At 42.2% G+C, this 57,671-nt stretch carries 53 protein-coding genes, 2 pseudogenes and 1 CRISPR repeat array (1 of these 56 running past the window's edge); of the genes and pseudogenes, 14 read left to right on the top strand and 41 right to left on the bottom strand.

Features of this window, described 5'->3' with window-relative positions:
* From N667_RS0111425 to N667_RS0111375, 11 genes are all read right to left on the bottom strand, one after another.
* A protein-coding gene (locus N667_RS0111425; RefSeq protein ID WP_027409699.1) for a CoA-acylating methylmalonate-semialdehyde dehydrogenase crosses the window boundary here: on the bottom strand, positions 1-887 show its 5' portion. The gene continues 580 nt to the left of window position 1, outside the view; 887 of the gene's 1,467 nt are visible here — the first part of the coding sequence; it begins with the start codon at positions 885-887; its stop codon lies off the left edge, out of view.
* A 163-nt stretch (positions 888-1,050) separates the two neighbouring features.
* A complete protein-coding gene (locus N667_RS0111420; protein ID WP_027409698.1) occupies positions 1,051-2,637 on the bottom strand; it encodes a PucR family transcriptional regulator in 1,587 nt (528 codons plus the stop codon).
* Between the two features lie 184 nt (positions 2,638-2,821).
* Positions 2,822-3,055 (bottom strand): hypothetical protein, encoded by a 234-nt coding sequence (locus tag N667_RS0111415; RefSeq protein WP_027409697.1) that lies wholly within the window; start codon positions 3,053-3,055, stop codon positions 2,822-2,824.
* Positions 3,056-3,091: 36 nt separating this feature from the next.
* Positions 3,092-3,334, bottom strand: coding sequence for a hypothetical protein (locus N667_RS0111410; RefSeq protein WP_027409696.1), 243 nt, complete (start codon positions 3,332-3,334; stop codon positions 3,092-3,094).
* Positions 3,335-3,347: 13 nt separating this feature from the next.
* Entirely contained in the window at positions 3,348-4,841 is a 1,494-nt protein-coding gene (locus tag N667_RS18625; protein ID WP_035098801.1) for an NCS1 family transporter, read from the bottom strand.
* Positions 4,842-5,100: 259 nt separating this feature from the next.
* Positions 5,101-6,519 carry a dihydropyrimidinase gene (gene hydA / locus N667_RS0111400; RefSeq protein ID WP_027409695.1) on the bottom strand — a complete coding sequence of 473 codons (1,419 nt, stop codon included), beginning with the start codon at positions 6,517-6,519 and terminating at the stop codon, positions 5,101-5,103.
* Between the two features lie 13 nt (positions 6,520-6,532).
* On the bottom strand, positions 6,533-7,816 hold the full coding sequence (gene preA, locus N667_RS0111395) for an NAD-dependent dihydropyrimidine dehydrogenase subunit PreA (RefSeq protein WP_027409694.1): 1,284 nt from the start codon (positions 7,814-7,816) through the stop codon (positions 6,533-6,535).
* A 19-nt stretch (positions 7,817-7,835) separates the two neighbouring features.
* Positions 7,836-9,188 (bottom strand): NAD(P)-dependent oxidoreductase, encoded by a 1,353-nt coding sequence (locus N667_RS0111390; protein WP_027409693.1) that lies wholly within the window; start codon positions 9,186-9,188, stop codon positions 7,836-7,838.
* A gap of 70 nt (positions 9,189-9,258) precedes the next feature.
* Entirely contained in the window at positions 9,259-10,149 is an 891-nt protein-coding gene (locus tag N667_RS0111385) for a nitrilase-related carbon-nitrogen hydrolase (RefSeq protein WP_027409692.1), read from the bottom strand.
* A 354-nt stretch (positions 10,150-10,503) separates the two neighbouring features.
* Entirely contained in the window at positions 10,504-10,950 is a 447-nt protein-coding gene (locus N667_RS0111380) for a DMT family transporter (protein ID WP_027409691.1), read from the bottom strand.
* 68 nt (positions 10,951-11,018) lie between these two features.
* Positions 11,019-13,133 (bottom strand): GDYXXLXY domain-containing protein, encoded by a 2,115-nt coding sequence (locus N667_RS0111375; RefSeq protein WP_027409690.1) that lies wholly within the window; start codon positions 13,131-13,133, stop codon positions 11,019-11,021.
* 310 nt (positions 13,134-13,443) lie between these two features.
* Between N667_RS0111375 and N667_RS0111370 the strand changes: the two genes are divergently transcribed.
* Positions 13,444-14,373 (top strand): SDR family NAD(P)-dependent oxidoreductase, encoded by a 930-nt coding sequence (locus tag N667_RS0111370; protein ID WP_232223962.1) that lies wholly within the window; start codon positions 13,444-13,446, stop codon positions 14,371-14,373.
* A gap of 67 nt (positions 14,374-14,440) precedes the next feature.
* Here the strand turns inward: N667_RS0111370 and N667_RS0111365 are convergent, their stop codons facing one another.
* The 3 genes from N667_RS0111365 to gltB form a co-directional block, all read right to left on the bottom strand.
* Positions 14,441-15,043: a phosphatase PAP2 family protein gene (locus tag N667_RS0111365; RefSeq protein WP_027409688.1), complete on the bottom strand. Its 603-nt coding sequence runs from the start codon at positions 15,041-15,043 to the stop codon at positions 14,441-14,443.
* A 203-nt stretch (positions 15,044-15,246) separates the two neighbouring features.
* Positions 15,247-16,728 carry a glutamate synthase subunit beta gene (locus N667_RS0111360; RefSeq protein WP_027409687.1) on the bottom strand — a complete coding sequence of 494 codons (1,482 nt, stop codon included), beginning with the start codon at positions 16,726-16,728 and terminating at the stop codon, positions 15,247-15,249.
* A 38-nt stretch (positions 16,729-16,766) separates the two neighbouring features.
* A complete protein-coding gene (gene gltB / locus N667_RS0111355) occupies positions 16,767-21,329 on the bottom strand; it encodes a glutamate synthase large subunit (RefSeq protein ID WP_027409686.1) in 4,563 nt (1,520 codons plus the stop codon).
* 132 nt (positions 21,330-21,461) lie between these two features.
* On the opposite strand from gltB, the gene N667_RS0111350 reads away from it, so the two are divergent.
* Complete coding sequence (locus N667_RS0111350) at positions 21,462-22,364, top strand: LysR family transcriptional regulator (RefSeq protein WP_027409685.1); 903 nt, start codon at positions 21,462-21,464, stop codon at positions 22,362-22,364.
* Positions 22,365-22,410: 46 nt separating this feature from the next.
* Positions 22,411-22,572, top strand: a complete 162-nt coding sequence (locus tag N667_RS19805) for a hypothetical protein (protein WP_156936121.1) — start codon at positions 22,411-22,413, stop codon at positions 22,570-22,572.
* Positions 22,573-22,632: 60 nt separating this feature from the next.
* Here the strand turns inward: N667_RS19805 and N667_RS0111340 are convergent, their stop codons facing one another.
* On the bottom strand, positions 22,633-23,625 hold the full coding sequence (locus N667_RS0111340) for an NADPH:quinone oxidoreductase family protein (RefSeq protein WP_027409684.1): 993 nt from the start codon (positions 23,623-23,625) through the stop codon (positions 22,633-22,635).
* Between the two features lie 227 nt (positions 23,626-23,852).
* Entirely contained in the window at positions 23,853-24,143 is a 291-nt protein-coding gene (locus N667_RS0111335; RefSeq protein ID WP_027409683.1) for a 4a-hydroxytetrahydrobiopterin dehydratase, read from the bottom strand.
* A gap of 458 nt (positions 24,144-24,601) precedes the next feature.
* Here N667_RS0111335 and N667_RS0111330 point away from each other — a divergent pair, with 458 nt between their 5' ends.
* Positions 24,602-25,978 (top strand): amino acid permease, encoded by a 1,377-nt coding sequence (locus N667_RS0111330; RefSeq protein WP_027409682.1) that lies wholly within the window; start codon positions 24,602-24,604, stop codon positions 25,976-25,978.
* 143 nt (positions 25,979-26,121) lie between these two features.
* On the opposite strand, the gene N667_RS0111325 is transcribed toward N667_RS0111330, so the two are convergent.
* The 4 genes from N667_RS0111325 to N667_RS20335 form a co-directional block, all read right to left on the bottom strand.
* Positions 26,122-27,471, bottom strand: a complete 1,350-nt coding sequence (locus tag N667_RS0111325; protein ID WP_027409681.1) for a GntP family permease — start codon at positions 27,469-27,471, stop codon at positions 26,122-26,124.
* A gap of 66 nt (positions 27,472-27,537) precedes the next feature.
* Positions 27,538-29,082 (bottom strand): gluconokinase, encoded by a 1,545-nt coding sequence (locus tag N667_RS0111320; protein ID WP_027409680.1) that lies wholly within the window; start codon positions 29,080-29,082, stop codon positions 27,538-27,540.
* 88 nt (positions 29,083-29,170) lie between these two features.
* Entirely contained in the window at positions 29,171-30,181 is a 1,011-nt protein-coding gene (locus tag N667_RS0111315; protein ID WP_027409679.1) for a LacI family DNA-binding transcriptional regulator, read from the bottom strand.
* Positions 30,182-30,397: 216 nt separating this feature from the next.
* On the bottom strand, positions 30,398-30,526 hold the full coding sequence (locus tag N667_RS20335) for a hypothetical protein (protein WP_269528353.1): 129 nt from the start codon (positions 30,524-30,526) through the stop codon (positions 30,398-30,400).
* A gap of 90 nt (positions 30,527-30,616) precedes the next feature.
* Here N667_RS20335 and N667_RS0111305 point away from each other — a divergent pair, with 90 nt between their 5' ends.
* The 3 genes from N667_RS0111305 to N667_RS0111295 all read left to right on the top strand — a co-directional run bounded on the left by N667_RS0111305 (position 30,617) and on the right by N667_RS0111295 (position 33,111).
* Complete coding sequence (locus tag N667_RS0111305) at positions 30,617-31,594, top strand: LacI family DNA-binding transcriptional regulator (RefSeq protein WP_027409678.1); 978 nt, start codon at positions 30,617-30,619, stop codon at positions 31,592-31,594.
* A gap of 286 nt (positions 31,595-31,880) precedes the next feature.
* Positions 31,881-32,582 carry a DUF421 domain-containing protein gene (locus tag N667_RS0111300; RefSeq protein ID WP_027409677.1) on the top strand — a complete coding sequence of 234 codons (702 nt, stop codon included), beginning with the start codon at positions 31,881-31,883 and terminating at the stop codon, positions 32,580-32,582.
* Between the two features lie 172 nt (positions 32,583-32,754).
* Positions 32,755-33,111: a hypothetical protein gene (locus N667_RS0111295; protein ID WP_027409676.1), complete on the top strand. Its 357-nt coding sequence runs from the start codon at positions 32,755-32,757 to the stop codon at positions 33,109-33,111.
* 17 nt (positions 33,112-33,128) lie between these two features.
* Here the strand turns inward: N667_RS0111295 and N667_RS20030 are convergent, their stop codons facing one another.
* On the bottom strand, positions 33,129-33,269 hold the full coding sequence (locus N667_RS20030) for a hypothetical protein (protein WP_198020542.1): 141 nt from the start codon (positions 33,267-33,269) through the stop codon (positions 33,129-33,131).
* An 18-nt stretch (positions 33,270-33,287) separates the two neighbouring features.
* Positions 33,288-33,605: a hypothetical protein gene (locus N667_RS0111285; RefSeq protein ID WP_027409675.1), complete on the bottom strand. Its 318-nt coding sequence runs from the start codon at positions 33,603-33,605 to the stop codon at positions 33,288-33,290.
* A gap of 172 nt (positions 33,606-33,777) precedes the next feature.
* Between N667_RS0111285 and N667_RS0111280 the strand changes: the two genes are divergently transcribed.
* Together N667_RS0111280 and N667_RS0111275 are read left to right on the top strand one after the other, a co-directional pair.
* Complete coding sequence (locus N667_RS0111280; RefSeq protein WP_027409674.1) at positions 33,778-33,963, top strand: hypothetical protein; 186 nt, start codon at positions 33,778-33,780, stop codon at positions 33,961-33,963.
* Positions 33,964-33,985: 22 nt separating this feature from the next.
* Positions 33,986-34,300: a spore coat protein gene (locus tag N667_RS0111275; RefSeq protein WP_027409673.1), complete on the top strand. Its 315-nt coding sequence runs from the start codon at positions 33,986-33,988 to the stop codon at positions 34,298-34,300.
* Positions 34,301-34,438: 138 nt separating this feature from the next.
* Here the strand turns inward: N667_RS0111275 and N667_RS0111270 are convergent, their stop codons facing one another.
* Entirely contained in the window at positions 34,439-35,287 is an 849-nt protein-coding gene (locus tag N667_RS0111270; protein WP_027409672.1) for an MBL fold metallo-hydrolase, read from the bottom strand.
* Between the two features lie 153 nt (positions 35,288-35,440).
* Positions 35,441-36,625, bottom strand: coding sequence for an enhanced intracellular survival protein Eis (gene eis / locus N667_RS0111265; protein WP_051530035.1), 1,185 nt, complete (start codon positions 36,623-36,625; stop codon positions 35,441-35,443).
* A 152-nt stretch (positions 36,626-36,777) separates the two neighbouring features.
* Between eis and N667_RS0111260 the strand changes: the two genes are divergently transcribed.
* Complete coding sequence (locus N667_RS0111260) at positions 36,778-37,896, top strand: NAD(P)/FAD-dependent oxidoreductase (RefSeq protein ID WP_027409670.1); 1,119 nt, start codon at positions 36,778-36,780, stop codon at positions 37,894-37,896.
* Between the two features lie 118 nt (positions 37,897-38,014).
* Here N667_RS0111260 and N667_RS0111255 read toward each other — a convergent pair whose 3' ends face one another.
* The 3 genes from N667_RS0111255 to N667_RS0111245 all read right to left on the bottom strand — a co-directional run bounded on the left by N667_RS0111255 (position 38,015) and on the right by N667_RS0111245 (position 40,634).
* The gene (locus N667_RS0111255; protein WP_027409669.1) at positions 38,015-38,827 is read right to left on the bottom strand and encodes a MerR family transcriptional regulator; all 813 of its coding nucleotides are present in this window, start codon (positions 38,825-38,827) and stop codon (positions 38,015-38,017) included.
* Positions 38,828-38,998: 171 nt separating this feature from the next.
* Positions 38,999-39,994: a sugar kinase gene (locus N667_RS0111250; protein ID WP_035098796.1), complete on the bottom strand. Its 996-nt coding sequence runs from the start codon at positions 39,992-39,994 to the stop codon at positions 38,999-39,001.
* Entirely contained in the window at positions 39,978-40,634 is a 657-nt protein-coding gene (locus tag N667_RS0111245; protein WP_027409667.1) for a bifunctional 4-hydroxy-2-oxoglutarate aldolase/2-dehydro-3-deoxy-phosphogluconate aldolase, read from the bottom strand. Before N667_RS0111245 ends, N667_RS0111250 begins: the two co-directional genes overlap by 17 nt.
* A 493-nt stretch (positions 40,635-41,127) precedes the next feature.
* Here N667_RS0111245 and N667_RS0111240 point away from each other — a divergent pair, with 493 nt between their 5' ends.
* Both N667_RS0111240 and N667_RS0111235 read left to right on the top strand, forming a co-directional pair.
* Positions 41,128-41,574: a GNAT family N-acetyltransferase gene (locus N667_RS0111240; protein WP_027409666.1), complete on the top strand. Its 447-nt coding sequence runs from the start codon at positions 41,128-41,130 to the stop codon at positions 41,572-41,574.
* 178 nt (positions 41,575-41,752) lie between these two features.
* On the top strand, positions 41,753-42,700 hold the full coding sequence (locus N667_RS0111235) for a RimK family alpha-L-glutamate ligase (RefSeq protein WP_027409665.1): 948 nt from the start codon (positions 41,753-41,755) through the stop codon (positions 42,698-42,700).
* A gap of 156 nt (positions 42,701-42,856) precedes the next feature.
* Here the strand turns inward: N667_RS0111235 and N667_RS0111230 are convergent, their stop codons facing one another.
* The 5 genes from N667_RS0111230 to N667_RS19800 form a co-directional block, all read right to left on the bottom strand.
* On the bottom strand, positions 42,857-44,071 hold the full coding sequence (locus N667_RS0111230; protein WP_027409664.1) for an MFS transporter: 1,215 nt from the start codon (positions 44,069-44,071) through the stop codon (positions 42,857-42,859).
* Between the two features lie 853 nt (positions 44,072-44,924).
* The gene (locus tag N667_RS0111225) at positions 44,925-46,274 is read right to left on the bottom strand and encodes a nucleotide-binding domain-containing protein (protein WP_027409663.1); all 1,350 of its coding nucleotides are present in this window, start codon (positions 46,272-46,274) and stop codon (positions 44,925-44,927) included.
* A 16-nt stretch (positions 46,275-46,290) separates the two neighbouring features.
* Complete coding sequence (locus tag N667_RS18620) at positions 46,291-46,722, bottom strand: SLATT domain-containing protein (protein ID WP_232223961.1); 432 nt, start codon at positions 46,720-46,722, stop codon at positions 46,291-46,293.
* Entirely contained in the window at positions 46,668-46,862 is a 195-nt protein-coding gene (locus tag N667_RS20195; protein ID WP_232223960.1) for a hypothetical protein, read from the bottom strand. Before N667_RS20195 ends, N667_RS18620 begins: the two co-directional genes overlap by 55 nt.
* 42 nt (positions 46,863-46,904) lie before the next feature.
* Positions 46,905-47,366 carry a hypothetical protein gene (locus tag N667_RS19800; protein WP_156936120.1) on the bottom strand — a complete coding sequence of 154 codons (462 nt, stop codon included), beginning with the start codon at positions 47,364-47,366 and terminating at the stop codon, positions 46,905-46,907.
* Positions 47,367-47,504: 138 nt separating this feature from the next.
* Between N667_RS19800 and N667_RS20405 the strand changes: the two are divergent.
* Positions 47,505-47,582 (top strand): annotated as a pseudogene (locus tag N667_RS20405) (IS6 family transposase); the annotation flags it as partial.
* A gap of 123 nt (positions 47,583-47,705) precedes the next feature.
* Positions 47,706-48,585, top strand: a pseudogene (locus N667_RS18615) (IS982 family transposase).
* A gap of 252 nt (positions 48,586-48,837) precedes the next feature.
* Here the strand turns inward: N667_RS18615 and N667_RS0111205 are convergent.
* The 9 genes from N667_RS0111205 to N667_RS18610 all read right to left on the bottom strand — a co-directional run.
* Positions 48,838-49,104, bottom strand: coding sequence for a hypothetical protein (locus tag N667_RS0111205; protein ID WP_027409661.1), 267 nt, complete (start codon positions 49,102-49,104; stop codon positions 48,838-48,840).
* Between the two features lie 39 nt (positions 49,105-49,143).
* Positions 49,144-51,204 carry a CRISPR-associated helicase Cas3' gene (gene cas3 / locus N667_RS0111200; protein ID WP_027409660.1) on the bottom strand — a complete coding sequence of 687 codons (2,061 nt, stop codon included), beginning with the start codon at positions 51,202-51,204 and terminating at the stop codon, positions 49,144-49,146.
* An 89-nt stretch (positions 51,205-51,293) separates the two neighbouring features.
* Entirely contained in the window at positions 51,294-51,926 is a 633-nt protein-coding gene (locus N667_RS0111195) for a hypothetical protein (RefSeq protein ID WP_232223959.1), read from the bottom strand.
* Between the two features lie 120 nt (positions 51,927-52,046).
* A CRISPR array of direct repeats spans positions 52,047-52,856; the repeat unit is 29 nt; unit sequence CTTTTAATAACTCTAAGTTCAATCTAAAC.
* A 178-nt stretch (positions 52,857-53,034) separates the two neighbouring features.
* Positions 53,035-54,021, bottom strand: a complete 987-nt coding sequence (locus N667_RS0111190; RefSeq protein ID WP_027409658.1) for a DevR family CRISPR-associated autoregulator — start codon at positions 54,019-54,021, stop codon at positions 53,035-53,037.
* A 22-nt stretch (positions 54,022-54,043) separates the two neighbouring features.
* Positions 54,044-54,619: a hypothetical protein gene (locus tag N667_RS0111185; RefSeq protein WP_156936119.1), complete on the bottom strand. Its 576-nt coding sequence runs from the start codon at positions 54,617-54,619 to the stop codon at positions 54,044-54,046.
* A 289-nt stretch (positions 54,620-54,908) separates the two neighbouring features.
* On the bottom strand, positions 54,909-55,319 hold the full coding sequence (locus N667_RS0111180) for a hypothetical protein (RefSeq protein WP_027409656.1): 411 nt from the start codon (positions 55,317-55,319) through the stop codon (positions 54,909-54,911).
* Between the two features lie 14 nt (positions 55,320-55,333).
* The gene (locus tag N667_RS0111175) at positions 55,334-55,993 is read right to left on the bottom strand and encodes a CRISPR-associated endoribonuclease Cas6 (RefSeq protein ID WP_027409655.1); all 660 of its coding nucleotides are present in this window, start codon (positions 55,991-55,993) and stop codon (positions 55,334-55,336) included.
* 665 nt (positions 55,994-56,658) lie between these two features.
* The gene (locus tag N667_RS0111170) at positions 56,659-56,931 is read right to left on the bottom strand and encodes a hypothetical protein (protein WP_027409654.1); all 273 of its coding nucleotides are present in this window, start codon (positions 56,929-56,931) and stop codon (positions 56,659-56,661) included.
* 451 nt (positions 56,932-57,382) lie between these two features.
* Positions 57,383-57,671, bottom strand: a 289-nt coding sequence (locus tag N667_RS18610) for a transposase (RefSeq protein WP_035098791.1), incomplete at its 5' end; no start/stop codon positions are given.

Raw genomic sequence — 57,671 nt, 5'->3', positions numbered from 1 at the left:
ACGACAACGGCACTGCACGCCATACAACGCTGGCCGGCGCTGCCAAACGCCGAACTGATAACGTGCTGTACTGCCAACTCAATATCAGCATCCGGCATGATGATATGGTGGTTTTTCGCTCCCGAAAGTGCCTGTACGCGTTTTCCTTTGGCAGCCGCCCGCTCATAGACGTATTTCGCCACCGGCTGGGAACCGACAAATGAAATCGCTTTAATATCTTCATGATCAATTAGCGCATTGACGACATCGTGTGCACCATGCACCACATTCAACACTCCAGCAGGCGCTCCTGCTTGCGTAAACAGTTCAGCCAATTTATTCGCCAAAATCGGCGTGCGCTCCGAAGGCTTTAACACAAACGTATTGCCGCATGCGATCGCCAACGGAAACATCCAAAGCGGCACCATCATTGGGAAATTAAATGGTGTGATCCCGCCGACCACTCCGAGAGGATATCGGAACATCTCCGAGTCGATCTCTTCAGCAATTCCCGCAAGCGATTCCCCCATCATTAAAGTAGGCGCTCCTGCAGCAAATTCGACACATTCGATTCCCCGCTGAATTTCGCCGTATGCTTCCTTATATGCTTTTCCATTTTCTTGAACGACGAGCTTTGCCAACTCTTCATGATGCTCATTCAATAAATGGTGAAACTTAAACATAATCCGTGCCCGTTTTGGCACCGGGATGTGTTTCCATGTTGCGAACGCTTCTTTCGCCGCTTGTACCGCTCTTTCTACATCCTCTTTCGTAGAAATGGGAACTCTCGCCAGCACTTCCCCGGTTGCCGGGTTCGGAACTTCTAGCGTTTCTGCGCCGCTTGATTCCACCCACTCTCCGTTAATAAAATTTTTTAAAACGGTCGTTTCATTTTTCGTTACGGCCATCTCGATCCCCCTCATTTGCGATGTACTCCCATTATCCCGCAAGTTACTAAAGCGTTCATTAGACATAATGTAAAAAGCATATGAGCTCCCATTCCACAATATGACAACCTTCCTTTGTTTTATGACAAAAAAAATGAACCCCTCTCCACGTTTGGAGAAGGGATTATTGCTTGCGGCCTGCTGCTAAATATTCATATGCTTGTACCATAAACTCGATTGCCAAACGCTTTTCCGGGTTCATAAAATCGGCTCCTAATAACGACTCTAATTTTTGAATGCGGTGGTAAAGTGTCTGTCTAACAACAAATAAGCGTTTGGCCGTTTCTTTCTTCGACCCGTTGCATGCCAAATACACTTTTAATGTTTCCATCAATTTGCCGTTGTACTTTTTATCGTACTCGATCACCGGTTCTAAATATTCCATCACCACTTCATGCAGGTCGCTGTGTTTATGAATAAGAGAAATGATGCGGTACATATGTAAATCTTCATAGAAATAGCTGTTTACCTTTTTCCCGAGATGGTGCTGAATCTTTATCGTTTCCAGCGCGGTTTGGTAGCTTTTGTCCATATGTGAGAGGTTCTCAACAAATTTTCCGACGCCAAAGAAAAAACATGGCACTCTTTTTTTGTTAATATACTCGGACTCTAGTAAGCGCTCGATCCCTGTTTTCATTCGATTTTTCCACGTTTTTGCGCCCCGCGTGTCCACCATCATAAAAATGACGCTATTGCGATGCTCAATGGAAAACGTATGGAATCCTTGCTGTTCAAAAATTGTGCGAAACAATAATTTAAAATATGTCATATCCAAATTGGATAACTGTCGTAGCGATTTAAATCGACATACGCAAACGAACCCTCCTTTTGGATGCAACTCTGGTTCGTGTTCAGATAAATAATCGAAAATGGCCTCATTGCCATGGTCTCCTTCCAACCAACCTTTCAGCCACTCATTCTCTTGCACTTTCCTTTTTTCCTCAGCGTATAAATCGCGCAATAAATGTTGTGCAAGAGCGGTGGCCGTTCGATCTAAAATGAGGAGATCAAACTCGCTGATTTCCCGTTCTGTCGAAACAATCGAAAGTTCTCCGTATTCATAACTAAAAAGCTGAATCGGTTGGGAGGCGGCTTTCGCAGACGGCTGCGTCAACTGTTCTAATAATAACATCCTCTTTTTTTCAGAGCACTCCGGAACAAATTCGACTTCTTTTCCGTTCATTCGAAACAAAATTTGATGACCTAAATATCGATGTAAATATTTTAAAATCTCATTATAGTGCTCAACAGACAATAGCTTTTTGTTGAGCTGCTGCGAATACTCTTCTAAGTTGGAAATCATTTGATAGTGCTGGTTGATTAAATAAGCATGGATGTCTTGCGTAATTTCAACAAACGGGACTTCTTTTAAAAAAAGGATGATAGGAAAGCGGTGTTCATCGGCCAGCCGAATGATTTGTTGTGGGATAGAAGAAGTGTAGGTTCCAATCTCGATGCATAACCCCGAGGCATCACATTCTATCAACTGCTGTAAAAATGAAAGAAATAACTCTTCATTTTCCCTCCAGCCTACGCCTGTAGATAAAATCAACTCTTTTCCATTTAATAGTTTATTAATGTTCGTCACTTCAACAACATGCACCCATTTTACCGTGCGGTGCAAGCCCTCGTGCCCGGCAATGACTTGAGTATGTTGAAAATGCTTTCTTTTTAACACATCGAAAACGGTGAACTGAAAATGTTCATGCACTTCTTCCCACCTCCTTATCTAAGGCGAAGAATGTCTACTAGTTAATAATATTATTCATGATAAAATAACACATTCCTGCGGGGTGGGGTGCAGCTGTTCAAAAACATTTATTTTTTGAGAGATGGCAGGCGCCTTATTATTGAAAAAAGAATAAAAGGGATAGGTGTTCCTACCCCTTTTTTCATTATTGATTAATAGGAATATAAACTTGAATTTCGTTTATCATCTGTTCGAACTGATCTTGATCATGAAAAGCATCTTTGTTCCAATTGGCTAAAATCCAACGAACAAGTTCCTCCGGTGTATTAAATACTTCCCCGCTCGTATCTGCTTTGCGAATCATGTATCTGCCGTTATCTTCATCAATCGTTACTTCGCACGGGAAAGCTCCGTCCTTCGCTTGTAAAAAATACTCCATGGCCATTCCCTCTTTTCATTAAGTAATTTCTTTTTTCTAAAACGGTGCCGCCGTCTGTTTCAATTGTTGAATCAATAAAGACGAAACATATTTGCGCGCATCGGCATTATAAATGTGCAACGTTTTTTGCAATTTTTGTTCTCTCGAAGAATTCGATCTCTTTAATTCGAATTCTACAAACGTCCCGCTTAAATTTTCATAAATGCGTTTAATCAAATACCCCCGCCGGATAAAATAGTCGATTTGTTCCCTCTCCACTAAAAACTCTTGATAAGACATTCTATCCCTCCCTTTACTTTATTGAAGCGTTAGAATGGCCATTCGTTTGCACAGCAACGGCGGAAGATGAAACGGTCTTGTCACCATCAATCATCCAGTCCCTTCCTACCGTAATACCTAAATATTTTTCGTCGTCTGGATCTTCAATTTCCGCTTGCTTATATTTTTGAAACCACCAATATTTCGCTAACATGTAGTAGCTGGCTGCTCCGACGACGAACCCGACAATAAACGAATAGTTTGTCAAAACGTAAGCCGCTGTTCCACCGATGATCCAAGCAATAAACCCAGCAAGGTTAAAACCGTTTAAATAGCGAAACTGTCCGTCATCTTTATAAAGATCGTAGACATTGACGCGCCGTTTTCGCAACAAATAGTAGTCAGCAAATAAAATGCCAACAATCGCTGATAATACACCGCCGCAAACTAATAGCGCCGGGATGATAACGTTAAACAAACTCCACGGCTGTACGACGCTGCCAATAATTCCGGCCGCTAACACCCCAGCCCAAAACGGAAATTTTGGGCCGCCCACATTCGAAAAAATTGTTGCTGCCGGAATGACGTTGGCGGACGTGTTCGTAGACCATTGAGCAAGAACGATCATCAACAGCAGCACGCCGAGAACAATCCCGCTCGCCGCTTTTTGTAAGGCGGCCACAGGGTCATAATTTTGAATCGCAATATAGGAAACGGCGCCAATCACCACCATAAACGTTTGTGTAAGGGTCAACGCGATAATATTCCCTGCAAGCGATGCCTTATTTCTTCTAAACCAATTTCTTTCGTATTTCGGCGCTTTAATAAACCGCGAAATTGAAGGCATATCGGCAGCTAATGTCGACCAAAATCCCATATTGCTCATAATGACGACGATAAAAGCGGTAAAGGCCGCACCACCTGTAACTGGACTTTCGACCCATGACCAAATATGCCGCCCCTGCTCCAACGCTTTCTCAGAAAGCGTCGTATACATCCAAGCCGAGATAATAATAATGACGGGGGCTGCCAAATCGGCAAACCGTTCAATTGCTTTAATTCCGAGCGCTGTATTAATCAGTTGAACCGCTGCGAAAGTGATATAGCATAAAAACCAGTTGTCAAAACCAAACAAAATATTGAGAATGCCGTTAATCGCTGTCGAACCGAAATATGTGTTAATGCCGAACCAGCATGAAGCCGCAAAACCGCGGATGATGGAAGGAATATGAGTACCAATTGTTCCAAATGGTGCCCGCATGTACACCGGAAACGACAAGCCGTGCTCGATTCCAATGTCCCCTATGATCGTCATAAATAAACCAATTGCCGCAGAACCGATGACCGTCCCTACAATCACCCAGCCAAGAGGCAAGTTTTTCACGCCAGCGCCGCCGATTGCAAATGCGGCCAGCACCACCGCCATTCCAACCCAAATAAGCGCAAACCCTAGGGCACCTATATTTCTTCTGCTATGTGGAATTGGTAAAAGGTCAGGGGATTTTAAATAATTTGATTTTTTACCCATCATATCACTCCTTAAGCATGGCTTTGATTTACAAACACGATACCGGACTTGCCTTTTTCCTGTTTTAAAAGCTTATAAGTTTGTAAAACCGATCATACAATCCAAACGGCGGCCCTATATTGCTAGAAACATAAATAGCCGCCGCTTGGAACACGGTTAACATCAAGCACACACGCGGAGTGATTCATATGGGTGGAGAGGACCGATTGTAATGATAGAGTACACTCGAAGCGACGTACCCAATGAATCGTTCAGCCTTTTAAATCGTTAGCTGTTCATCTTTTGTTGACATGGCATATTTTCCATATTTCTCTCGTTTGATATATTGGCCCGAGCCTGGCTTGCCAACAAACGCTTTGTCGCGAATAACAAATTCTCCTCGTGAAAGGACGGAAACGGGCTCACCCGTTACTTTCATGCCTTCAAACGGATTGTAATCGACAGCCATATGATGCGTTTTCGCTGAAATGACCCGCTCTACATTCGGATCAAAAATCACTAAATCGGCGTCAGACCCGACCGCAATCGTCCCTTTTTTCGGAAACAGTCCGAACAATTTCGCAATTCTTGTGGACATGATATCAACGAATTGATTTAATGTAATTCTTCCTTTTTTCACCCCCTCGCTAAAAAGGATGCTAACGCGGTCTTCAATAATTGGTCCGCCGTTTGGAATTTTCGAAAAATCGCCCCTGCCTAACTCTTTTTGTCCTTTAAAATCAAATGAACATTGATCGGATCCTAATGTTTGCAGCTGGCCATTCTTCAAAGCGTTCCACAATACCTCTTGATGCCATTTTTCGCGGAGCGGCGGCGACCAAACGTATTTCGCTCCTTCAAAATTTGGCCTTTCTAAATAAGATTGATCTAACACCAAATATTGCGGGCACGTTTCTCCCCATACATTCAAACCTTTGTTTCGTGCTTCGGCGATTTTCTCAACCGCTTGTGCGCAAGAGACGTGGACAACGTATAGTTGGGAATCGGCAAGTTCTGTTAGTTGGCAAGCGCGCCCGGTCGCTTCCCCTTCAAGCTCCGGCGGTCTCGTCAACGCATGATAAATTGGGTCTGTATGCCCTTGCTCTAGCGCTTGTTTGATCAAATAATCGATGACATCGCCATTTTCCGCGTGGACCATCACGAGCGCACCAAGTTCTTTCGCGGCTAAAAGCGTTCGATACAGCGTGCCGTCGTCCGCTTGAAACACATTTTTGTATGCCATGAACACTTTAAAGGAGGTAATACCTTCTTCTTCAATGACTTTTGGCAACTCCGCCAATACGTCATCATTGATTTCGCTAATCATTAAATGGAAACTGTAGTCAATCACCGCTTTCCCTTTTGCTTTGTTATGCCACGTTTCAATCGCTTTTTGCAGCGGTTCGCCTTTATTCGTTAAACAAAAATCAATGATTGTCGTCGTTCCCCCGAACGCTGCGGCAATCGTTCCTGACTGAAAATCGTCCTTTGTCACTGTGCCGCCAAATGGCATATCCAGATGCGTATGCGGATCGATTCCGCCCGGAAACACGTAACACCCTTTTGCGTCAATCACCTCAGCGCCGCTTTCATCGAGCTGTTGACCGATCATCGCGATCTTGCCGTTCTCAATCAACAAATCGGCTTTATACGTATCAGCAGCAGTGACAATCGTTCCGTTTTTAATGATTTTTTTCATACACATCCTCCTTTTATTTCGTATCGATATTGCAACTAGCAAGCACACCGATGGCTGCCTGCCGTTCGTTCCACGTCATTGGCGGATGCTCGCTCGGAACTTCCACCATCTCAATAGCGCCATCGACTGGACATACGATTGAACATAAATTGCAGCCCACGCAATCGGCTTCCCGCACTTTTAAATACTCTTTTCCACCGGCGTCCTTTAAGCGGTCAATGCACTGATGGGAAGCATCTTCGCAAGCAATATAGCACTTGTTGCAGTTGATGCATTTGTCCGTATCAATCCGGGCGGCCACTTTATAATTGAGATCAAGATCCCCCCAATCCGAGTATTTATGAACAGACTTACCGACAAGATCTATGACCGATGCGATTCCTTTTTCGTCTAAATAATGATTGAGACCGTCCAACATGTCCTCGATAATGCGGAAGCCATGATGCATGACAGCGGTACAGACTTGCACGCCCGTCGCTCCCATCAGCATAAACTCAACAGCTTCCTTCCAGCTCGATACTCCCCCCATGCCGGAAATCGGTACATGAATGCGCGGATGGCGCGCGCACTCCGCAACCATATTCAATGCAATCGGCTTAACGGCCGGACCGCAGTACCCTCCATGCGCTCCTTTTCCCGCGACATGAGGAATTGGATTCCACGTATCGAGATCCACTCCCATTAAACTATTGATCGTATTGATCATGCTGATCGCATCTGCCCCGCCTTTGACAGCGGCTTCCGCCGTAGCGGTAATATCAGTGATGTTGGGGGTGAGTTTAACAATAACTGGCGTTTGCGCTACTTCCTTTACCCAATACGTCTGCTGTTCCACAAGCGCAGGCACCTGCCCCGATGCCGATCCCATTCCCCGTTCCGCCATTCCATGGGGACAGCCGAAATTCAATTCGAGCCCATCAACGCCTACAGCCTCTACCTTTTTGACGATTTCGTGCCATTTTTCCCGCTTTGGCTCGACCATAAGAGAAGCCACTAAAGCTCGGTCCGGAAAGCGTTTTTTTGTTTCATAAATTTCTTTTAAATTCACTTCAAGCGGGCGGTCCGTAATTAATTCAATATTGTTAAAGCCCGCGACGCGCTGTCCGTTGAAGCTAATGGCCGCAAAGCGGGACGATACATTTAAAATCGGCTCACCGAGCGTTTTCCAAACCGCTCCTCCCCATCCAGCTTCAAATGCCCTTTGTACTTGGTAACCGGAATTGGTCGGAGGCGCAGACGCCAGCCAAAACGGATTCGGGGACTTGATTCCCGCTAAATTAATACTTAAATCTGCCATTGTTCGACTTCCCCCTCCCTCAAAGCGTTTCATTTAACGTAGTCAGATAACGATGAATCGCATAGGCCGTTTCTTTCCCTTGCTGAGCAGCTGTCACCACCATCGCTTCGCCCCCGCCTTTTCCGAAAATGACATCACCGCAGGCGAATACTTTCGGATTGGATGTCTGATAGTGGGCCCCGATAACTTTTACAACTCCACCGTCATGTTCAATCCCAAACTCCTTAATGAGATCTAGATGGCGTGTCTGGCCGATCGCTTTAATAACTACATCGGCCCGAATGAAAAATTCTGAACCCTCGATTGGCATCGGTCGACGGCGGCCATCTTGATCAGGCGCTCCTAGCTGCATGCGAACACACTCAACATGGGTGACCTTGCCGCTTTCATCGCCAATAATTCGCTTCGGCGCCGTCAACCAGCGAAACTCAACACCGTCTTGTTTAGCAAACTCATATTCAAAATCGTAAGCTGTCATTTCTTCTTTTGTTCGGCGATATAAAATCTTCACATTTTCCGCCCCTAGACGCACCGAGCATGTAGCTCCGTCAATCGCCGTATTTCCCGCACCGATCACGACGACTTTTTTTCCTACAAATCTATTAGTAAGCGGCTTTGTTTTCGTTTCCTTAATGAATTCAATCGCATCATATACGCCATCTAACTCCTCTCCCTCGATGCCGAGCATCGGCACTTTGCTCATTCCGACAGCCAACACGACCGCATCATATTGTTCCAACAACTCTTGGGCGGTCACATCTTTGCCCACCTTTACACCCGTCCGGATGTCGACACCTAAACGTTTTACTTGATTCACTTCCCAAAGCGATACGTGTCGCGGCAGCCGGAAAGAGACGATACCGAACGTATTCAATCCGCCTGCTTCTTGTTGCGCTTCAAAAATGGTTACATCATATCCTATGCGCGCCAGTTCCCGCGCCGCGGACAAACCGGCGGGACCTGCACCGACAATCGCAACTGTCTTTCCATTTTTCTTTCCAGCCTGAAATAATACGGCGTCATTTCGCATTGCCCAATCTGTCGCATAACGTTGCAAATGCCCAATCTTGATCGGTTTGGTCGAGTGATTTAACACACAGGCGCCTTCGCACAATTCTTCCGTTGGACACACTCGCGCACAGCTTGCCCCGACAGGATTAGACAGCATAATCGTCTTGGCGGACCCTTTTAGATTCCCAGAGGCAATTTTTTTGATAAAAGCGGGAATGTCAATTCCTGTTGGGCAGGCTTTAACACATGGCGCATCATAACAATATAGACATCTGTTCGCCTCTTCGATCGCCTCCCGATCTGTTAGTCCCGCTGTTACTTCTTGAAAGTTTTTTTTCAGATCAAGCAACGAGATATTCACGTACAGCCAGCCCCCTTTGCATTTTAAAAAAAGGGAATAGAGCTAAACCCTAATCCCTTTTCGAACGATCCTATGGTAGAAGCGCTGTCATTTCATTGTAAGTTTCCGGACGACGATCTCTATAAAACTGCCAAATGTCACGAACTTCGCGAATCATTCGCTTATCCATTTCCCCAATGACAACTTCGTCTTTGTCACGGCTTCCCATTGCCACAAAGTTGCCCCGTGGGTCCACTAAGTATGATTGGCCGTAAAACTCTCCCATATTCCAAGGCGCTTCGTAGCCGACTCGGTTAATGGCAGCTACATAATACCCATTCGCTACAGCATGCGCGGGCTGCTCTAGCTTCCATAAATACTCAGACAAACCGGCCACGGTCGCCGATGGATTAAAGACAATTTCAGCGCCCTTCAATCCTAGAATTCTCGCCCCTTCCGGAAAATGCCGATCGTAGCATATGTAAACTCCGAGTTTAGCGAAAGCGGTTTCAAACACTGGGTACCCTAGGTTGCCAGGTTTAAAATAAAATTTTTCCCAAAATCCGCAGCCTTCGTTGCCGACACCTACGTGCGGTATATGTTGTTTTCGGTATTTTCCTAGATAGGACCCATCCGCATCGATCACAGCCGCTGCGTTATAATAAGTGGCAATTCCTTCCCTCTCATAAATAGGCAACACAATCACAACACCAAGTTCTTTCGCCAAATCTTGAAATCGCTTGGTCGTCGGTCCGTTCGGAATCTCTTCCGCTGAATCGTACCATTTTGTATTTTGTTCGGCGCAAAAATAAGGCCCGTAAAAAATTTCCTGTAGGCATACAATTTGTGCTCCTCTATTTTTCGCCTCACGAACAAGCTTTATATGTTTTTCGATTGCCTTCTCCTTATGCACTTCTACCGGTTCGTCCCCATGAACATCATGGGACGCCTGAATAAGCCCTATTTTCACTCGATCTGCCATCCTCCGAGCCCCCTTGCTTTTGTATTAAAAACAAAGCGATCGATTGGCCTTGCGTTATAATCTACAAGACATCAACATTTTTTATTCCTACTATTAAAACGAGATGGCGTTTTGTCATTAACACGACATTTTTTCTCTCTTTCAGACGTGCCAAATTAGCGTTGGTAAACATATCCCCCCATTCAGCATTCATATAAAATTGAACATATTCACCGATTCATCTTCTACCTCTAGCCGACGTGTAGATGCTAGAGGTTCATGACCTATTGTACTTAGACAATGCGAAATTTTTGTTATACACTTTGTCAAATAAATAGGCCAAACCATTGTTCACTATGTAAAAATCCTTGTCGCTTACGATGTCGCGCTTCCGCGATAAATAAAGTACAAGGCGGCCAACATCAGAACCAATCCAATGAATCGATTGATGTTCATCGGAATTTTTGTGACGCCAAAGAAACCAAAATGATCAATCATAATACTGATGATAACTTGTCCGACAATCGCGGCAAAAATAACCGATGCCGCCCCTGCTTTCGGCACGGAAATAATGACGACCGTCACAAAAATCGCTCCCAACAATCCGCCCAACAAATTCCATTTCGGAACTTGGAATAAGTGAAGAAGTTGTCCTTTCCCAAAAAACAGCGTCATAAACGTTAAAAACAATAACCCAACGAAAAACGAAGTAAACGCTCCTTCTAAACTTCCGATTTTTTTGCCGAGACTTCCATTGATCGGTGCCTGCAAACCGGCCATCATCCCGCCAATTAAGGATAGCAACATATACAGCCATTTCACGTTCCATTCCTCCCTTATTTATTCATCTTTAATTTTACTAAAAAACTACTCGGGAACCCCGAGCAGTTTCATCGGTTGCTTACTTTTTCTAACAATGCATCTCCTGTCTTGCTTACTCGCACATAGGCGTAACGCGCGTTCTGCTGCACATCCGCTCCTGTTTTTTCGGGAACGAAGAACGATTCAATTCCATATACAACGGTATCGCCCTGCAATGTTCCGTTTATGAACACATCATTTTTGTGCCGCTCATACGATTCGTCTTTTTTTCCATTTGCCGCGTAAACATGGGTAAAACGATAAACCCCTTTTTCATCTTTCCGTAAAACGATTTGAACTTTTCCCCTGCCTGTTAAACCGCGAATTTGTGAAATTTCATAACGAAGCCGAACGTAATCCCCTTGCAAGAAAGAACGCGGATCAACAGGCGCAAGCTGCAGTTTAACGACTTCTCCATGGCGCAAATGCTGTTCCTTGTCAAAAACGACATAACCAGTAAATACGGTTTGAAGCATTACAACAACAAATAAAGAGATCCACCTGCTTCGCAGCCAATTCGTTTCCTCCGCTTGCCGATAACCTCTATTCCTTTCCAAAACCGCGGTTCCAACAAGGAAAAAAACACCTAAAATAAATAGACTAGTCGATTTATGAAGGAGATCCCAAGCCCATTCATAGTATTTAAAAATAAGAAATAGCCACCAATAAAACCATGCGATTCCTGCTCCCCACCGCTCACCACTCTTCGTTTGAAGCATGATCCAACCTATAACAACAAGCACAAACGCAATATTAGAGCAGACGTACCAACTGTCTACTTTAAAAAAATCCATGCTTGTTAATAGCAGAAAAGCACCCAGCCCAATAAACTGCGGAAGAAACCGCTCGTACTTTCTCCTTCTTGACAAAACATATAAACACCCGTTTAACAACACAACGAACAACAGAGCAAGACGTACTTCATCGGTCCAATTTAAGATAAAAATCGTTCCGTAGATCGATAATGCTATGTTCGTAAGAAGTCGTACTTCTGCATTCGTAGATATAAAATAAGCAACAAGCAAAATGGCGATATAAAGTCCCAACAACCAACCCGAAATTTCCGATGAAGCGATCGCTCCCATCCCATATCCAACAGCGAGCAGCGTACCGCGCACAACATGGTTCCAAGAGCGAACAAGCATACTTGGCACGACAAATAAAACGACCGAAAGGCCAAACAGCAGATTAGGAGAAAAATGGCCGGTCCAAATCAAAATAAGCCCCATAATACTTGACGTCGCTATAAGAGAAGCGACAACGGTTACAATCATTTGAAAAGCGAATAAAAACACTGTGCCGCTTAACTTTTCAGACGAAATGCTTTTCAATCTCTTCAACAATAGAACACTTCCATATATAATCGCAGCAGACAGCAACAGCCCAGCAAAAAACACGCCTTCTTGAAAATATTTTGACGTAAAACGAAAATACTCAAAAATAACAAACATTCCTGCAAATATGCTTGTAATTAGGATATATGAACGGCGTCTGGAAACCTTGAAAAAATAATAAAGAAACGCAGCTAAAAGGAGCGAGTATACATACGGCCACCAAACAAATTGGTCAAAAATTAGGCCGTGAACAAAAATAAAAAACAGCCATCCTTGCATCGCTATATACAAAAGATAAGACACGAACGAAGGCTCGCGAAAGACGAAAATAACTCCATTTACAACTGCAAACGCCAGTAATAACAAAAATGATTCCCATTCCGATCTTTGGACGTGATATGAGGATGGAAAATAATAAAACCAAAACAGCAACTGTAACAATATTACGCTCAATACACGAAGCGGCTCATAGCGAGCAAGCCAAGCTAAAACGCTGCTTGGAATGAGCCAAACTAAAAACAGCCAAAAACTATCAGCATGGGAATTATAAATTTGTCCTATGAGCCCTACTGAAATACCAAACGCGACCGCTCCGGCAACAAACATCCATCTACTTAAAAAATCATGCCTGTTCATGATATGAGCTAAAAGAAAACTTGTACCGTAAAACAGCCATATTAAACCGATGCTAATCGTCACCTTCGTCAAGCGTTCAAATCCCGGCCAGTTCGAAGCAAAAAAGTAAACAATGGACGTCAATACTAACACCACGCCCATCAAGTAACCTGCCCTTATCCACCGCTCTGTCATTGATCCGTCCTCCGCTCGCACTATATTTTCCGGCAACATCTATACTTCTATTACGATAAAGAAAATCCTTTTAGGGTTAAGACATTTACAAATAATATACCACAGTCTATAATTAATTTACATTATTTTTATTATTTTACTAATAATAAAAAAATATCCACAAATTATAAATTTATGAAATTAGCTGTTATTTCTTACATATGTAATTGTTCTTATAATCTCATAGTGTTTTTATAACTATTTTATAAAAAGGATTGGCTCTATACTTTAGCAACTGCCTATAAAACCCGTTAACTAGAGGAGTGAAATAATGAAAACAGCCGTTGTATTTGGGGCCACCGGTGGGATGGGCAATGCAATAGTCGAAGCTTTAATCAAACGCAACATATCTGTCATTGCGTTCGCACGTTCAAGACAAACTTTATTAGAAAAACAAAAACGATGGGGATCTTTAGTGACAGTCGTCGCGGGCGATGCTACCAATCTAGAAGATGTTAAAAAAGCAGCGGCAAAAGCCGACGCCGTATTTCATGCAGTTAATGTTCCTTATCAATATTGGAATCCCCATTTAACCACCATTCTCTCAAACATTTTAGAAATTTGCCAATCAAATGAAAAGCCGTTGATTTATGTAGATAACATCTATTCCTATGGCATCCAACCACCAAAAACTTCGGAGTCTGCACCGAAGCGTCCACATACGAAAAAAGGAAAATTGCGACTTCAGTTATTAGAACAAATTGAACGATCTCAAGCGCCCTACATCATCGCCCACTTTCCTGACTTTTACGGACCGGATGCCAAAAACACGCTTCTTCATTTCACGTTCGAGCAAATGCTAAAAAGGAAAACGGCCTTCTACATAGGCTCCCCTTCAATTCAGAGAGAATTTATTTACATAAAAGACGGCGCAGAAGCGTTGGTCGAATTGTCATTAAGAACAGATTGTTTTGGGCAATCATGGAATATCCCTGGAGCTGGTACGATTTCAGGAAAAGAAATTGCCAAAATTGCTGAAAGCTATTTGAAAAAAGAAATTCGAATAAGACCGATCTACAAATGGATGATCCAACTGGCGGGCCTGTTTAACCCTTTTATGAGGGAATATGCTGAAATGATGTATTTAAATAAAACGCCTGTTATATTAGACGGCAGCAAGTATGAAAAAATAGTGGGGGCTGTTCCAAAAACCCCATACGAAATAGGAATTCAAGAAACGTTGCAACAGATGCAATCTTAAACACGATTATTGCGCCAGTTTTCACCTTCTAGCGATGAAAGCCGGCGCATTCGTTTATACCACGTGTCTAATTTTCCTGCTTTTTGCTCCAGAACTCGTACATGATAGTGCAAAATATCAAATATGAAGCTCCTAAGGCCCCACCGGCTATGACATCTGTTGGATAGTGAACTTGACGCGCCAAACGGCTCGCCCCCGTCAAAATAACAAGAATGAAAGCGATCGTATAAATGATCATTCGCTGAAATTTTGTCTTCACCTCTTTTCCCAAAACATAGGCGATCAGCAGTAAATAAATGCTGGCCAACATCGTATGACCGCTTGGAAAACTAAATCCGTCCTCACCATGAGCAAATGGTGGCCGTTCTCTTCCTACCGCATTTTTAATCCACGTATTCAATCCATATCCTCCCGCCACGGATACGACGACGAGAATGATTCCGTACATATTTCGTTTTTGAAACCAGAAAAATAAAATAAGAGCAATGCTGCATATGCCAATCATCCATTTCGAACCAAACATAGAAAAACCGCTCAGCCAGTTCCATGTCTTAAAAGCTGCTAGCAACCTATCGTCGAAAGAAGCGGTCAAATCGTTGCTCACAGCCATCCATATTCCAGCAAACATAAGGAAAAACACTAGAGAAAACAACATTAAACGCTTCGACATGTTTCCTCTCCTTTTCTATTCTTCTATGTATCTTACAAGCTACGTTAAATATTATATAGAAATTGCTCGTACGTTTCACCCCAATAAATGGATACGCCCATAAATGATAGATTACTCTTCTTTATTTTCCATAAAAAAAGAGGAAGAGCTTTCCCTTCCTCTTTTATTTATTGAATTCTCCCCCATAATAACAAACGCACACGTTATGGCAACGTTGTCGCTCCCATCAAGAAACGATCCACCTCTCTTGCCGCTTCCCGTCCCTCGTGAATCGCCCATACGACTAAGCTTTGTCCTCTTCGGGCATCTCCGGCTGCAAAAACCCCTTCAATATTCGTTGTATATTTCCCATAAGGAGCCTTCACTTTTTGATTGGCCGTTTCGACGCCGAACTGTTGCAAAACTGGTTGTTCCGTTCCTTCAAAACCGATCGCAATAAACACAAGATCGCAAGGCCAGACTTTTTCCGTTCCTGGAATTTCCTTAAATACAGCTTTTCCATGTTCATCAATGACTTTTTCCATTTGAACGGTATGCAATTCTTTTACCCTTCCACCCTCGTCTCCGACGATCTTTTTCGTCTGAATGCAATAATAGCGCGGATCTTCTCCAAATTTCGCTTTCGTTTCTTCGTAGGCGTAATCCAATGTAAATACGAGCGGGAATTGCGGCCAAGGATTATCCTCTGTACGCTCTTGCGGCAACGCAGGATGCTTACCAAATTGGACAACGCTTTTGCATTTTTGTCTTAGCGCTGTCGCCACGCAGTCCGCACCTGTATCGCCGCCTCCAATGACAATAACGTGCTTGTCTTTTGCGTCAATGAAATTTCCATCTTGCAAATTGGAGTCAAGTAAGCTTTTCGTGACCCCTGTTAAATAGTCCATCGCCAAATGAACGCCTTCCAATTCTCTTCCTTCAATAACAAGATCGCGCTGTTTCTGCGCCCCCGTACATAGCACAACAGCATCGTATTGCAACCGGAGTTCTTCAGCAGTTATATCTTTTCCAACCTCTGTGTTGGTTACAAACGAAATCCCTTCCTCTTCTAAAAGTCTCACCCTCCGCTCGATAACTTCTTTTTCGAGCTTCATATTTGGAATGCCATACATCAATAAACCGCCAACGCGGTCCGCCCGTTCGTATACGGTGACGGAATGCCCCGCTTGATTCAATTGATCGGCACAGGCAAGACCCGCAGGTCCAGATCCGACAATCGCTACTTTTTTGCCCGTTCTCTCCTTTGGTATCCTCGGCTTGATCCATCCCTCAGCAAAGCCTTTGTCAATAATGGCCCGCTCGATGCCTTTAATCGCCACTGCCGGATCGGAAATAGCCACGGTACAAGAACCTTCGCACGGCGCAGGACAAACTCTGCCTGTAAACTCCGGAAAGTTATTCGTTTTTAAAAGCCGATCCAATGCCTCTTGCCATCTGCCGCGATACACTAAATCGTTCCATTCAGGAATCAAATTGTGAATCGGACAACCTGATGTTAAACCGTTCCATTCCATCCCCATATGACAAAAAGGAGTTCCGCAATCCATACAGCGGGCGCCTTGTCTTGCCAATGTTTCATCAGAAAATGGCAGCGTATATTCATTCCAATCGCCAAGGCGGGAAAGCGGTTTGCGTTTGACTTCTTCTTCGCGCGCATACTCCATAAACCCTGTCGCTTTTCCCATCGTCGTTCCCTCCTTTTTTGCTATACGGAGGCGACCGCTTATTTCGCGATCGCTTCCATATTTATCTGCCGAATTTCTGTCTGTTTCTTTTGTTTCGCCACTGCTTCAAACGCCGCCAACATCGCCTTTTCTTTCGAAAGACCCGAACGCTCCATTTGCTCGATTGTTTCGATCATGAGCTTATAGTTTCTTGGGATTACTTTAACGATTTTGCCGACAAATTCATTCCAGTGAACCAATAGATGTGCCGCTCGCGGACTTCCTGTATATTGATAATGTTTTGTAATCATGTTATACACTTGTCTTATTTCTCGCTCGTCTGTAAGCGATTCAAATAAAACCATCTCTTTGTTTGCCGTTCTTACAAATTGTTCTTCATTATCGGCTAAAACATAGGCGATGCCTCCTGACATTCCTGCAGCGAAATTTTTGCCGACAGACCCAAGAATCACGACGCGACCTCCTGTCATATATTCACAGCCATGATCGCCAACGCCTTCGACGACCGCATTCACACCGCTATTTCTTACGCAAAATCTTTCACCGGCGCGCCCGCGAATGTATGCTTCGCCGGATGTTGCTCCGTAGAACGCTACATTTCCGATAATCACGTTATCCCCTGCAGCAAACGATGCTTCTTCAGGAGGGAGAATGATCACTTTTCCTCCGGAAAGCCCTTTTCCAACGTAGTCATTCGCATCGCCAATAAGCGTCATCGTCATTCCTTTTGGCGCAAAAGCGGCAAAGCTTTGACCCGCAGAACCGTTAAACCGCAGGCGAATCGTGTCCTCCGGAAGCCCTTCCTCGCCATAACGCTTCGAGATTTCGCTTCCAACAATCGCTCCAACAGTACGATCGATATTCCGAATGCGAAGTTGTAATTCTACATTTTCCTGTTTTTCTAAAGCTGGAGTGATCGCTGGTAAAAGTTCATTGTAATCAAGCGATTCCTTAACCTTATGATGCTGCGGACGAGAAAACGTCCGCGGGCCATCAACTTGATAAAGGAGCCTTGATAAATCCAAATGCTTTGCTTTCCAATGCTGTTTCGCGCGCTCACTTACCTTTAATACATCGACGCGGCCCACCATTTCTTCAACGGTGCGGAATCCAAGCTGCGCCATCATTTCCCGGACTTCTTGAGCAACAAAATACATAAAATTGACGACATGTTCTGGCTTGCCCATAAATTTCTCGCGCAGTTCCGGATTTTGTGTGGCAACGCCGACTGGACATGTGTCCAAATGGCACACGCGCATCATCACACAGCCGAGAACGACAAGCGGTGCCGTTGCAAATCCAAATTCCTCGGCGCCAAACAAGGCAGCCATCACGACATCGCGCCCTGTCATCAATTTACCGTCTGTTTCCAAGACGACACGGTCGCGCAAGCCGTTCAGCATGAGCGTTTGATGTGTTTCTGCAAGACCAAGTTCCCACGGAAGCCCGGCATGCTTAATGCTCGTTTTTGGAGATGCACCCGTACCGCCGTCATACCCGCTAATGACAATCACATCAGCGGCCCCTTTCGCCACTCCAGCGGCGATCGTTCCGACGCCCGCTTTCGAAACGAGCTTGACGCTAATGCGGGCATCTCTATTGGCATTTTTCAAGTCATAAATAAGTTGTGCTAAATCCTCAATGGAATAGATATCGTGGTGCGGCGGCGGCGAAATTAATTCGACTCCCGGCGTCGAACCACGCACTTCTCCGATCCATGGGTATACTTTATTGCCAGGCAGCTGACCTCCTTCACCAGGTTTTGCCCCTTGCGCCATTTTAATTTGCAATTCATCTGCATTCACTAAATAATGGCTTTTCACGCCAAAGCGGCCCGAAGCGATTTGCTTAATCGCACTTCTGCGGAAATCTCCATTTTCATCTGGAATATAACGGCTTGGATCTTCGCCCCCTTCGCCGCTGTTGCTTTTTCCGCCAATGCGGTTCATCGCGATCGCAAGCGCCTCATGCGCTTCTTTGCTTAACGAGCCGTAAGACATCGCCCCCGTTTTAAAGCGACGCACAATCGATTCGACCGGCTCCACCTCTTCAAGCGGAATTGGCTTTCTTGTTGCATCAAACTCAAACAAATTGCGCAAAAACGTCATCCGCTCTTCATTAGCCATTTTTGAATATTGCTTAAAAAGTTGGTAATCATTTTTTCGGCATGCCCATTGCAGCGTATGGATCGTTTTTGGATTAAAGGCATGATGTTCCCCATTTCTCCTCCACTGAAACTCGCTGCCGGAATCAAGAGTCATATCAAGATGTGCTGTTTGAAACGCCTGCTCATGGCGCATTTTCGCCTCTTGGGCAATCTCGCTAAGTCCAATGCCGCCGATTTGCGAAGCCGTTCCCGTAAAGTATTGTTCGATCACTTCTTCCCCGATGCCAACTGCTTCGAAAATTTGTGCTCCCCGGTAGCTTTGAACAGTCGAGATCCCCATTTTTGACATGACTTTCACAACGCCGTCTGTGGCCGCTTTTTTATATTTAACTGCCGCCTCGCGATATGTGAGCGAAACGACTTCTTTTTCGACGGCATTTTTAATCGTCTCAAACGCTAAATATGGATTGACTGCATCCGCGCCATATCCGATTAACGCGGCAAAATGATGCACCTCCCGCGCTTCCCCGCATTCAACAATAATGCTTGCATGCGTCCGTGTTCCTTTTCGAATTAAATGCTGATGAAGCGCGCTAACCGCAAGCAGCGGCGGAATCGCGACATGCTCTTCATCGACTGCGCGATCTGACAGAACAAGAAGCACTGCTCCTTCTGCGATCGCCCGATCCGCAGCTTCGCAAAGCCCATCGAGCGCCTCTTTTAAGTTATCCGTAAATAGCGCTGGAATTGTCACACTCCGAAATTCCGGATACGGATTCGCTTTTAAGGCCGCCAACTCTTCATTTAATAGGATTGGAGAATCTAAACGAATGCGGCGAGCAGCCGATTCGTCCGGATGCAGAATATTTCCCTCTTTTCCGAGAAACGTCATCGTCGATGTGACGATGTACTCGCGGATCGAGTCAATCGGCGGATTTGTTACTTGCGCAAACAACTGTTTAAAATAGTTGAACAAGCTCTGAGGGCGATCTGACAATACCGCAAGTGGCGTATCGTTCCCCATCGCTCCGACAGGATCTTTTCCGTCTTTCACCATCAAAAGTATCGTTTTTTCAACATCTTCGTACGTATAACCAAATGCTTTTTGTAATGTCGCAAGATTGGCAACCGGCTCTGTATGCTCTGGGGTATCCAAATCCTCTAATGAGATAAGTTGTTCCTGAAGCCACTGACGATAAGGCTTTGCTTTAGCGATTTCCGCTTTTACTTCCTCGTCTGAAATAATTCTTCCTTGCTCCAAGTCAACGAGTAGCATTTTTCCTGGACTTAGGCGGTCTTTATACAGCACGTTTTCCGGATCGACATCGATCACTCCAACTTCCGATGAAAAAATGATGTAATCATCCTTTGTGACATAATAACGTGCTGGTCTAAGTCCATTGCGATCTAAAATCGCGCCAATTTGCTTTCCATCTGTAAACGCGATCGCTGTCGGACCGTCCCACGGTTCCATTAAACAGCTATGATACTCATAAAAGGCCTTTTTGTCATCATCCATTTCGCGATCCCAAAACCACGGTTCCGGAATAAGCATCATCGCTGCGTGCGCCAGCTTTTTCCCTGCGAGCACAAAAAATTCAAATGCGTTATCTAAAATGGATGAATCGCTTCCATTCATATCTAAAATCGGTGTAATTTTTTCTAAATCATCCCCGAAATAATCAGAAACAAACTGTTTTTCACGCGCCATCATCCAATTGACATTGCCGCGCAGCGTATTAATCTCACCATTATGAATTAAATAACGATTTGGATGCGCCCGCTCCCAACTAGGAAATGTGTTCGTACTAAAGCGGGAGTGGACGAGCGCAAATGCTGACTGAAATCGTTCATCTTGAAGATCGACATAAAATTCATCAAGCTGCTCTGGCGTCACTAGCCCTTTATAAACAATCGTGCGGCTTGACAAGCTGGCGAAATAAAACTCGCTGTCAGAAACAAGCTTTTCCGCTTGTTTCCGAATAACGTAGAGTGTTCTTTCAAAAGAGAGCTCATCTTGAATATCGTCGCTCGCTCCAATAAACACTTGACGAATAAACGGCTTGCTTTGCCGTGCCAATTTCCCAAGCTTTTCGGCATTTACAGGTACCGTCCGCCAACCTAATAATATTTGTCCTTCTTTCTTGATAATTTCGTTAATTTTATGTTCATAATCCGTCCGTTCCTGTTCACTTTCTGGAAAAAATACCATTCCGACTCCGTATCGTCCTTTTTCAGGAAGATTCATTCTTCCGCACGCAATTTGAAAATATTCGTGTGGAATTTGCACCATAATGCCCGCGCCGTCTCCTGTTTCAGGGTCACTTCCTTGCCCTCCGCGATGTTCTAACTGACGAAGCATATGAAGTCCTTTTTTCACAATATCATGGGATGGCTTTCCCTTTAGATGGGCATATAAGCCGATGCCGCATGCATCGTGTTCAAACTCAGGACGGTAGAGACCTTGTGCTTTCGGTAGTCCATAATGTTTCATCTGTCCTCTCCCCCATTCCTTTATTCCGACAAAGTCTTAATTGTAATTTTAGTTTTCAAAAATGATATAAACAATATATAATTAAGATTAAATCAATCTCATTTTGAGATTAATCAAAAGGAGGGGGTCCTCATGGAGCTCAGACAGCTAAAATATTTTGTAGAAGTAGCCAAGCGGGAGCACGTTTCTGAAGCGGCAGAAGTACTCCATGTCGCTCAATCAGCACTGAGCAGACAAATCGCTAATTTGGAAGCTGAACTTGGGGTGCAGCTGTTTGAGCGGGAAGGACGCAATGTAAAGCTTACACCGATCGGACGCCATTTTTTGCCACACGCCGAGACAGTGCTAAAGACTGTCGATTATGCCAAACAACAAATTGAAGAATATTTGGATCCTGAGCGAGGGACGATTAAAATCGGATTTCCGACAAGCTTAGCGAGCCATACCCTCCCGACTGTCGTATCAGCCTTTAAAGAACAACATCCGAACGTGTCATTCCATTTGCGCCAAGGATCTTACAAATATTTAATCGAAGCAGTAAAAAGGCGGGAAATCGATTTAGCCTTTCTCGGCCCTGTTCCAACAAATGAAAAAGGAATTAAAGGGGACATACTATTTACAGAGTCGTTTGCCGCTCTTCTCCCTAGTAACCACGCGCTTGCGCAGCGAGAAACTTTATTGCTAAACGATCTTCGCAATGAATCATTTGTAATGTTTCCGGATGGATTTATTCTTCATAAAATTGTTCGCGATGCATGTCATCAAGCGGGGTTTTCTCCGATTATTTCATCGGAGGGAGAAGATTTAGATGCGATTAAAGGACTCGTTGCCGCTGGCATCGGGGTTACGCTCCTGCCGGAGAGTACATTTTATGATACGATGCCGCGCTTCACAGTAAAAATTCCGATTCAAATGCCCGACGTCAAACGAAATGTAGGCATTATCCTTTCCGACCATCATGAACTGGCACCTTCTGTAAAAGTTTTTTATGAGTTTGCCAAACAATTTTTCTCGGTTTTAGTGCGCTATCAATAGTTTCGAAATCAAAAATATGGTAAAATATTAAAAAGGAGGGATTTAATTGGTCAATGCGGTGATCGGGATTCTCGTTTTATTGGCTGGTCTGTACATGATGACGCGATTTTTAGGAAGCTCGATTAGCTTAAAAAAGCGGGATAAACATAATCAAAACAATCCGATGGACGACTCGATTTACCCGTCGAATACCCCTAACAGCCAATGACACCAATCGCGTTTCTATCAGCACAAAAAGGGCCGCAGATGGCCCTTTTTTATCAGTTCGCTATGAAAGTTTAACAATCGTTCTGCCGCGCAGTTTTCCTTTTAATATATCTGATAGTGCCTGAGGGAGTTGTTCAAGGGTAATTTCTCGCGCGATCGATTCTAATAGCTGGTGCGGTTTCAAATCGTTCGCCATACGTTCCCAAACTTTTAGTCGCAGCTCCATTGGACAATAGACCGAATCGATGCCAAGCAAATTCACGCCGCGGAGAATAAAAGGAAATACGGATGTTGGGACATCTGTTCCTCCCGCTAACCCACTGACAGCCACCGAGCCGCCATACTGGATGCGGCTCAAAATCGTAGCAAGTGTTCTCCCGCCAACCGGGTCAATAGCCGCTGCCCAATATTGTTTATCTAGCGGGCGAATTTGTTCAAGGCAAACATCTTCCCTCGAAACAATTTCTTTTGCACCAAGGGCGCGCAAATATTCGTGCTCCTCTTGCTTGCCCGTGCTAGCTACAACGTCGTAGTTTCGCTTCGCTAGCATCGCTGTCGCCAAACTGCCTACCCCTCCTGTCGCCCCTGTCACAAGCACCTTTCCTTTTTCAGGGGAGAGCCCGTTCTCTTCTAGGCGGTGCACAGATAATGCAGCTGTAAGACCGGCTGTTCCTAACACCATCGCTTCCTTTAACGTCAACCCTTTAGGAAGCGGAACAATCCAATCGCTGCGAACGCGAGCATATTCGCTGTAACCGCCATAATGCGACACGCCGATTTCATAACTTGTGGCAATTACTTCATCGCCTTCTTTAAAACGTGAATCGCTAGAGGACACAACCGTCCCGGCAAGATCAATGCCTGGAATAAAAGGATATGTTTTTACAATTTTCCCATTTGGCGTACATGCTAGTCCATCTTTATAGTTGACGCTCGAGTAGGCGACTTTAATCAAAACATCGCCTTTCGGGAGGTCATCAATCTTCATTGTTTGTATATCCACAGTAAAGCCGGTTTCCGTTTTGTTAACGACTAATGCCTGGAATTCAGCCATACAATATCCCCCTTTACCTTTTTTAAACAATATTATGTCAAAAAAATTTTTTGTATGACAAGCAATGCTGCTATTAGTGGTGGTTTCGTAATAAACTCATTGCGTTTTTTTGGACTCGTCAAAATGACTGATATTTTCTTGAAATCGTTAGCCGCCAAAGAGCCCCTCGCCATCTTTCGTTCAACACAGCTCGTTTTTTATAACTGGACTAACAACGAAGCTAACAGTTATTTTTGCTCCTCATAAACTTCGTCGTATTTTTTAGCCAATTCAAAATCAAGATTTGTGAGTCCTTTGGCACGCCAAGATGAAAGCCTGATTGTAATCAGCTTGTAGTCAATCGAAATGAACGGATGGTGGTTTGCTTTTTCAGAGATCATAGCAATTTGTCGCACAAATTCAATCCCCTTCAAATAATCTTGAAAACGGTATTTTTTAGAGATCCACCGTTCATCAACAAGCTGCCAGCCTGGCACGCCTTGCAGCAACTGCTGTACTTCTTGATCGGTTAATCGCATGAGCGTTCCCCCCTAACATGCTTCAAAATACTTTGGCTCTATACACTAGAAAAACTATTTCCCTATAAAAATAGTGCGCTTCTTATAAAATTCACCAATAATCCCCTCTTCTCCTTCATTTCTTCCTACAATCAATTGTTTCAATATTCTTATTTTACTATAAATTCAAACATATAGTTGCTTACCCTTTATCTATAGAGATTTTGCCGATAATCTTGCTCTATTATCGCGAACACCCTATTGACAAATAAAAAAATACTATTATATTCTAAAAACATATTTTTTACTTAAACGCGTAAAAGCATAAAAGTATAAAAGCGTTTAAGTAATGAACCTCTCCCACCTACACTTCGCTTAGAGGCGGAAGACTTCTCGGGGGATACGTTAAAGTTTAGAAAAAGAATTTTAACCTATAACTACTGCGCTAACTTTTTATTCAACAGAAAGGAAGAAACACCATGGAAAAAGACCAGCAAGATTTAAAGAGAGGGCTATTGCCTAGACATGTCCAATTTATTGCTCTAGCTGGAATGATCGGAACAGGCATTTTTAAAGGAAGTTCCGATACGCTGACGATAGCGGGGCCTAGCGTTGTTTTTGCTTATTTATTAGGAGGGCTGCTGTTATTTATCGTCATGGCGGCATTGGCCGAAATGGCGATTGCCTACCCGAATTTAAATGTGCAGCATCTCGTATATAAAGCTTTCGGCTTTCATATATCCTTTATTGTCGGCTGGCTGTATTGGATCAATTGGACGATTGTTACTATTGTAGAAATTCTAGCAGCCGGGAGTTTCTTAAAATATTGGTTCCCGTCCGTGCCGCTGTGGCTTTTGAGCCTTTTTTGCACGATTTTGATCATCGCGGTGAACTTGTTTCAAGTAAAATATTATGGGGAAATCGAGTTTTGGTTTGCGGCTATTAAAATTTTTGCACTAGCCTCCTTCGTTATTTTAGGTTTTTCTATTTTAATAGGAGCTATTCCAAGCAACATCGGCGCTCCTTTCGCCAACTATATTAGCCACGGCGGATTTTTTCCGCATGGCGCAAAAGGGGTATTAAGTGCGCTTTTAGTAGTCATGTTTTCGTATGGCGGGGCTGAACTCATTGGTGTGGCTGTTACAGAAACGAAAAATGCACAGAACGTACTGCCAAAAGTGATCAAAGGAACGATGTGGAGAGTTATTCTTTTTTACATTCTTCCTATCCTTACCATATGCGGTCTCATGCCATGGAATCAAGTGACGGGAGAGGAAAGTCCGTTCGTCCAAGTGCTTCATATGACAGGATTGCCTGGAGCGGCGCATATTATGAATTTTATTCTTATTACAGCCGTTTTATCTGCCGCCAATTCCGGCATATACGCGACTTCAAGAATGCTATATTCAATGGCGCAGAGCGGGGAAGCTCCAAAAGGTTTATTAAAAACTACCAAACAAGGAATTCCTATAAACGGCATTATCATCGCTGCCCTATTTATATCAGTTGGAGTCTTTTTAGCTTATCTAACCCCGGATCAAGTGATCAGCTATTTAATGACGATTCCTGGTTGTACAGTTCTTTTACTGTGGATCAGTATTTGTTTAGCGCAATTAAAGCTTCGGTCTGCTTATAAAGAAATGCCTCTTTTCTATGTCAAATGGTTTCCATATACAACGATTTTAGCAGTTGTATCCTTGTTGACCATTTTCGTTTCTTTTCTATTTAATAAAAATAATATCATCGGCTCTGTTGTTTGCTTTGCCGCGGTAATACTGCTTGCGATCTTCTCGTTTGTGGCAAAAAAAGCAACGAAGCATGACAGCGATAAAAAAAGATCGGTTGCCAATTTCTAAAAGGGCAGCTGCACCTGTATATAAACTATAATAAAAGATTATAAGCAATAGAAAAGAGAGCCTATGGTGGCTCTCTTTCTGCATGTGCATAAATATTTGTGCTTTCGTCTCCCCAGAACAATTAAACAACGAATCTCCTAAACTTAAACGATTAGATTCAACAATGCAATGAATGCTAAAGCAACAACTGAAATGATCGTTTCCATTGCTGTCCATGTCATAAACGTTTCTTTTACCGTCATTCCAAAATATTCTTTAATCATCCAAAAGCCGGAGTCATTGACGTGGGATAAAATGAGCGAACCAGCTCCGGTAGCAAGCACAAGCAATTCCATGTTAGTGCCCGGAATGCTTGCGGCAATCGGCGCTACGATACCGGCTGCTGTCATCATTGCGACGGTGGCCGATCCTGTAGCAATCCGGATCAGCGCCGCAATGCCCCAGCCTAATAGTAATGGAGAAATATGCGAATGTTTTGCTAAATCGGCAATTTGCGTGCCAATTCCCGAATCAAGCAACACTTTATTGAACGCTCCGCCCGCGCCGATAACGAGCAAAATATTCGCTACGGGTCCCAAACAGTCATTGGCCAGCTTTAATACTTTATCGCGGTTAAATCCGCGCGCATATCCTAGACTAAAGAAAGAATAGATCGTTGCAATTAATAAAGCGACAACGGGATCGCCAATAAAGCGCATCACTTTCGCGGCCTCGCTCGCTTGATCCAGCGTCACATTAGCAACAGAAGCAATTAACATTAAAATGACTGGCAACAAAATCGTAAATAATGTATTCCAAAAGCCTGGAAGCTCTTTTGCCTCATTATGTTGAACGAGTTGCTCGGCGATTTCTGCCGGCACCTTCTTATGCAAACGGGTACCGATCCATTTTCCGAATAGAGGGCCCGCAATAACTGCTGTCGGCAGACCGACGATCAATGAATACAAAATGGTTAACCCAACATCCGCCTTGAAAATCCCCACTGCTGCCATCGCTGCTGGATGTGGAGGCACAAGCCCGTGCACAACCGACAACCCCGCGACAAGCGGAATGCCAATTGTTACAAGTGAAATACCCGTTTCCATTGCAATCGTAAACACAAGCGGAATTAATAATACAAACCCGACTTGGAAAAATACCGGAACGCCTACTAAAAATGCTACAATCATCATTGCCCAATGAACGCGCTTTTGACCAAAACGATGAATTAGCGTCTTGGCGATTCGTTCGGCTCCTCCTGATTCAGCCATCATTTTTCCGAGCATCGTTCCAAGAGCCAACACAATAGCCAGAAACCCAAGCGTGTTTCCAAGTCCCGCTTTAATCGAATCAATGATTCCAGGCGTTTCTGGAGAAGGCGCAATAAGTGGCATTCCCATCGCCAAACCGACACCGACAGCTGTTAAGATTAATGCAACAAATGGATGAAGCTTTGCGACCGTGATTAAAAGTAGCAATATAATAATTGCTAAAATAATAATTGTAATTCCCATCCCTTTGCCCTCCTGTTCAACTAAACCGATTTAGTTTTAGCGAAACAAACATTCAAGCGGTGGTTTTTATGAATATTTTCTTTGAAACGAAGCCATCACATCAAACTCATCCTTTAATCGGTGATACAATCTCTCATACATATAAAATAGTTCTAAATATAAAGATGTATGATTCTCATTTGGGATATGTCGCGACTTAATTTGTATCCACTGTTTGACCGTTTCAAACGATGGAAGCTCCCCTAACGCATAAAGGGCTAGCACCGCTGCTCCTAGAGCGGAAGCTTCATGTGTTTTTGGAACGAGCAGCTCTTTTCCCATCATATCGGCCAGCATTTGCCGCCAAAATCTCGATTTAGCAAACCCGCCAGACACGCGAATTTCCGATAGCGGCCCTGTTAAATCACGAATGGCTAAAGCGACAGAAAAGACGCTCATACAGACGCCTTCCATTACGGCGCGAATAAAATGTTCACGCTTATGGTGGAGACCTATGCCAAAAAACGTCCCTCTTGCATTCGCATTCCAATACGGTGCACGCTCTCCCGACAAGAATGGGAGAAATAATAATCCTTCTGAACCAGCTGGCACTTTCTCCGCATACTGAGTCAATAAATCATACGGGTCAATGCCAAGCTTTTTCGCAACTTCCCGTTCTTGGCTGCCAAACTCGTCACGCAGCCATCTTAAAAGAATCCCGCCATTGTTTGTCGGTCCGCCAATGACCCAATGCTGTTCTGTTAAAGCATAGCAAAACGTTCTCCCTCTCTCATCCGTTTTTGGCACGGAAGAAACCGTTCGCACAGCCCCGCTCGTTCCTATGGTAATCGCCGCTTCTTTCGCTGAAACAGCTCCTACCCCAATATTTGCTAGCACCCCATCGCTTGCCCCAACGATAACTGGAAGAGCTGGATCAACGCCCATTTGCTCCGCCCATTCTTTTTTCATTCCTTGCAGCACGTACGTTGTCGGAACCGGAACTGACAAGCGTTCCTTCGCAAGTCCAAGAAGACGTAATACATCATCATCCCAATCTAACGTCTCAAGATTGAATAATCCCGTTGCTGAGGCAATGGAGTAATCAACGATATATTGCGAGTATAATTGATCAATAACATATTCTTTAATGGATACAAATTTATGAGTCTTGTGAAACAGTTCTGGCATTTCCTCCTTCATCCAAAACAGCTTTGGAAGAGGAGACATCGGATGAATAGGCGTTCCTGTACGCTTATAAATCTCTAATCCATCCATCTCCTTTAAAAGCCGCTCCGATTGCTTAACGCTTCGATTGTCAGCCCAGATAATACAGCGTGTGAGAGGGCGTCCTGTTTCATCCAAAGCGATCAGCGAATGCATCGCTGCACTAAATCCTAGCGCTTTCACTTGCTTTGGCAAAAGGTTCGCTTTTCTTATGACAGCGTTTACACTTTTGACAACAGCGGAAAAAATGATGTCAGAATCCTGTTCTGCCCACCCAGGGTGCGGTTGCACGATCGGATAATCCATCGCATGTGATGAAATGACTTGACCGAATTCTCCGAATGCTACCGCTTTTGTGCTGGTTGTTCCTATATCAACTCCGATAACAACGTCTCTACTGCTATTCACGACCACTCTCTCCTCTTTTTAACATGGTGTTCTTACCTTGACAGGCAGGCAGCTTTTTCATAGCGCAAGCAACCATTTTTCAGATCCATTACTGTTGCTTAACAGAATCCCGTTTTATTAACGTCGGGGAAAACCGTAACACCTGATGCCTCCCTGCTTCTTTTTGCTCAATTTTCATAAACAGCCGTTCTGCCGCCTTTCTTCCCATTTCAAATGTCGGCTGCGCAATCGTCGTTAAGCGAGGGGTATAAATATTGGCGAAAGGAACATCGTCGATGCTAATAAGAGCTAAGTCGTCAGGGATATTGATGTTAGTTTCTTTCACAAAATTGAGCACTTCCGTGAGCGTTAAATCATTAATGGCAAATAACGCTTGCGGCGGATGGTCAGAGGAAAATAATCGGTTTAATTCTTCTTTAATGCGGGGAATTTCCGCCCCGATGATATATTCCTCAACAACCGGCAACCCTCTTTCCGTCATCGCCCGCTTAAACCCTTCGATTCGCTCAATCCGCGGAATGACATGCGATACAATCGGCGGCGTTACAATTCCAATCCGCTCGTAGCCCGAATCAACGAGGTGGTCAACAGCCAGCTTGGCGGCTTGATAGTTATCAAGAAGAACAGCATCCACCGGAAGATCGGGAACCATCCGGTCGACAAAGACAAGCGGAAATTGTTCCTCTGTCATCCTTTCATATAGTTCAACGTTTTTGCCCGTTGGAAAGACAATGAGTCCATCTACCTGCTTCGCTCTTAACATTTCAATATATTTTTTTTCTTTCTCCGGATTGTCATCTGTATTGCACACAATGACATGGAAGTCCCGTTCTTGACACACATCTTCAATCGCCCGAAGCACTTGTGTTGTTAACATATGCAAAATATTAAAAACAATGACTCCAATTGTGGCAGTCGATTTCTGTTTTAAACTTCGCGCGATAAAATTGGGGCGGTAGCCCAATTCCTCAATGGCTCTAGCAATGCGTTTTTTCGTTTCTTCGCTCATGTAATCATACCGTTTGTTCAAATATTGAGAAACGGTGCTCTTAGAAACATTGGCCAATTTGGCAACATCGGCCATCGTTACTTTTTGCAAGGATATCCCTACTTTCCATTACTAAATCGATTTAGTAAACAGCTAAAATGAGCTTTTTATAAACCGGTTTAGTTGGATTATACAATGATTGTAAGCGTTTTTACAACTATTTTTTTACATATTTCTTCCCCTCAAGCGGGATTGTAAATGGGCAAGGTTCCTATAAGAAACGTTCCCACAAAGGCTGGGAACGCTCGAAAAAACAAATGTAGTTATTCAATTACAGAAAAAATTTTCAAACGGGTCGTCAGGCTCCTGTTTTTGTTGCGGCGCCGCTTTTACAGCAAAATACGCCCCCGCTAATTCCACCGTGCATAAAACAATGTAGAATAAAAATCCTATCATCACGAATCACTCCTTTATGCTATTGTTAAAATGACAATAATTTATGAAATGCGTTTCAATGCAATAGTTTTTTAGAAAGAAGGCGGAATGATGGCGAACATTCGGGAAATTGCTAAGTTAGCGGGAGTTTCTGTCGCTACCGTATCGCGTGTATTAAATGATTATCCGTATGTAAAAGAGGAAAAGCGAAAAGCCGTATGGGAAGCCGTTGAAAAACTAAACTATACTAAAAATATTAATGCTGTTCATCTAGCTAAAGGAAGAACATACATTGTTGGTGTCATGCTGCCTTATGTCAATCACCCATACTTCAGTGCGATTGTCGAAGGCATTTCGGAGGAAGCGCTTCGTTGCGGATACCATCTTCTTCTATTTCAAACAAATTACGATGTACAAAAAGAGCTTGAAGCACTGGAAATGTTGCGAATGAAACAAGTCGATGGGCTTATTATTTGTTCGCGCACTATCAACTGGGAAACACTCGAAATGTATAAAGAAGATGGCCCGATTGTATTATGTGAGGATGCCAAAAATGATGACGTGCTATCCGTTTATATCGATCACTATGAAGCGTTTTTGCTTGGGATGAACTATTTAATCGGAAAAGGGCATCGAAAAATCGGGTACTGCATTGGGAGAACGACAGGGATCAATAGCCAAAACCGCCATGCTGCTTACAGCGATGCTCTGCGCAAAATCGATGAAACTCCAAGGGAAGACTGGATATTCGATCATTGTCTGGACATTGATGACGGAAAACGGGTGGTTAACGCACTGTGCTCTATGAAGGAAAGACCAACAGCGCTGCTTGTCTCAAGCGATCAAGTAGCTGCTGGAATAGTATTATGGGGGCAAAGCAAAGGGTTAAACGCGCCGGACGATCTTGCCCTAGTAAGCTTTGACAATCATCCAATTTCCGAAGCGCTTAGTATCACGACGATTGATTTGCCGCTTTTGCTGATGGGACAAAGAGCTTTTCAAATGGTACACAATTGTTTAATCACCGGAACTATGGCAGGACAAGCGGAGAAATTGCCCGTTCGTCTAGTTGAGAGGCGGTCGGTGTAGTCACGAAAAAGGAAAGACATTCAATATAAAATTTCATAAAAAGTCTGCATCATTTTTTCTCTCCCTGACTGAATAACACCCTGTTTTTATTTTCTAAAAACGGTGTTGTTCAGTCTTCTTTTATGGCTCCGGATAACGAAAAAGCTGTCAGTTTGCACCAGTAGTCTTTTTATCCTTATCTCAATGAAAAATCCAATGTCCAAGCCCAATGTTGCAACAGTATAATTCTCCTTATTTAGTAAAAAAATAAATGTGATAATTAGTACGGCTTGAAGGAGAACACCATATGGAAGACATTCTACACTCTGCGGTTAGGACAGTTATATCTTTCGTTTTGCTAATGCTTATCACCTTCTTCATCGGAAAGCAAGTAAACTCCCACAAAAACTACTTTAGCTTCGCTTTATCCATCACTTTAGGCTCATTTGTAGCCAATATGGGATTTGATGTAAATATAAATTTTTTGTCCATGCTCATTTCTTTTTTAACCCTCTGTCTTGTGTATTACTTAGTTTCTTTAATCTCCTTTAAGAATAGAACCCTTCGAAAATGGCTGTCCGGACAACCTACAGTCATTATTGATAAAGGGCACATATTAGAAGCAAATATGAAAAAATTAAGATATTCGTTAGACGATTTAAATCGGCAACTTCGTGAATTAGGGATATTTGATATCAAAGAGGTGGAATATGCACTATTGGAGGTTAGCGGCAACTTATCGGTTTTAAAGAAAAAACCATATCAAAATACGGTGAAAAGCGACCTAGACCAATCCCATCACCAACAGGCTAGTGTTCCTGTAGAAGTCATCATGGACGGGAAAATTCTTGATCAAAATTTAACGTTACAATACAACAAAAACTGGATTGAACAACAATTGTCTAAAAGAACATTAACGGTTGATCAAGTCTTTTACGGTGTGGTTGGAACGGATGGGCAATTATATGTGGATTTATATAACGATCATCTCCCCTCCTCCGGTAAATGATGCGAATAACCACGAAAACGACTGTGTGACAAACGAATGACATAAAAAGATAATAATGGGCAGGACAACCGAAAATAAAATCCATTTATTTACATACCGATGTATTTTAGTATATCTCGTCGTCCCCCAGGGCTATACTACGTATAAATAAAAATAAAACAAGGTGAGTCCGATGCTAGAATCTTGGAAAGAATTAATTAAACAGGCGGCGCACGCCTTTACGGATTGGTTGGAGCAAGAAAACCGGTCGTTTTACGATATCGCAAGCTTTATTCGCAGCCATCCTGACACTACGATCAAGAAGCAAACATGGCTTGGATTGACGTATCGCTTTTATTCGCTTCGCTTGAATCACGTTACACTTTCAATGGAAACGAAAAAAACCGCTAGAGAGGAGCATATTTTGTTCATCTCTGTAATCCCTAGTCATGCTGAACCAATTGTATACCGTTCCTATGACGAACAAAGCGACCTAAACACCATTGTCAAAGTTCCACCGCTCACAGAAAACGCCGCATCTATGCAATAGCAAGATGCGGCGTTTTTCTATCCTTTTATGCCTTGAAGCCATTCTTGGTAACATTCAGCACATAATGCTTTCTCTTGCTCTTCATTGGATGTATAAAAAGAAACATAATGCACTTGTTCATTACATTCAGACTGACAGTAAAAACAAGTTTCGTTCATGCGAGTCCCTCCCTGCCATTATTTTGGACAGGAGGGAACTTTCTTTTTCGAGTAAACTCTTCCCAAATTTATTGAGGTGATGTGATTGAGAGTAAGTAATCGATCGCCGCTTCCGTCGTAAAGGTATGGCGCAATCCAAGCAACTCGTGTGAGACTTGGCACTTTATAGCCGTCAGGAAAGCCTCGATGTGCAAACGCTAACCGAATTTGCTCTTTGTCTACATGCTTTGTCGGTACCTTTAATATTTCGGCGTTATTTCGTATAGGCACAGGTGTATTTGGGGCATATAAAACAGCTTCGCCAAATACTTTTTCAGTTTTCTTTGGCGCTTGCATCCGTGACGATCCAGTCCAGTGATTTTCGCTGAAATAATGTGATGATTTAATGCCCCTCTCCCATCTACACTTCGTTTCGAGGTGAAAGGCTTCTTGGCCAATATGTTAAAAAATTACATTCATACATATTCATGCGTTGTATACACTACTGTTCGGAAGGTGGTGAAAGACAATGCGAGCAACTGGAACACATGAAACATTAGAACTTCATGAACTTCTTGCATTTAAAAATGTATGCCTTGCGAAAAATACAGCCATGCAAGCGATGGCTACAGATCAACAGCTCCAATCATTAATCCGTCAAGATATTCAAAAAACTCAACAACACATCCGTGATTTGCAAACCCTTCTATCTTAAAAATGAAACGAGGTGATACACAATGCAAACAACAGCAACTACTTCACAAACATTAAATGATCAAATAATCGCAACTGACCTTTTAATTGGCGCAAAAAACGGCATTAAAAACTATGCAATGGCTATTACAGAAGCAGCTACACCAGAAGTGCGCAACACCCTCAAACAACATTTAAACGATGCCATTCAATTTCATGAACAAATTAGCCAATATATGATCAATAAAGGATACTACCATCCAACCAATGTTCAAGAACAATTGCGCGTAGACCTGCAAGCAGCGCAACAAGCGTTGCAAGCAAGCGGCATCCAACCACAAGGAAGCAACGCTCAATAACTTGCCGAAACGGAATTCGGCTTAGAGGCTGAATTCCGTTTTTCGTTCCTCACTTCTAAAAATATTCCGGCACAAAACCCTCTTGCGCCGCAGAAAAACAGGATTCGTCACTATAGCACGAATCCTGTTTTCATTTCATCAATGTACATATTTACCATAGTCAGGAAGTGCGATTCTGTCAAAATCTCGAGCGAGCTTTTCTAACCCTTTTTCTAGCTCTTCCCCTGATACAGGGGCCCCGTGGCCGGTGATTGCAACCGATGGACGGAGAGCGGCTAGCTTCCTGACAGATTCTCTTGCCGCATCCCAGTCAACGGTATAATAGCGCGGCGGGCCGGTAATCTCCGTTTGTTGCGTAAACACTTTATAAAGCGAATCTTGGCGGACGGTGACAAATGCATCCCCCGCGATCAGCGCGCGGTCGCTTTCACGAAATAATGACACGTGACCAGGAGCATGCCCAGGAGTATGAATCCAGCGAAAATCCGGCAATTCCGGAATGGTGCCATCGCTCGGCAACGGTCGAACATGATGTCCTAAGTCAATCGGTTCGTTCGGGAAAAGTGGCGATATTTTCGCTATCAATCCCCCTTCCACTGATGGATCAGGCTCTGGATAGCGCTCTTTTCCTGTTAAATAAGGCAGTTCTGCTTCATGGGCATAAACGGGAACATCCCAATGTTGCACAAGTTCAATAATCGCCCCCACATGGTCAAAATGACCGTGCGTTAAGACAATTGCTTTTGGACGGCTATGGGCGCCAAATCGCTTTTCAGAAACAGCGATGATGTCATCGGCTGTTTTCGGCATTCCGGCATCAATGAGGACGAATTCACCCGTTGCCGGTCTACCAACAAAACAAATATTGACAATTTGAATCGTATAGCAATATAAATCCGGCAACACATCGACGCCGATTCCGCTCGCAATCGAAGTGGCCGGAATCAATCGATAATCGCCGCCATAATGCAATTCTTCTTTCGACATTTCACTCCCTCCTTCAATGATACTATTCCACGTTTTATGCCTGCTATTCTAATGGCTCTCTGAAAAACGCCGATAGGTTCAATACGAGTCAACACTGATGAACCTCTCCCACCTACACTTCGCTTAGAGGTGGGAGACTTCTCGGGGGATACGTTAAAAGAAATCGGCTATAAACGTCGTTCCTGCCGGAATCATCCTCTCAAGCTGTTCAACTTCTTTTTCGCTTCCTTTTAATTTCCCGATTTTGTAAAATGTAAGCGGCCGTTCGTATCCTAACAATAGCGCGGCCGCCGTATTAATATCGAGCTGAAGCCCGCGTTTTGGCGGGTGCATACAAGAAGTATGTTCTTTTTCTTTGCGAAATACAGTTATTCCATTTTCGCTGATTTGATAAATTCCTGAATTCCATTCAGCAAACGCATCGTGCACGTGCAAAAAGAGCGTTCCCGCAAGCTCAGCAAATGGATATGCTTTTAAGAAATTTTCTAAATCGACAATCCTTGCCATAAAATACGGAACGATTTCTTGGGTAATTCTCGGTTCTTGAAGTAGATAGGGAAGCGGATCATCTATTGATGTTTCAACCGTCACTCGATCGGCCATCGAGTCGTGCTGGCAAATAAAATTCCACAACCCCCTTGTCGCCTCCTCATGAAGAGCGACCATTTCATTTACTTTCATATAGCGATCCTTTATTTCATACAGCAAATAACCTGCTAGTTCGTTTTGTTCATCCCTATAGGCAACCGCGTGCGTTTCTTGTTTTACAACAAAATGCTCCCACCAAAAAGGCCAACGTTTTAAACCGCCATTATAGCGCCGAATATATGACTCGTACATCGGCTGCAGCTTTTGAGGAACGTGCTCGGGCAATATGCGCTCTATTCTTCCCTTCGCAAACGGTTGCAATGGTATTAGATGGCGGTTTTCAATCGTTAATTTTTTGTAAGAAGCAAACAACTCCCAGCCGAACTTCCGGTAAAAATGGAATTGAAACGGGTACAAAAATGACAGCCATTCCCCCTTTTCTTTCATTCGCTCTAACGATGCTTTCAACAAATTAGCCACTTTTCCTTTTCGCCGATACTCTGGCCACGTCGCCACTCCCGCCACGCCGCTCATGCGGAACTCTTGTCCATGAATAAAAACGGTGAAAGGAAGAAGATGTGCTTTGGCGGCAAGCTGACCATTTTCAAAATCTCCTAATATCTCTTGTCTGTTCATCCATTGTTTTCGAATTTCTTTTTGTTGTTCCGTTAGCTTATATTGAAAAGCATATTCCGATAAACGAAAAGCCTCCTCATAATCTTCCTCGCTCAATAAGCGCATGTTCGACATACAGCTCCCCCTTTATGTAAAATCTCTTTTTCATTCTTCTTTTCCTAGAAAAATCCTTCTAAAAACCACCAACTATTTAAGCGATTGTGCGGAAACTGCTCCATATATGGTATGCTATTCATGGCAAATACAAGTAGAAAAAGGTGTTAGTTATGAACTCATACATCGTCATTGGTGCCGGCATTTTAGGCGCATCAACTGCGTATCACTTGGCAAAGGAAGGAGCGGCGGTTACGCTTATCGACAGAGGGGATAAAGGGCAAGCCACCGATGCGGCGGCAGGCATTGTGTGCCCGTGGGTATCCCAGCGCCGCAACAAAATTTGGTACCGCTTAGCAAAAGGCGGCGCAAAATTTTATCCTTCTCTCATCGAAGAACTGCAATCATATGGAGAAACGGAAACAGGCTATGAACGAGTAGGGGCGATCTGCCTTCATATGGATGAAGAAAAGCTCGCAAAGATCGAGGAACGTGCGCGACAGCGACGGGAGGAAGCACCGGAAATGGGAGACATCATCCGGCTGTCACCAGAAAAAACAAAAGCGCTATTCCCGCCGCTAGCAGAGGAATACAGCTCCATCTATGTAAGCGGAGCAGCGCGCGTTAACGGAAGAGCCCTGCGCGATTCTTTAATTCGGGTAGCCCAGAAGCTAGGAGCCGTCTATATAAAGGGTAATGCTCAACTCGTTCACGAAAGTTCACACGTCACAGGTGTTGAAGTCGCCGGAATGCGCTATACAGCGGATGCGGTCATCGCAACAGCGGGTGCGTGGTCTAAAGAACTGCTGTTGCCGCTCGGCATCGAATTTTTGGTCACGCCGCAACGGGCACAAATTGTCCATCTCGAAAGGCCGCAACAAGATACAGATCACTGGCCGGTCGTGATGCCACCTAACAATCAATACTTGCTTGCTTTTCCAGAGGGGCGGGTCGTTGTCGGAGCGACCCATGAAGATGAAGTTGGCTTTGACTGCCGGGTGACGGCAGGCGGATTGCATGAAGTATTAAATAAAGCTTTAACAGTAGCACCAGGGCTATCGGAGTGCACACATGTCGAAACAAGAGTCGGATTTCGCCCCTATACCCCAGGGTTCCTTCCTGTCTTTGGAGCGCTTCCCGGCTTTACCGGCATTTATGTGGCCAACGGCTTAGGGGCATCCGGGCTAACAGCTGGCCCTTATTTAGGATGTGAACTCGCCAAACTCGTCCTTGGACAACCAACCGAATTAGATCCTTTTGATTACGATGTAGCCGGTGCGATAAAAAAATAGAAGAGCGCGGTTAAAGCCTCCGCGCTCTCTAATCTAACCGATGGAAACACACAAGCTTTTTACAAATATGAACCTTCCCCACCTACACTCGGTTTAGAGATGAGGGACTTCTCAATTATCATTTAGAAATAGGAATTTGGATTTCCGTGACATGCTGTTTGGGATCTAAGGTGGATAAATACCCTTCAATATGCCACTCTCTTACTGGGCCGACGATGGCATAGCCATTTTTTTCAATCCACTGCTGAATCGCTGCATAGGCATTTTCCGCTTCATCATCCCCTTTGTAAATGACACACGCCATTTCCTCGACCGCTTCTAAAATTCTTGTTTGAATCCTTTCCGTCTCCGGTATATCGTGCTCAATAGGAAACGCCACCTCCAATTCAATGGTGTCTTCATTCGCACTCGATGAATGATAAATGGCAATCGGAAACGTTAGCTTGACCTTGTGAAGCAACAAGTAATCAATAAGTTCTTTCCATAATTCAGGCTGCTTGTCTAGCGCTTCGACCTTTTCCTTTATAGACACGATTTGAATAGGATCGCATTTTTTGATTAAAACATCGTAGTTTAATACGCTCTTATCCGTTTCTCTCTGCAATTTGTTTATTAATGTTTCTAAATGGAGCAGCTTTTCTGTTTGCTTTGTTATGTTCTGCTTTATTTCCGAAGCTTTGCGGTTTAACATGTCGATCACAATTTTTGACGTGATATCATCGTCAATAATATGTTTAATGTCGTCTAACGAAAAATCTAATTCTTTCAACGCTAAAATCCGATGCAGCCTTTTCGTTTGTTGAGCTGAATAAAAACGATAGCCTGTCTGCGCATCCACTTTGATCGGCTTTAACAGGCCAATTTCATCATAATAGCGCAAAGTTTGGACCGACACTTTATTTAACTTGGCAAATTCCCCTATTTTGAACATAGCCATCTTCCTCCTTCATGAACTTACTCACATCATAAAACCTCCTGTAACGATAGAGTCAATTCCTTAGCGATAATTTTGTTGCTATTTCCTCATTGTTGATTTTTTCCTTCGCTGTTGCTTCACAAAAATAAAAGCGGAAGATTTTTACGCATCTTCCGCCGTTTCTTTTTATCTTTTGATCATTTCCTGTCCCTCTATATATTGTTCCACTTCACGAATGGAAGGCAGCCCTTCCCAGTCTCCTTTAAATTGTGTAGCTAGGGCGCCTAATAAATTGGCTTGCTTTAATGCTTGGGGCAAACGTTTTTTTAAAACGTGCGCACTAAGCGGTTCGCCTTCATCTAACAACGCAGACAGCAAACCGGCAGCAAACGCATCTCCGGCTCCTATCGTATCAACAACCTTATCAAGGCGAAAAGCAGGAGCTTGGACCGCTTCATTTTGATAAAAGCCGATAGCCCCCTCTTGTCCAAGCTTCACTACAACAAGTTGAGGCCCCATTTGTAAAAACTGTCTTCCATACTCTGCGATCGGTTGCTCGCCAATTAAAAATTTTGCTTCTTCTAATCCAGGCAAAAAAATATCGCACAACGGGATCAGCGACGATAAAACGCGCCGCGCCTGCTCTTCGCTCCATAGCTTTCGGCGTAAGTTCGGGTCAAATGAGACGGTTAATCCGTTTGCTTTCGCTTGCTCCATCACTTTTTTTATAAAATCCGCCGTCCGCTCGCCTAGTGCAGGCGTAATTCCGGTTACATGCAAATGGCGAGCGTTGGCAAACCACTCAGATTGTATATCTTCTTCTGAAAATTTGCTTGCTGCTGAATACTTTCTATAGTAGTACACCGTTGGATCGCCATAGCCTTTAAATTCTTTAAAATAAATGGCGGTCGGCGCCTTTTCATCACGAATGACGCAAGAGACATCGACTCCCTCCCCGGCAAGCGTGCTCACAATGAAGTCGCCGAACGGATCGCAGCCAACACGGCTGATCCATCTTACTTTTTTACCGAGCCGCGTAAGTCCAATAGCCACATTCGATTCAGCCCCTGCCATCGATTTAGTAAATAAAGGAGAGTACCTTAAGGAGCCGTCTGCCATTGGTTGAAAGAGAATCATACTTTCCCCAATTGTCACTACATCGACGTTATTGTTTTGCTGCATAGCCGCCAACCCCTTTAGCAAGCTCAACAAACATACCTGCCCGCTTTGTGAGTTCATCGTAGTTTTTTTGTTGCACAAGCTGTTTGTCGACTAAATTTCCTCCTAATCCGACGGCAATGGCGCCATTGTTTAATATTGGCACTATATTTTCTGTATTGACTCCTCCTGTTGCAATCATCTCAATGAAATGAAGAGGGGCTTTTACCTCTTTAATATAGTTCACTCCTAAAGACCCGATCGGGAACACTTTCACAGCGCTTGCTCCTAGCTCGTATGCCCTGTACATCTCTGAAGGTGTCATCGTACCAGGCCATACGTCGATCCCTTGCTCGACACAATAAGTGACAACTTGTTCATTTAGATTAGGAGAAATAATATATTGCGCTCCTGCCTGTATAGCTTCTTTAGCCATCTCTAGATTTAACACCGTTCCAGCGCCGATATAAAGACGGTTTTCATATGTTTCTCTTAGCTGGGAAATGGCTGATAACGCCCCTTCCGTATTCATTGTGATTTCTAAAAATTTAATTCCTCCTGACCATAAAGCCTCGGCAATCGGTTGTATGGAATCTTGTGAAACTCCTCTAATGATCGCGATGATTTTTTCCTCTTTCAATAATGGGAGTAAACGAGAAGTCATCGGTATACCTCCTCCATTCTAATAGTTTATTAATGTAACCCTTTTTTCAAACTATTCAAATAAAAACAGAGAGAGTTAGCTTATTTTTACTATCTTAACAACCTTCAGCTTATTTCTAGCCATGTTTCGTCTACACTACATTTCCCCCGGCACACCCTACTTACTGTTCAGATACGCATCGCCAGAGCACGCTTCGTTATATAATCCGCATCAGGCGGCTCCCACTATCCCTGACTCGCTGGTCTTTCTTATATAACTACTCTCTTTTTATTGATTTTATCATATTTTTTACAATTATAGGGAGATTGTTGGAATAATCAAGCATTAATGGAATTTCTCTTACTGCAGTAATACACAATAATTGGATATGATCAATATGTCCATGAAATTCTCGCACCTCACTTCGTTTCGTTTAGAGTTGGGAGGCTTCTCGGCGGATATGCTAAATAACGAATTTATAGTAAAATGTAGACGATATAGGAGGTTGATTTTTTTGGAATTTCGCATTATTCATGCCATACCGAACGATGACATCATGGAAGGGATTTTACAGCTGCATGAACGCATTTTTCAAGATTCGAGTTCACTTATAGAACGAATGAAAACAAAGGCAAATTTGCTTACGATCATCGCGCTCGATCAAGGAAAAATCGTTGGCTTTAAGATGGGCTATGAGTTTGATCCTAGAAAGTTTTATAGCTGGCTCGGCGGCGTCGACGAGATGTACCGCCATCAAGGCATTGCGTCCAAGCTAATGGAAATGCAACACAACTATTTGCGAGAACACGGCTACCGCATCGTGCAAACAAAAACAAAAAATAAATGGCGGGCGATGCTGATCCTGAATATTAAGCATGGCTTCGATATCATTGGAACGTATACCGACGAAAAAGGTGAACCGAAAATTATTCTTGAAAAAAATTTGCTAGTGACAAATTGAAGAAAGCGCTTCATTTTGCTAGATTAGTATGAGGAACATGAAAATATAGATGACTATGCATATATGAAAAGAAGGTCATCCATAGCCGCAAACCGGGGACGATTAGCTTCAACCTTGGTCAACATCTACATACAGATAGATTGTTTGATGCGGAATTTTTCAGAAGGAGGAACCAAAATTGAGCAAAATTTATATCATCCATGAAAACAGCGAATGGACCATTCATTTAACAAAGCGCTTAGAAGAATTAAACTTGCCTTATGAAGAATGGTTTTTAGACGAGGGGATTGTCGATTTAACGCAGGCGCCGCCGGAAGGAATATTTTATAATCGCATGAGCGCTTCTTCCCATACTCGCGGCCATCGCTTCGCCCCGGAATTGACGGAGGCGGTGCTCGCTTGGCTCGAGCGCCACGGACGGAAAGTGTTCAACGGAAGCCGGGCGCTTCGCTTAGAAGTAAGCAAAGTGAATCAATATATGGCATTAAATGCACATGGCATTCGCACACCGAAAACGATTGCTGCAGTGGGCAAAAAGCAAATTGTCGAAGCGGCGAAACAGCTCGGATGCCCGTCCTTTATCACAAAACATAACCGCGCCGGAAAAGGTCTCGGCGTGCAGCTGTTTCACTCGATTGAGACGCTTCAGCAATATGTGGAAAGCGGCGCTTTTGAAGACTCGGTCGACGGCATTACGCTTGTTCAGGAATATATACAAGCTCCAGAGCCGTTTATTACCCGTTGTGAATTCGTCGGCGGAAAATTTGTGTACGCCGTGAGGGTCGACACTTCGCAAGGGTTCGAACTATGCCCAGCTGATGCTTGCCAAATCGGTGATTTATTCTGTCCGGTTGGCGAAACAACGACACGTCCGAAATTTGAAATTATTGAAGGCTTCGCGGATCCAATCATCGAGAAATACGAGCAATTTTTGCGGGCCAATGACATTCATATCGCTGGCATTGAGTTTATCCGCGACCGAAACGGCGATATTTTTACGTATGACGTCAATACGAATACGAACTACAACTCGGAAGCCGAAACGCGCGCCGGAACATTTGGCATGCTTGAAATTGCCAAATTTTTCGGCGAAGAATTAAAACAATTAGCAGAAACGGCTCGCTAAACCAAAATCGGTATTTTCCTCATTGTGAACTATATATTCGTACCCAACAATAAACAGCCGCCCCTTTTCGTAAGGGAGCGGCTGTTTGCCATCACTGGACCAATCTTATTATTCAACTAGAATACGAATGCGTCCTTACAAGCTCTAGTCATCTTCCTAAACGTTCGCAACAGAACGCCGATCTTTCGGCAGCCAAAACGTGAGCACACCCAATAACGGAAGAAAACTGCACATCGTCATCAGCGATTTCAATGAGTAGAGGTCGGCAATTTTTCCAAGCACGACCGCACCGAGCGCCCCCATGCCGAACGCAAGCCCCACAATGAGCCCGGAAGCCATGCCGACATTTCCAGGCAACAGTTCTTGCGCATACACAACAAATGTTGCGAAGCTTAACGATAAAATAAATCCGGCAATAAATACGATAGGTAATACCCAGCCAAGCGGAAGGTACGGAAGAATTAGCGCAAACGGAGCCGTGCCGAGCGTCGAAAACAAAATTAAATTTCTCTTTCCAAAACGGTCGGCAATCGGACCGCCAGCAAATGTTCCAATGGCTCCTGCAATCATAAAAACAAATAAATAGAGCTGCGCTTCGCGGATGGAAATGTGATAATGCTCAATCAAATAAAATTGATAATAGTTCGAGATGCCTGCTGAATACCATGAACGGGCAAATACTAAAAAGATTAATAGGGATAAAGCAAAAATAAGCCGGTTTTTCCCTTTTTGATCTGCTTGCGTCCCGCCCTTTTGTTTGCGGGCGCGCGCCCCTTGTTCTAGTTTGTTTGAATACCATCTGGACACGCGAGACAACAAAATAATTCCAGCCAGAGCTATCACTGTAAACCAACTAGCGCCTTTTTGTCCGAACGGAACGAAAACAAGCGCTGTAAAAACGGGTGCGAGGGCATTTCCTGTATTGCCGCCGACTTGATAAATCGATTGGGCAAACCCCCGTCTCGCTCCTGCCGCAAAATAAACAACTCGCGCCCCTTCCGGATGGAATACCGCCGACCCAAGCCCGACAAGCAGCACGGACAACAGGACAAAAAGAAAATTCGGCGCAAACGCCAAGCCAACCATGCCAATCAAACTTGCCGCCATCCCAAGCGGCAAAAAGTACGGGGAAGGACGCCGATCAGTAAACAATCCAACAACCGGCTGCAAAACCGATGATGTCATATTTAACGTAAAAGCAATCCAACCAATTTGCGTATACGACAAGTTCATTGATGATTCCAAAATCGGATACAGTGCGGGAATCACTGCCTGCATCGAATCATTTAATAAATGACCGATGCTAATCGCAATTAAAATCGGATAAACTGTCTTATGTATGCCCGCCACTTGCTGAACATTCGCTTGCATGCTGTTTCTCTCCCTAGATATAGTTTACGAGTTTCATTATAAACCTTTTTTTGGATATTGCAATTTTTTCGTTTTCTGCCATCAACCCATGAGTGGCGGACTATTTGTATCTGGTTTCTTTTAAGGAGGTTCATTTTATCAATCTGCCCCCTTGTCCGCGTGAGACGGTGTAACAAATTTCCTTTAATAAGTTAACATAATAAAATCTATGTAAAATAGATAACGAGTACCTATAAATACGGCTATATTTGTACGTATTTTGCTTGTGTAATGAAGACATTACCGAGGAGCAAGGTCATATTAAAATTTGACCTCTATCATTTGTGTACCAACAATAGCAGGAACAGAATCGGAAGTCCACACGTTCATCCATTATCACAAAATCTGTTAGTCATCAGAACTAGAGGGGAATTCCTTAATCTTTTTATTTTGATCCACATTTCAGTATTTTAAGGAATGGCTTGTCATAAATTATTTCAATCTAGATCTTCTTTATTATCAAAAGTTTAGTCAAAGATACCGTAATATGTTATTTTTTGTATGAAAAAGAGGCTATCATTTAAGTTAAAAATATGGGAATCGTAGCAAATATTTATTCTTTATATTTTTAACTCTTCGTTAAATTTGTATATAACGCAAACTTAAAAACAAGAATTTTCTCCCCTTTTTGATGTTAGTGTTGTTGTACATTGACAGAATTTTGTATGGATTAATGAAAAAATTTTATATGGTTAACGAACCTCGTGCATAATATTGTATTTATCGATGCACATTTCTGTCATTTAATTTACATAATGACTACGACGTTTAAGCTATTCAGCAAAAAGAAGAAAAGACAGCCCGAAATAGCTGTCTATGTTTGATTGTTAGCGATTGGTACCGTTATTCGGTCTCTGGCAACGACTGTTCCGTTGTGAACGATATAGCATTCTACATAATGCTCACCTTTAAAATTAGTACTTTCAATCTTTTCATGCCTTCCTCTATCTCGAACAATTTGACCACGAATACAATCTCTTAGTATAGCTTCCTCACCACGATTTAAAACTTTCCAATACACATCATACGGAAGTTTTTCTTCGCTTCTTCTTGCTATTTTATCAAACTCGTTTTTTTCGATAAAAAATCGTAAATTTTTATTAGCAAGAAGCGGTATTTGGTCTCTAAGCATATTTCTCAGTAAATGAGGTCTAAATCCATTTTGTTTAACTTCGCAATCAATTTTTAAACTATAACGAATGTCAATAGGAAATTTTCTTTCAATGAATTCCTCCGTTTGTCGAGCTGTGAATCCAAAGGACGCACTTTTTTCAATTTTGGCTTCCGATACTGCCTCAGGGACTGGAAAGGTTTCTCCAAATAATTCTTGAAGGGTATCATATAAATTTTCGCTATCCTCAGTCAAATCCTTAATCTTGTTATATGCTGAATTAGCTTTTGTAACGAACGTTCCTTTTTTATTATATACTTTTTGGTTACTGCCCAATGCAAACCAATATTGTTGGTCTTTGTTCCGAGTTTTAAGATAATAGAAGAGGTCTTTTAATACCTGGAGGTAATTTTCAAATGCCGCCTCTTTATGCTCCTCATACTCATCAAGAAAGTTGTAAATCAGCGTGTCAATCAGTAAGCCTCCAAATTTAATACCAATATGATTTTTCCATGCTCTGACAATGTTACATAGATAACGATAATTGTTATTGGTTTCTTCAATTGTTTTCAGACTTTCTTCGATTTCCGGAAGTGGATCAGTCTTCTTCCACGAACCACCGTTATTGGAATCGGGGTAATCGAAAGCTCCATCGGATCGTTCAAAGACGGGACACACCTCTATGGTATAGTTAATACTTTCAAAGCTTACTACAACTACTTGACCATCCCCCCTAACAATTGTTCTAGGATAGGTTTTCTTAATCTCAGCTTTTATGGCCTGTAACAATTTGGACTGCCCATTTCCTTCGTGTTGATCATATTGTTGTTTAACCCCATTAGGCAAAACAAAAAGCATGTCCAGGTCACTAATACCTTTAATCGCTGTCTGCCGTCCTAATGACCCGACAATATAACTGTGTTCTTGATCGCTGTCAGTATCCCAATATGCTTCATTTAACCGTTTTGTGATTCTTTTGAATCTCTTATGGATATCATCAAGATTGTCAATCTCCAACTGCTTAACAAAACCTTCAAACGACTGTGCCAACATCTGTTTCTCCTCCAATTCACGATAGCAATACCCAAACGACTATTATTACAACAACTATTACTGTAAAAACAAACGAGAAAGGAATTTTATCTCTCCATGTAAACTGTTTTTGCTCATCGATCCACTCGTGTTGAGTTTGAAAGAAGAATTTATAGTGGGCATACCAATCACTCATTATAATTTGTTTGGTAATATTTATACTGTAATACTCGTCCATTATCTGATTCATTTCTGCTTCTTCGTCTTGGAAATTGTCTGCTGTAGAGCTTTTAACACGATAGTAGATATTTCGGAGTTGGTTATGTAAAACTATGAGGCGATTCCCGACTTCCCTATACCTTTCTTTCTCTGAATTATAGAGGCTAATAGCTAAGGCGATTATGTTCAAACAGATTAGAGCAACTGATATCTCATTGTTGTTTTTATAGTCAGGCTTATAGATTGCCATACACCAATAAGAAGACTAATAAGTGCAAGAAATCCTGGGATTTTCTCAACAATATCGTATGTGGCAAAGTGCTTCTTCGCACCGAAAGAAACATTATAACCATTTTCAGCCAAACTACGTAATAAATGATCTTTATCCATTTCTAATCACCTTCTTTTGTTCATTTCAGTGGAATAGAAGTATCACCGAAGATCAACTCTAAATAAGAAAGCCCAGAGTTTCTCTTCAACTTGAATTTTTCTGTCAAAAGTTACATCAACTGGACGTATCACAACGTCTTGTTGCATTTGATAGTGATACTCCTCGATTTCATCTTCTATTGTGGTAATGATTTGATCGAAGTCCGCCGGATCAGATACTTCTTTAATTACAAGAACTAGCTTGCTCTTTCTTGATCCAGAACCATAACCTTGTTCAACTAAGTCAGAGGCAAACCTTACGGCCTTTTTATCGATGGTATTGTCGGGGAAGGAGGGACTCAGCATACCAGCAACTCTACCTTTGTACACCATCTGTGTTTTTTCTACAGGAACTAAATTTCCGCCCCAATTCTCGTATCCCCAAGCGATGCGGTATTCTGTACATTCTGGGTGAGGCCTAGACGCTGGGACAAAGATAACTCTACGTTCATCAAATACTTTCACCTCAATCGTTAGTATAAAATGCTGGTTAAAACAATTGGTTAATACTAATGGTATATGTTCAGGCAGTTTTTGTAAAGCGATGATCTAATCATAAGTTACAGAAAGAAAAAACATGCCATCGGGCATGCAAATCAGACAAACCATATCGTAGAACAGGGGCATCGGTTTATAAAGAAGCGAGTTCGTTCGATGTTAGGATTGAAATCATTTCGTACAGATTCTAAAATGTTTCTAATTACCCGTGGTGCTAGATAACCCCGAGTAAAAATAAAAATAACCCTTGCTTGAGGATCTCCTGTAGAATGAAAGTGCCACCCATCATTCGAAAGGAGAATCCCCATGCAAGAGCACTTTCATTTGACTACAGATCAAGCCAAGATTCAAAAGCAATACGCCGCCATTTTCCTTTTTGTCTCCGCCCAACTGTCATTGATTCAAACGCATCTTCAACGCCGCAATCGATATTTGGTAAAGCAAGAAGATGACGTGATCATAGCGATCCACATTTCAGGAAAGCTGCTTGGCTTTGCTTCTGAACGGGCCTAGCATCGATTTGTAGTCGGAAATTTGTTTCCTCTATCTTTGTTCCCCGAACGTTCCCGATACAACCCACGTTGTCGGTCACTGCGTTGGGCGGTGAAATGAATCCGTCATGAACTGGAAAAACGTGGTCCATATCATGCCTATGCCGTGGTCTATTGCTTACCGTTAGCGTTGTGCCATACGGCGAAAATGCATCGTATCAAACGATTTCAAGGGATCGCACACATTGGATATTGCGCTTCCAAAAAGCAATGGTACTATTGGTTGAAGTTGCACCTTCAAAGTGACCGATCAAGGTTTGTCAATGGGATATGTGGTGACGGAAGCATCCTGTCATGATCGAATCGCAGCCAAAAGCGTGATGACCCCAATTCCTCATCCTTATAACCTCGGGGACAAAGGGTTCATTAGCCGTGACTTGCAAAAAACGCTGTACGAAGAATACCAAATGGCACTTTGGACTCCATCAAGGAAAAATCAAAAACGTCAGCCATCCAAGACATGGGAAAAGTGGATCAAACAAAAGCACAAAGTCATCGAGATGGTGTTCTCCATTCTGGTCGATCCATACCGAATCACAGAGATTCGAGCAAACTCCGTGATCGGATTTGAAGTAGTGCTCGACGGCATATTGTTGGCCTATTCGCTGGTGACACTAGGGCTAGTTGAGTTCTAACACTCAACTAGCACCACGGGTTAGTATAATTTAAAAAGCCCTTGGAATTGATGAAAATCCAAGGGCAATTTTTATATTTATGTAAGAAGGAGGTCTTGCTTATATGATTCCTCCATCCAAGAAGAGATTCAATATCAGAGAAATTACCTTCACCGATGTTACCAATTCTCTTTAAGAGTAATATAGAAGCTAATATAATTTTTAATATTTTTATAACATATATCTAATTTGGGTGCAAAAAACCAATAAAGGTTAATCATCTTCGTCGTTATCATCATCAGGTTCAAAATAATAATCAAATATACTTTTTAAATTGGTAAATAACGTATACCATCCTCCAAGAATTCGTGCAACAAAATACATTGGCAGTGTTACCTCAAACCCCAAATTGTACTCTTGATTAAATTCTTCAATTGCCTCATGTAATATATCCCGATAAAAGAAGTACTCGATTATGGCTGCTAAAATTCCTGCGGCAAGATGCGTCCAGAGAAATAAGCCTAAATAATACATTGACATTTTCTTCACCATCACTTTTGTAGAATCATGCGCCAGCGGCTAGAGTAGCCCTTGTACCTGTTGAATTGCTTCAATATCTGCTTCCATTAGTGTCCCAACTAAGTACAAAAATTCGACCCAACCCTGATGAGCTGGAGTTATTATGTCGTGTTCATAAGTGAAATCTCTATTCTTGTCTCTTTCTTTGAGTGGTTTAGAAAAACCATATTCATCTAAGCATTGTTTATATCTCTGATCTAGTTCATACTCTCTAAGATGAACACAGGTACCATCGCTAATAAATCTTTTATGATGCTGCAATACCATATTCATCTGAATAAAATCCGTATATGGACGTAACAAATGAGCGGAGATGACTGCATGGTTGCGTTCTTTAAATATAGATGGATTTCCCTTCTTAAGAGGAAAGTGCGCTAAGGGAACGGACTGGGCATTTGCCCATAGTGGGCCTTGCCAAACTACATCTAGCTTACCTAAATCATGTAGCCCTGCAATTTCCACTATCTGATCTTGGTTCTTTATAACATACTCCGAGAAATGTTCCTTTTCCAACTTCTCTTTCATTATGTCCTTTACGGCCAATGCGTGTAAAATCCAAGGCTCCTCTTTATAATCAGCTCGTATCTCTTTATTATTTGCTACGTGTGATTCAGGAAATGGTACGCACACCTTTCCTTCTTTCATTCTAAATCCGACCTCATCATAAAGACAATCATTCCCCTTTATAACGATAGTATCTCCTACGTTGATTTCTGAATAAGGCGTTTCCCTTATCTCTCCTCTATGTAAACCATACAATTGGTTTGATTTTGCGATTTTCTCCAATTGATTTATATGCACGGATATAGCGGCCTTTTGGAAGCTTCTAAAAGACGGGGAAGGATCCACAATAATATTTACATTTTCAATACCACGAATAAGTTCATTTCGGCTCCCATCTTTTAACTTAGGTTTATGTTTTTTGATTTCCCTCTCATTGATATGTTTTCTGTAATAGGGATTTAGAATCTCATTTACCCATTGTTTTTGAATATCCCACGTAAATTCAATAGACTGGTTTTTCTTTAGTGCATCAATGGTTTTTATAACTACTTCTTCGTCATAAACTCCCTGGTAGTCCCCTTTAAAGCATATTAGCTCTCCTTCTCCGCCCCAACGGGCCACCCTCCCATCCCGCTGAATCAAGGAGTCAATCGGGGAAATAGAACTGTACATTCTAGGGGCGGATATATCCATTCCCGCCTCAATAACTTGTGTAGAAATTAGAGTTTTGTTATTTTCTCCGCTTCCTTTCCCGAAATACTGCAGCACTTTCCGCTCCGCTTCTTCTCTGTCTTTTGGCAACAACTTGCTATTGAGAATAATACAGCGTGTGGGATCATTGATTTTTTGGTACACTTCCACTTGCTCTTTTTGCGTATTGCAAAGGATAATCTGTTTCCCAGGATAGTTATTAATCGCAGCCCAATCTAGAGATTCGATATATTGTACTGTTACCTTCCGATTCTTTACCGAGGGTTGCTTAGTAACAATGACCTCCATTTGGTACCGCTGTCCAAGAAAATCCATTAAATATTCAGGCATAGTAGCAGTCATAATAATGAATCGGTTTCCCCTTTTATAAAGGGCATCTAACATTTGAATCGTCGTTTTTAATGTTTTACCTGGTTCGAATAATTGAATTTCGTCAAATATAAAATGGGACTGAACGACGTGTTTCCCCTTCATAAATGCCTGTACCCCAATTCCCAAATAGCCCGCTAACACTTGATCGATAGTGGTAACTACATACCTGTTTGTTAAAAAAGGATCTTCTTGTAATGCAGAATGTTGAATGGTCCAGCTCTCCGAGTATCCTAAAATACTATGATATTTCTTTAATCGTTCATAGATGGAAGTGGCTAATGTCCGTTGGGGTTGAATATAAAGAATCCTCCCGCCCCACTGCAAGGCTAAGTAATAAGCTGCTTCGGTTTTCCCGGAACCACATGAGGATAAAATCAGTACGTTTCGATCTTTGGGAAGATGGCTTATTTTTTGCTGAACTTCCGTTAACTTGACTTCGGAAACCCCAAACAAGGTTTGTAAAAACTGATTCAACCGCTTTCGCCCCTTTTTATCTTTCTAGCTTAAAAAAAGCAGAAATAGCAAAAAGAAGCACATACTTTATGTGCTTTCAAATACTCCTTTTATATGGTAACTGTCTCCTTAACAAAACAAATTTTTCGCTCTTGTTGCCGTCTGGAACGCTTTTCACTAAATAGGTAAACGTCCTCAAACCGAATTTTACCGGTTTTCCAATCATACAATTCAAACAAATCCGCGTTCCCGTCCCTCTCTTCTACCCATTCCATTAAAACGTTTTCCATCCTCTTAACGGCTTCGATACTCTCCAAATACACCAAACTTTGAGAATCTCCAATACATTCTATGTTATTGAGGTATGTTTTAAGGTTCGGAATCGAGTTATCAATATAAAAGACAATACTTTCTACATCGACAAATTCGCGAACTCCAACCGATGATAACCCTTCCTCGTTGTTAGTTTTTTTTTCATCATAATACGAATTAGAGGCCAATTTCAATTTAACAGAAGCTTTTCCATGTTCGCGGGGGTATTGAATATATAAAATCGCATTTTTAATTTTATAAAACAACTCTTTAGCCTTCTCTATTCCCTCAAGTTGAATAACGGAGGAAAGAATTGCTCCCCTTATTGTATAAGCCATCGGGTATTCATAACTTCTTCCATTTAGGTGGCTGTCATTATATTTTTTAAGTGAAAAAAATCCAGCTGTTTTATAAATTACTTTGTATATCAAAAAGAATCCCCCTCCCTTTTCATCTAAAATTAGTTCACTAGATTTTTTGCCGTCAGCACGTAATTTCATATTAAACATAATTATGGATACGATAAATACGAACGTTTTGGACATATTAATATTTCAATAACTCCAAGTTCTATCTAAACCAGGACGGGCACTTCGGACGGCAGCTGCTATCCCTTCTTTTAATAACTCTAAGTTCAATCTAAACGAAGCAAAACGGAGAGAGCATGGCATCCGGCGCCGCCTTTTAATAACTCTAAGTTCAATCTAAACTTTGTTTTATCCTGCAGCATTTACGCCCCCATTTCTCCTTTTAATAACTCTAAGTTCAATCTAAACGGGTCAACCGGCAACTCGAAGCGATGCAGCGGCAAACTTTTAATAACTCTAAGTTCAATCTAAACTTTCACAGCGAAGTTTCAAAAGAATATTTCAAAACACCTTTTAATAACTCTAAGTTCAATCTAAACGTTGATTTCGTTGTGCTTGGCGTAGTTGGCGGCTTATCTTTTAATAACTCTAAGTTCAATCTAAACGCAACTGAACCGTACTGCTGCGTTACTTTAAAACTTCCTTTTAATAACTCTAAGTTCAATCTAAACTTTTAGGTATGATAGGTAAGGGTGGTAGTGATAACACTTTTAATAACTCTAAGTTCAATCTAAACGTTTGAGCTAGAGATCATCGATCCAGATCAATACGCTTTTAATAACTCTAAGTTCAATCTAAACTTAGAAGTAACTTTATCCATGAACCAATCTGGCATCTTTTAATAACTCTAAGTTCAATCTAAACTCTACAACCTCCTGATAATTTTTAAGCAGGAGAATCTTTTAATAACTCTAAGTTCAATCTAAACTTTACCGCATTTTGCAAAAAAGCGATGATTTTTCATCTTTTAATAACTCTAAGTTCAATCTAAACCCCCTTGTTTTTATAGATGATGTTTATTGGTATATCTGATGTTTTAACTCTGCAACTTTTGCAAATTTGCAGTAAACCTCTAATCATGGAGAAGGACGAGTTTCTCAAATAGTGCTAACCCTTGATATATCAACATTTGATAATGACTGATCTAAATTGGGGTTTACTGCAGACAATATTAGGAATGAAAGGTTTTAACGTATTCCATATTTCGCTGAATCATAAAATCTAGAAATTCATCACTTGCATACAACTCAATTAGTTCCTTAAACTGCTGAATATTATTAAAAGTATGAGAAACGGTCGATAGTTTTTGATTTACCTCGATAAAATCCTCATTTAATGCGCTATATTTGGCTGTTATTTGTTCTCGATCGGTTTTTTCCGTTACGATGCCATAAACGCCCCGTAAATGCGGTAAATTGGTTGAGCACATTGCCCCTTCAATATCCACCAATGTGTTACGTACAGCTTTTAACGCGTTTTTTATCCGTCTTTTGATGGTCTCATGATCAACAGCATACATCAATTTCTCGTCATCAAACCCCACTCGGTGTAAATCTAATTGAATTGTTAGTGCATATTCCGAAGAGCGAATAGGACGGTAAAAAATCATTTGAGCATTCTGATCCTTATTAGTGTTGGCATCGGAAAGAGTATCAGCTTGTTCCTTTTTCGTCTTCGCGTTTTTTTCGGTTGGGTCTACCCTAGTATAAAGAACACTATCGTTTCGTGTCCCCTCTCTAGCAATGGCCCAAGAGAATTGCGCCACCGAATAGCGCTTTTCATTTTGCCCTTTCCCTGCATTCATAAACCCGCATAAATCGTCTACTGCACACTCTTTTACACGGTTTCCGTTCGCACTTAAACGCTCATCTTTCACTTTAATCTTTCCATTTTTCATAGGTGAGAAGATTTTACATGTATCGCATAATTCATGATGTTCAGTCAATAAACGCACATTTTTTGTAAAGACATGTTTGATCAAATTACCTGTAATAGCATTTCTCAATGACCCATCTCTTAGCTGAATTGTTCTTGTCTTCACCACATTCCCAATGGTCTCCTCATTATTTAGGGCTTCGGCATCTACCTCGAATCGAAGGATAAAGTTTAAGCGAAAAAGATAATCGTTCAATTTAATGTGGTCTACACTAGATATCATTCTACATTTGCCCCTCCCGTCATTACTCTTTTTGTTCCTTTCTTTCAAAGAAAACGGTTGAATAAGTTAAAATCGCATCCCCTATGATCTGAACATCCTTGTCCGTCTCAGAAAAACCAATAATTTCGGCGATATGTTTTTCCTCTAAACGATATTGATTGTAGTTTTTATAATAAAGTAAATTTATATCCCGAATAATCCTAGTTAAGGTTCGGACGTTATAACAATTCAGCAACGCAACTTGTATTTCATAGCCCTTTTTATCACGGATCAGGCGATTCAACCCCCGTCCTACAAGCTTAACACTCTCACTATTGAAAATTTCTTGCACACGTTTGTTTTGCAAGGCAATCAATTCCTCCATTCTCCCTTTCTCAATCGATTCACGCTTTTTAGAGCAAGTTTTAATAAGATGGGAAAAAGAGTGTTCGTTAAAGGTTAAAACCCACTCGGAGATCGCAAACTTTACATCATCAGATACCGTACTTCGCTCTAGTTTTGAAAGTAATTCCTCACACAAATCGATACTGAGTCTTACCACCGGGGTCACAAACACTTTATCCGCCATTGGTTTTTTCGCCGTTGGTGCCATTTGCATGAATAGCACTTTCTCATAGTTATCAACGACAGATTCCGATTGAAACTCTTTAATGGATTGTAGATAAATCCTAGCATTTGTAATGGATTTTGTCGTATTGCTGAAGTAGGTATATCTCTTGATTTCCCCTGTCTCTTTATCCCTTCCGGAAAAAACAAAAGGAAGTCGTAGCTGATTGGTCTTTTTTGGGATTAAAACGACATTGACATCATAATCCGTGAAACAGTAGGTAGTAGATGATAAGAAACCCAAGAATGACAATTGGTTCTCGAAATCATATATCTTTTGGCTATTGGCAGTCGAGTTGCCCCGTATCCCCTTCGTATAATAAACAGTTCCACAATAAGTGGCTCCTTCTTTTTTTTGTCCCCTTTAAATACTTCTCGTCCCATGTTTCATAATATCGAAACACCCGTTCCATATTCTCTTCCGAATTAAAATATTGGTTTAGCGCTTCTAGCCGCTTAAGTTGTTCGGCTTTATTTAAGCTTGAATTGACATTCCATAAATCCGCTTCCTCCAGAGAGGAAAGAATAAGCTCCCGATATTCGAAATGTTCTGGGGTCTCAATGAGGTAGTAGGACGGTTTATTGGTCAGCACCCAAGGAATGTCATTGTCCTTTAAAATTCGGCATAATCCATAGGCAATAAAAAGTTCCATGATTTCATTTTCTGATTTTCTTACTTTAAATTTTCTCACCAATAAGCCCCCTTTTACAGGACTTCAAATAGAAATCCGTGACCTGTGGCTGTATTTTCGCCGCACCCCACCTCATAAATCGTACTTACGACGTCATAATCCCCCTGTACTTCTAACTTGCATTTCCAGCTGAAGATATGTCCATTTTTATATTGCTCTACGTTTTTAACTGGGTTGATTAATTGAAATTTAATATCTCCATCTTTTCCAAGTAGGTTGGCTTTATGGATGGCGTTCTTTCTCAATCGTTCCTCAACTTCCGGAATATCATCAAGAAGAAGGGTTTTTCCGTTTCTTGAAATGTTGATTATAACTTTGGATTTAAATAAATATTTCTCTTTTTTTGTTAGAGAAGATAAGGGGATAATCTTTCTAATAGCAACTACCATATCTTCAATACGTACAAGTATACTCTTTGATACAGCTTCTACAAATTCGTATATTAGTGAATCTTCCCCCGCGACATAGAAATGGATCGTACCTTGGTTACTATATAACGGTGTAAAGTAAATGTCTGAGAACGTGAGCAGTCTTATAAATTTATGTTTTTTATGAAATTTTTCTGCTGTTTTGTGGGGTAAATGATTCATAATCATTGAATAAATTCCGTGTGTGTAGTTCCATTTTTCTAGGTTTGTTTTCTCTACAATATCACCTTGTATCTTAATTCTCATCAATCCCACCCGTATAACAGTTTATTTCATGTTTCTACCTTTTCTATTAAAATATTACCATTGATTTGATATCTTTGGTATGGGCCCTTCTATTTTTCTAATTTTACGATCGAAAAATGATGTAATACGAACCAACTTAGTTTTTTTGCCTCCACCGACTTGAGATGGGAGCTTAAATGGCTTCTTTTTAATCTCTACCTGTATCAGTCAGAATATACGCTACAAAAGGTGATTCCCTGTTTACAGTACAAGCCCTTGTAGGATTTTTAGGATCATGAATATTTTCCACCCAATAGGTATTGATTAGATGATAATCCAAGCATAGTGTCAATGCTTCGCTAATTTTAGCTTCAGGGTATCGATTGATGAGCAGACTCCTAAAATAATTCAATCCAATAAACTCAAGGTTTTTCTTTCTACGTTCGTAGTAGGGGTAGTACCAGCGTAGCTGACATTACCCGCAAAGTAAGTGTAAACACATAATGTGTTTTGGTTCACTTTTACTATAAAATTACAAATGTTTAATAACGAATACGATGTTTAATTTTTACATTACAAAATAAACATAACACCGTTCAAATGTTTGAACGGTGTAAAATAGAGATGTTCTTTAATATTTCTCTTGAATTTAGAGCTTACACTTTCAACACATTATATAAATATCGCTAATTAACGTTCATTTTTTCTTTCAGCCTTTTATTTAATTCTTCATTTTGCAGAACCATTAATTGTGGAGGAGTAATCCCTCTACTATGAATCAACAATGGTAACTCTAACTTGTCCGATGCCTCATAAATGAATCGGTACAAGTCCTCATCTTCCCAAAGGGTATCTGTGAAATATAGAACAATATTGTCATGTGGATACTTCTCTTTAATATGATCTGCAACCGAAAAACTTGATTTTTCACCACTAAAGAATATAATATGATTTTTCATTTTTGCATCTTCCTTTTGTTATTCTTTATTCCAACCCCTTTTTTAAAATTTTAACCTCATTAAGTTAAAGTATCAAAAAACACGGTTCTTGCAGCGGATCCGGATGCGAATACAGGAACGGTCAGCGGATTTGTAACTGACAGAACGACTGGCCAGCCTATCGAGAATGCCACTGTCGCCCTTTATTCCATTTTCAAACGGAGTAGAAACGGTGATCGATATTAACGAAGACGAACGCGGGAGGTTTGTATTTATTTGGAGATATTCCTCCTGAAAATTATCGTGTTAAGGCGATGGGCTGAGCTTGAGATCGTATATTCTAAGTAAGTGAGTGATTCAAAGTCAAAAAGTGTACGGTATGTTTATTACCGTACACTTTTCAAAGTGTTGAAAAAGTCAGGCGTCAAGAAAAAGTTCACGGAACATGTGAACTTTTTCTTTTCTTTTGGCTTTACATTTGATACGTTAAAGATAGGCCATAGAGTTGAAGGGATCGTAATTTGGCCCATTTTTTTAGGTTTTGGATCATGGCGGTGATCCAAACCTGAATCTGTACGTATCGAACTCCTCGGTACCGCGCAAAGCGAAGACCGTGGAGTTCTTTGCTTTCTGCGAAACTTCGCTCGATCGTGGCGGGACGAACTGATCGCAACACCTTGCCCCTTGCCGATAACCGACGATTCCTCATTCGATCATAGATGTCTTGATGAACGGATACTCGGAAGACGCGATCCTTGGGG

Source organism: Anoxybacillus tepidamans PS2, from assembly GCF_000620165.1.
Classification (GTDB): Bacteria; Bacillota; Bacilli; order Bacillales; family Anoxybacillaceae; genus Anoxybacteroides; species Anoxybacteroides tepidamans_A.
This window is presented reverse-complemented; position numbering and strand designations above follow the sequence as displayed.

Coding starts and splice junctions, on each gene's coding strand:
- N667_RS0111350 (WP_027409685.1), top strand. CDS start 21,462: ATGGAGCTCAGACAGCTAAAATATTTTGTAGAAGTAGCCAAGCGGGAG.
- N667_RS18625 (WP_035098801.1), bottom strand. CDS start 4,841: ATGGGTAAAAAATCAAATTATTTAAAATCCCCTGACCTTTTACCAATT.
- N667_RS0111230 (WP_027409664.1), bottom strand. CDS start 44,071: ATGCAAGCGAATGTTCAGCAAGTGGCGGGCATACATAAGACAGTTTAT.
- eis (WP_051530035.1), bottom strand. CDS start 36,625: ATGTCGAACATGCGCTTATTGAGCGAGGAAGATTATGAGGAGGCTTTT.
- gltB (WP_027409686.1), bottom strand. CDS start 21,329: ATGAAACATTATGGACTACCGAAAGCACAAGGTCTCTACCGTCCTGAG.
- preA (WP_027409694.1), bottom strand. CDS start 7,816: ATGGCAGATTTAAGTATTAATTTAGCGGGAATCAAGTCCCCGAATCCG.
- N667_RS0111335 (WP_027409683.1), bottom strand. CDS start 24,143: ATGCGATTAACCGATCAAGAAGTACAGCAGTTGCTGCAAGGCGTGCCA.
- N667_RS20195 (WP_232223960.1), bottom strand. CDS start 46,862: ATGGATAAAGATCATTTATTACGTAGTTTGGCTGAAAATGGTTATAAT.
- N667_RS0111415 (WP_027409697.1), bottom strand. CDS start 3,055: ATGGAGTATTTTTTACAAGCGAAGGACGGAGCTTTCCCGTGCGAAGTA.
- N667_RS0111325 (WP_027409681.1), bottom strand. CDS start 27,471: ATGGGAATTACAATTATTATTTTAGCAATTATTATATTGCTACTTTTA.
- N667_RS0111250 (WP_035098796.1), bottom strand. CDS start 39,994: ATGCAGCAAAACAATAACGTCGATGTAGTGACAATTGGGGAAAGTATG.
- N667_RS0111255 (WP_027409669.1), bottom strand. CDS start 38,827: ATGTTCAAAATAGGGGAATTTGCCAAGTTAAATAAAGTGTCGGTCCAA.
- N667_RS20030 (WP_198020542.1), bottom strand. CDS start 33,269: ATGAACGAAACTTGTTTTTACTGTCAGTCTGAATGTAATGAACAAGTG.
- N667_RS0111330 (WP_027409682.1), top strand. CDS start 24,602: ATGGAAAAAGACCAGCAAGATTTAAAGAGAGGGCTATTGCCTAGACAT.
- N667_RS0111175 (WP_027409655.1), bottom strand. CDS start 55,993: ATGAGAATTAAGATACAAGGTGATATTGTAGAGAAAACAAACCTAGAA.
- N667_RS0111410 (WP_027409696.1), bottom strand. CDS start 3,334: ATGTCTTATCAAGAGTTTTTAGTGGAGAGGGAACAAATCGACTATTTT.
- N667_RS0111190 (WP_027409658.1), bottom strand. CDS start 54,021: ATGATATCTAGTGTAGACCACATTAAATTGAACGATTATCTTTTTCGC.
- N667_RS0111375 (WP_027409690.1), bottom strand. CDS start 13,133: ATGACAGAGCGGTGGATAAGGGCAGGTTACTTGATGGGCGTGGTGTTA.
- N667_RS0111370 (WP_232223962.1), top strand. CDS start 13,444: ATGAAAACAGCCGTTGTATTTGGGGCCACCGGTGGGATGGGCAATGCA.
- N667_RS0111245 (WP_027409667.1), bottom strand. CDS start 40,634: ATGACTTCTCGTTTACTCCCATTATTGAAAGAGGAAAAAATCATCGCG.
- N667_RS0111305 (WP_027409678.1), top strand. CDS start 30,617: ATGGCGAACATTCGGGAAATTGCTAAGTTAGCGGGAGTTTCTGTCGCT.
- N667_RS0111385 (WP_027409692.1), bottom strand. CDS start 10,149: ATGGCAGATCGAGTGAAAATAGGGCTTATTCAGGCGTCCCATGATGTT.
- N667_RS20335 (WP_269528353.1), bottom strand. CDS start 30,526: ATGATAGGATTTTTATTCTACATTGTTTTATGCACGGTGGAATTAGCG.
- N667_RS0111295 (WP_027409676.1), top strand. CDS start 32,755: ATGCTAGAATCTTGGAAAGAATTAATTAAACAGGCGGCGCACGCCTTT.
- N667_RS0111185 (WP_156936119.1), bottom strand. CDS start 54,619: ATGCAAATGGCACCAACGGCGAAAAAACCAATGGCGGATAAAGTGTTT.
- N667_RS18620 (WP_232223961.1), bottom strand. CDS start 46,722: ATGGCAATCTATAAGCCTGACTATAAAAACAACAATGAGATATCAGTT.
- N667_RS0111285 (WP_027409675.1), bottom strand. CDS start 33,605: ATGCAAGCGCCAAAGAAAACTGAAAAAGTATTTGGCGAAGCTGTTTTA.
- N667_RS0111360 (WP_027409687.1), bottom strand. CDS start 16,728: ATGGGAAAAGCGACAGGGTTTATGGAGTATGCGCGCGAAGAAGAAGTC.
- N667_RS0111270 (WP_027409672.1), bottom strand. CDS start 35,287: ATGTCGAAAGAAGAATTGCATTATGGCGGCGATTATCGATTGATTCCG.
- N667_RS0111280 (WP_027409674.1), top strand. CDS start 33,778: ATGCGAGCAACTGGAACACATGAAACATTAGAACTTCATGAACTTCTT.
- N667_RS0111275 (WP_027409673.1), top strand. CDS start 33,986: ATGCAAACAACAGCAACTACTTCACAAACATTAAATGATCAAATAATC.
- N667_RS0111205 (WP_027409661.1), bottom strand. CDS start 49,104: ATGTCAATGTATTATTTAGGCTTATTTCTCTGGACGCATCTTGCCGCA.
- N667_RS0111260 (WP_027409670.1), top strand. CDS start 36,778: ATGAACTCATACATCGTCATTGGTGCCGGCATTTTAGGCGCATCAACT.
- N667_RS0111300 (WP_027409677.1), top strand. CDS start 31,881: ATGGAAGACATTCTACACTCTGCGGTTAGGACAGTTATATCTTTCGTT.
- N667_RS0111225 (WP_027409663.1), bottom strand. CDS start 46,274: ATGTTGGCACAGTCGTTTGAAGGTTTTGTTAAGCAGTTGGAGATTGAC.
- N667_RS0111170 (WP_027409654.1), bottom strand. CDS start 56,931: ATGAAAAATCATATTATATTCTTTAGTGGTGAAAAATCAAGTTTTTCG.
- hydA (WP_027409695.1), bottom strand. CDS start 6,519: ATGAAAAAAATCATTAAAAACGGAACGATTGTCACTGCTGCTGATACG.
- N667_RS0111365 (WP_027409688.1), bottom strand. CDS start 15,043: ATGTCGAAGCGTTTAATGTTGTTTTCTCTAGTGTTTTTCCTTATGTTT.
- N667_RS0111340 (WP_027409684.1), bottom strand. CDS start 23,625: ATGGCTGAATTCCAGGCATTAGTCGTTAACAAAACGGAAACCGGCTTT.